This is a genomic window from Sulfitobacter noctilucae (assembly GCF_000622365.1).
Taxonomy (GTDB): Bacteria; Pseudomonadota; Alphaproteobacteria; order Rhodobacterales; family Rhodobacteraceae; genus Sulfitobacter; species Sulfitobacter noctilucae.
Genome location: NZ_JASC01000013.1, coordinates 279,301 through 336,971 on the forward strand (window position 1 = coordinate 279,301; position 57,671 = coordinate 336,971).

48 protein-coding genes and 1 tRNA gene (1 of these 49 running past the window's edge) are annotated in these 57,671 nt (G+C 58.3%); 28 read left to right on the forward strand and 21 right to left on the reverse strand.

All coding sequences use genetic code 11. The features are described from left to right. Window positions 1–905: 905 nt before the first annotated feature. The 5 genes from Z945_RS0108120 to Z945_RS0108140 form a co-directional block, all read right to left on the reverse strand. On the reverse strand, window positions 906–1,301 hold the full coding sequence (locus Z945_RS0108120) for a hypothetical protein (protein ID WP_025051604.1): 396 nt from the start codon (window positions 1,299–1,301) through the stop codon (window positions 906–908). Window positions 1,302–1,554: 253 nt separating this feature from the next. Next, window positions 1,555–1,857, reverse strand: coding sequence for a hypothetical protein (locus Z945_RS20845; protein WP_025051605.1), 303 nt, complete (start codon window positions 1,855–1,857; stop codon window positions 1,555–1,557). Then, complete coding sequence (locus tag Z945_RS20850; RefSeq protein ID WP_025051606.1) at window positions 1,858–2,319, reverse strand: hypothetical protein; 462 nt, start codon at window positions 2,317–2,319, stop codon at window positions 1,858–1,860. It lies immediately after the preceding gene. 744 nt (window positions 2,320–3,063) lie between these two features. Further along, entirely contained in the window at window positions 3,064–3,492 is a 429-nt protein-coding gene (locus tag Z945_RS0108135; protein WP_241434482.1) for a plasmid mobilization protein, read from the reverse strand. Between the two features lie 19 nt (window positions 3,493–3,511). Next, a complete protein-coding gene (locus Z945_RS0108140) occupies window positions 3,512–4,288 on the reverse strand; it encodes a helix-turn-helix domain-containing protein (protein WP_025051608.1) in 777 nt (258 codons plus the stop codon). Window positions 4,289–4,822: 534 nt separating this feature from the next. Here Z945_RS0108140 and Z945_RS0108150 point away from each other — a divergent pair. Then, entirely contained in the window at window positions 4,823–5,692 is an 870-nt protein-coding gene (locus tag Z945_RS0108150) for an NAD(P)-dependent oxidoreductase (RefSeq protein ID WP_025051610.1), read from the forward strand. Window positions 5,693–5,864: 172 nt separating this feature from the next. Here Z945_RS0108150 and xylB read toward each other — a convergent pair whose 3' ends face one another. The 4 genes from xylB to xylF form a co-directional block, all read right to left on the reverse strand. After that, a complete protein-coding gene (gene xylB, locus Z945_RS0108155; RefSeq protein ID WP_025051611.1) occupies window positions 5,865–7,298 on the reverse strand; it encodes a xylulokinase in 1,434 nt (477 codons plus the stop codon). Beyond that, on the reverse strand, window positions 7,298–8,047 hold the full coding sequence (locus Z945_RS0108160; RefSeq protein WP_025051612.1) for an ATP-binding cassette domain-containing protein: 750 nt from the start codon (window positions 8,045–8,047) through the stop codon (window positions 7,298–7,300). The genes xylB and Z945_RS0108160 overlap by 1 nt, the downstream gene beginning before the upstream one ends. Then, on the reverse strand, window positions 8,048–9,343 hold the full coding sequence (locus Z945_RS0108165) for a sugar ABC transporter permease (protein ID WP_025051613.1): 1,296 nt from the start codon (window positions 9,341–9,343) through the stop codon (window positions 8,048–8,050). It abuts the gene before it with no gap. 140 nt (window positions 9,344–9,483) lie between these two features. Then, window positions 9,484–10,518 (reverse strand): D-xylose ABC transporter substrate-binding protein, encoded by a 1,035-nt coding sequence (gene xylF / locus Z945_RS0108170; RefSeq protein WP_025051614.1) that lies wholly within the window; start codon window positions 10,516–10,518, stop codon window positions 9,484–9,486. Between the two features lie 225 nt (window positions 10,519–10,743). Between xylF and Z945_RS0108175 the strand changes: the two genes are divergently transcribed. Together Z945_RS0108175 and Z945_RS0108180 are read left to right on the forward strand one after the other, a co-directional pair. Next, entirely contained in the window at window positions 10,744–12,003 is a 1,260-nt protein-coding gene (locus Z945_RS0108175; protein WP_025051615.1) for an ROK family transcriptional regulator, read from the forward strand. Beyond that, window positions 12,000–13,490 (forward strand): CRTAC1 family protein, encoded by a 1,491-nt coding sequence (locus tag Z945_RS0108180; protein ID WP_025051616.1) that lies wholly within the window; start codon window positions 12,000–12,002, stop codon window positions 13,488–13,490. Before Z945_RS0108175 ends, Z945_RS0108180 begins: the two co-directional genes overlap by 4 nt. Here the strand turns inward: Z945_RS0108180 and Z945_RS0108185 are convergent. Beyond that, entirely contained in the window at window positions 13,487–14,809 is a 1,323-nt protein-coding gene (locus Z945_RS0108185; RefSeq protein WP_025051617.1) for a cytochrome-c peroxidase, read from the reverse strand. The two genes, Z945_RS0108180 and Z945_RS0108185, sit on opposite strands and share 4 nt — an antisense overlap. A gap of 93 nt (window positions 14,810–14,902) precedes the next feature. Between Z945_RS0108185 and Z945_RS0108190 the strand changes: the two genes are divergently transcribed. The 12 genes from Z945_RS0108190 (at window position 14,903) to Z945_RS0108245 (ending at window position 27,517) form a co-directional block, all read left to right on the forward strand. After that, window positions 14,903–15,841 carry a glucokinase gene (locus Z945_RS0108190; RefSeq protein WP_025051618.1) on the forward strand — a complete coding sequence of 313 codons (939 nt, stop codon included), beginning with the start codon at window positions 14,903–14,905 and terminating at the stop codon, window positions 15,839–15,841. 255 nt (window positions 15,842–16,096) lie between these two features. After that, complete coding sequence (locus Z945_RS0108195; protein ID WP_025051619.1) at window positions 16,097–17,419, forward strand: ABC transporter substrate-binding protein; 1,323 nt, start codon at window positions 16,097–16,099, stop codon at window positions 17,417–17,419. 80 nt (window positions 17,420–17,499) lie between these two features. Next, window positions 17,500–18,402: a branched-chain amino acid ABC transporter permease gene (locus Z945_RS0108200; protein ID WP_025051620.1), complete on the forward strand. Its 903-nt coding sequence runs from the start codon at window positions 17,500–17,502 to the stop codon at window positions 18,400–18,402. Between the two features lie 5 nt (window positions 18,403–18,407). Next, entirely contained in the window at window positions 18,408–19,340 is a 933-nt protein-coding gene (locus Z945_RS0108205) for a branched-chain amino acid ABC transporter permease (protein WP_206537302.1), read from the forward strand. Next, entirely contained in the window at window positions 19,337–20,089 is a 753-nt protein-coding gene (locus Z945_RS0108210; protein ID WP_025051622.1) for an ABC transporter ATP-binding protein, read from the forward strand. Before Z945_RS0108205 ends, Z945_RS0108210 begins: the two co-directional genes overlap by 4 nt. After that, the gene (locus Z945_RS0108215; RefSeq protein ID WP_025051623.1) at window positions 20,086–20,766 is read left to right on the forward strand and encodes an ATP-binding cassette domain-containing protein; all 681 of its coding nucleotides are present in this window, start codon (window positions 20,086–20,088) and stop codon (window positions 20,764–20,766) included. Before Z945_RS0108210 ends, Z945_RS0108215 begins: the two co-directional genes overlap by 4 nt. 11 nt (window positions 20,767–20,777) lie before the next feature. Beyond that, window positions 20,778–21,542, forward strand: a complete 765-nt coding sequence (locus Z945_RS0108220) for a FadR/GntR family transcriptional regulator (RefSeq protein WP_025051624.1) — start codon at window positions 20,778–20,780, stop codon at window positions 21,540–21,542. Then, window positions 21,539–23,116, forward strand: a complete 1,578-nt coding sequence (locus Z945_RS0108225; protein WP_025051625.1) for a class I adenylate-forming enzyme family protein — start codon at window positions 21,539–21,541, stop codon at window positions 23,114–23,116. Before Z945_RS0108220 ends, Z945_RS0108225 begins: the two co-directional genes overlap by 4 nt. Before the next feature lie 36 nt (window positions 23,117–23,152). Further along, on the forward strand, window positions 23,153–24,343 hold the full coding sequence (locus Z945_RS0108230) for an acyl-CoA dehydrogenase family protein (protein WP_037970803.1): 1,191 nt from the start codon (window positions 23,153–23,155) through the stop codon (window positions 24,341–24,343). A gap of 24 nt (window positions 24,344–24,367) precedes the next feature. Next, on the forward strand, window positions 24,368–25,156 hold the full coding sequence (locus tag Z945_RS0108235; RefSeq protein ID WP_025051627.1) for an enoyl-CoA hydratase/isomerase family protein: 789 nt from the start codon (window positions 24,368–24,370) through the stop codon (window positions 25,154–25,156). A gap of 35 nt (window positions 25,157–25,191) precedes the next feature. Next, the gene (locus Z945_RS0108240; protein WP_025051628.1) at window positions 25,192–26,307 is read left to right on the forward strand and encodes an NADH:flavin oxidoreductase/NADH oxidase; all 1,116 of its coding nucleotides are present in this window, start codon (window positions 25,192–25,194) and stop codon (window positions 26,305–26,307) included. A gap of 37 nt (window positions 26,308–26,344) precedes the next feature. Beyond that, window positions 26,345–27,517, forward strand: a complete 1,173-nt coding sequence (locus Z945_RS0108245; RefSeq protein ID WP_025051629.1) for an iron-containing alcohol dehydrogenase — start codon at window positions 26,345–26,347, stop codon at window positions 27,515–27,517. 3 nt (window positions 27,518–27,520) lie between these two features. On the opposite strand, the gene urtE is transcribed toward Z945_RS0108245, so the two are convergent. From urtE to urtA, 5 genes are all read right to left on the reverse strand, one after another. Beyond that, window positions 27,521–28,216 (reverse strand): urea ABC transporter ATP-binding subunit UrtE, encoded by a 696-nt coding sequence (gene urtE, locus Z945_RS0108250; RefSeq protein WP_025051630.1) that lies wholly within the window; start codon window positions 28,214–28,216, stop codon window positions 27,521–27,523. A gap of 2 nt (window positions 28,217–28,218) precedes the next feature. After that, the gene (urtD, locus tag Z945_RS0108255; protein ID WP_025051631.1) at window positions 28,219–28,959 is read right to left on the reverse strand and encodes an urea ABC transporter ATP-binding protein UrtD; all 741 of its coding nucleotides are present in this window, start codon (window positions 28,957–28,959) and stop codon (window positions 28,219–28,221) included. Beyond that, window positions 28,956–30,131: an urea ABC transporter permease subunit UrtC gene (urtC, locus tag Z945_RS0108260; protein ID WP_025051632.1), complete on the reverse strand. Its 1,176-nt coding sequence runs from the start codon at window positions 30,129–30,131 to the stop codon at window positions 28,956–28,958. Before urtC ends, urtD begins: the two co-directional genes overlap by 4 nt. 4 nt (window positions 30,132–30,135) lie before the next feature. Next, window positions 30,136–32,091 (reverse strand): urea ABC transporter permease subunit UrtB, encoded by a 1,956-nt coding sequence (gene urtB / locus Z945_RS0108265; RefSeq protein ID WP_025051633.1) that lies wholly within the window; start codon window positions 32,089–32,091, stop codon window positions 30,136–30,138. A 67-nt stretch (window positions 32,092–32,158) separates the two neighbouring features. Continuing rightward, window positions 32,159–33,433 (reverse strand): urea ABC transporter substrate-binding protein, encoded by a 1,275-nt coding sequence (gene urtA, locus Z945_RS0108270; protein ID WP_025051634.1) that lies wholly within the window; start codon window positions 33,431–33,433, stop codon window positions 32,159–32,161. Between the two features lie 356 nt (window positions 33,434–33,789). On the opposite strand from urtA, the gene Z945_RS0108275 reads away from it, so the two are divergent. Continuing rightward, complete coding sequence (locus tag Z945_RS0108275) at window positions 33,790–34,719, forward strand: HAD-IIB family hydrolase (protein ID WP_338152103.1); 930 nt, start codon at window positions 33,790–33,792, stop codon at window positions 34,717–34,719. Further along, window positions 34,712–35,932, forward strand: a complete 1,221-nt coding sequence (locus Z945_RS0108280; RefSeq protein ID WP_025051636.1) for a glycosyltransferase family protein — start codon at window positions 34,712–34,714, stop codon at window positions 35,930–35,932. Before Z945_RS0108275 ends, Z945_RS0108280 begins: the two co-directional genes overlap by 8 nt. Here the strand turns inward: Z945_RS0108280 and Z945_RS0108285 are convergent. Next, complete coding sequence (locus tag Z945_RS0108285) at window positions 35,929–37,677, reverse strand: sugar phosphorylase (protein ID WP_025051637.1); 1,749 nt, start codon at window positions 37,675–37,677, stop codon at window positions 35,929–35,931. The two genes, Z945_RS0108280 and Z945_RS0108285, sit on opposite strands and share 4 nt — an antisense overlap. A gap of 173 nt (window positions 37,678–37,850) precedes the next feature. On the opposite strand from Z945_RS0108285, the gene gph reads away from it, so the two are divergent. From gph to Z945_RS0108330, 9 genes are all read left to right on the forward strand, one after another. Continuing rightward, on the forward strand, window positions 37,851–38,501 hold the full coding sequence (gene gph / locus Z945_RS0108290; protein WP_025051638.1) for a phosphoglycolate phosphatase: 651 nt from the start codon (window positions 37,851–37,853) through the stop codon (window positions 38,499–38,501). A gap of 75 nt (window positions 38,502–38,576) precedes the next feature. Further along, window positions 38,577–39,551, forward strand: a complete 975-nt coding sequence (gene phnD, locus Z945_RS0108295) for a phosphate/phosphite/phosphonate ABC transporter substrate-binding protein (RefSeq protein ID WP_025051639.1) — start codon at window positions 38,577–38,579, stop codon at window positions 39,549–39,551. Window positions 39,552–39,623: 72 nt separating this feature from the next. Continuing rightward, window positions 39,624–40,424 (forward strand): phosphonate ABC transporter ATP-binding protein, encoded by an 801-nt coding sequence (gene phnC / locus Z945_RS0108300; RefSeq protein ID WP_025051640.1) that lies wholly within the window; start codon window positions 39,624–39,626, stop codon window positions 40,422–40,424. Beyond that, window positions 40,421–41,242, forward strand: a complete 822-nt coding sequence (gene phnE / locus Z945_RS0108305) for a phosphonate ABC transporter, permease protein PhnE (protein WP_025051641.1) — start codon at window positions 40,421–40,423, stop codon at window positions 41,240–41,242. The genes phnC and phnE (Z945_RS0108305) overlap by 4 nt, the downstream gene beginning before the upstream one ends. Then, window positions 41,242–42,057 carry a phosphonate ABC transporter, permease protein PhnE gene (gene phnE / locus Z945_RS0108310; RefSeq protein ID WP_025051642.1) on the forward strand — a complete coding sequence of 272 codons (816 nt, stop codon included), beginning with the start codon at window positions 41,242–41,244 and terminating at the stop codon, window positions 42,055–42,057. Before phnE (Z945_RS0108305) ends, phnE (Z945_RS0108310) begins: the two co-directional genes overlap by 1 nt. Beyond that, on the forward strand, window positions 42,021–42,947 hold the full coding sequence (locus Z945_RS0108315) for an HAD-IIA family hydrolase (RefSeq protein WP_025051643.1): 927 nt from the start codon (window positions 42,021–42,023) through the stop codon (window positions 42,945–42,947). The genes phnE (Z945_RS0108310) and Z945_RS0108315 overlap by 37 nt, the downstream gene beginning before the upstream one ends. A gap of 234 nt (window positions 42,948–43,181) precedes the next feature. Further along, complete coding sequence (locus Z945_RS0108320; protein WP_025051644.1) at window positions 43,182–44,864, forward strand: hypothetical protein; 1,683 nt, start codon at window positions 43,182–43,184, stop codon at window positions 44,862–44,864. A gap of 140 nt (window positions 44,865–45,004) precedes the next feature. Continuing rightward, on the forward strand, window positions 45,005–48,592 hold the full coding sequence (locus tag Z945_RS0108325) for a coiled-coil domain-containing protein (protein ID WP_025051645.1): 3,588 nt from the start codon (window positions 45,005–45,007) through the stop codon (window positions 48,590–48,592). A gap of 12 nt (window positions 48,593–48,604) precedes the next feature. Continuing rightward, a complete protein-coding gene (locus tag Z945_RS0108330) occupies window positions 48,605–51,700 on the forward strand; it encodes a hypothetical protein (protein ID WP_025051646.1) in 3,096 nt (1,031 codons plus the stop codon). 120 nt (window positions 51,701–51,820) lie between these two features. Here Z945_RS0108330 and Z945_RS0108335 read toward each other — a convergent pair. Then, a tRNA-Lys gene (locus Z945_RS0108335) sits at window positions 51,821–51,896 on the reverse strand. Between the two features lie 96 nt (window positions 51,897–51,992). On the opposite strand from Z945_RS0108335, the gene dapF reads away from it, so the two are divergent. Together dapF and mtaB are read left to right on the forward strand one after the other, a co-directional pair. Continuing rightward, window positions 51,993–52,835 carry a diaminopimelate epimerase gene (dapF, locus tag Z945_RS0108340; protein WP_025051647.1) on the forward strand — a complete coding sequence of 281 codons (843 nt, stop codon included), beginning with the start codon at window positions 51,993–51,995 and terminating at the stop codon, window positions 52,833–52,835. Beyond that, complete coding sequence (gene mtaB / locus Z945_RS0108345) at window positions 52,832–54,085, forward strand: tRNA (N(6)-L-threonylcarbamoyladenosine(37)-C(2))-methylthiotransferase MtaB (RefSeq protein ID WP_025051648.1); 1,254 nt, start codon at window positions 52,832–52,834, stop codon at window positions 54,083–54,085. The genes dapF and mtaB overlap by 4 nt, the downstream gene beginning before the upstream one ends. A 101-nt stretch (window positions 54,086–54,186) precedes the next feature. Here the strand turns inward: mtaB and Z945_RS0108350 are convergent, their stop codons facing one another. From Z945_RS0108350 to Z945_RS0108365, 4 genes are all read right to left on the reverse strand, one after another. Next, on the reverse strand, window positions 54,187–54,978 hold the full coding sequence (locus Z945_RS0108350) for a cytochrome c1 (RefSeq protein ID WP_025051649.1): 792 nt from the start codon (window positions 54,976–54,978) through the stop codon (window positions 54,187–54,189). A gap of 11 nt (window positions 54,979–54,989) precedes the next feature. Beyond that, window positions 54,990–56,333 (reverse strand): cytochrome b, encoded by a 1,344-nt coding sequence (petB, locus tag Z945_RS0108355; RefSeq protein WP_025051650.1) that lies wholly within the window; start codon window positions 56,331–56,333, stop codon window positions 54,990–54,992. Window positions 56,334–56,344: 11 nt separating this feature from the next. After that, window positions 56,345–56,905 carry a ubiquinol-cytochrome c reductase iron-sulfur subunit gene (petA, locus tag Z945_RS0108360; RefSeq protein WP_025051651.1) on the reverse strand — a complete coding sequence of 187 codons (561 nt, stop codon included), beginning with the start codon at window positions 56,903–56,905 and terminating at the stop codon, window positions 56,345–56,347. Between the two features lie 180 nt (window positions 56,906–57,085). Then, window positions 57,086–57,671 carry the 3' portion of a glutathione S-transferase gene (locus Z945_RS0108365; RefSeq protein WP_025051652.1) on the reverse strand. Its footprint extends 23 nt past the window's final position, so 586 of the gene's 609 nt are visible here — the last part of the coding sequence; its start codon lies off the right edge, out of view — the gene reads right to left on this strand; its stop codon occupies window positions 57,086–57,088.

The window sequence follows — 57,671 nt, forward strand, 5'->3', positions numbered from 1 at the left end:
CGATATGCTGTCTTGAATGGGTGCCCGGCACCCGCCGGCTGAATTCCTGCCAACTAAACCAACAAGTAGCTTATATCCTGGAATGCATCTAACTACCCCGAGCAGAGAACGGACCGGTTAGACCATCATCACGCAATATAAACGGACCGAATGTCACTTTACAATTCTGAGTGTCGTCCTGCCTCGAGCCCTTGGAGGGTATGCCATCCGTTCTCTGGTGTGTATGATCCCAGCGACAACGATATCCTCACCGCGAGCTTGGACGCCCTCCGAGTTGATGAAGAACTCCTTTTCAACCAAACTGTAAAAGTTCGTCTCATTCATGTCGGAGCGCAAGAAAGCAGCCGTGTATGCATCCGCAGCTTCGGTAGCCCATTCGTGCTGTAATTCTTCTTTACCCAAATATGCCATGATTATCTCTTGTCATGTTGGAACGCCTTATGCGGCTACATTATTAAAAATATAGCTATCAAAGGCGCGAAACGGTCCGTTCGTCGTAGGCGGGCTGCTCGTTTAAGGGCGAGGGCCGCGCGAAATGTCACTTTCAAACGGATCCTTGGTGCCTAGCTCCATTGCGGCATACCCATCGTCCTCTATAGCACTGTACAAAAGATCCACTGATTGGAATGGGGGGGTTAGGGGAAGTCCTGCAGAGGTCATCGCCCTAACAATCGCACGTACCAGGGTTGTCGAACGAGCGACGGGATCTAGTTTCGGATTTGCAATTTCCTGAAGAAGAGAAGTCTCGGCTGTGATGCCATAACTCGTAGCATGAGCCAACCAAGCTGCTGCGTTTCCAGTGGTAAGGCGATTAAGCGGAGAGTTTAACTCAGCGTTAGTGAAAGCACGAAGCCGAAGATAGGCTGGAAGGGTTGGATTTTGGGACATGGGGTACACCTCAAACGTCATAGGAAACGGAAAGCCGATAGAACGCCTATAATTGCGCCTGCGAAGCTGGAAGCAGAGGCAACTGAGGCGACTACTAGCGTGAAGTGCCGCATGGTCTGCGAAATACGCTCAACCCCTTTGCTCACAGGATCTGTCGCTGCTTTAACTCTCGCTACATGTGATTGGAGGTCCGCATCGATATGAACGTTTACGCCCATGTCTATCTGTTTACGCAAGGTTTGCAGGATACGTTTGTTCGTTGCCTCCTGCCCTTCGATGCGGTTTGAGGATTTAGCAATTGCTTCTGATATTCTGGTCAGGGCTCGATGTTGGTCATGCGCATTGTGCAGAAATGCGCGTAGGTCGTGCAAAAGAATTTCTGCTCGTTCTGGGTCATCATTGAAATTTGTCATCGGGTCGCTTTCTTCTAGTATTTTCGTGGTCGAATTGCTGGGTTGGGACGGCCGACTCTTGTCAAAGCACCTCTACGGCGCAGGGCAGAATTTGGGGCTAGTCGCTTGTGAATAGAGGGCGCGCGAAACTCTGCGTCCGTGAGTATTCCGTTCAGCCGTGAGATCGCTTTAGGACTGTCGAACTCAATGCCCCTTATCTTCTCGCTATCGGAAAGAACCGGAAGGACCTGCTCGCCGTAGGGGCGCATGCGCGTTAACTCTTTTGCAGCTTTTCTTCGGCGGCCTTCGCTAAGCTCCAGCTCTTCCGCAACTGCACGTCCAGCGCGCTGTAAGTGGCTTCGTCGCTGAGTAAGCCACGTAACGCTTCCAGCGACTTGATCTGCGAGCGCATGAGCAACGTCGTGCAGGCTGCGATACCATCCAGCTGAGCTTGCAACTTCTTCGTCGAGCGCGCTTCTAAGCCGCTCAATGCTTCGACTGAGGTCTCGCACGCCGTCACCAACCGCTCTACGCAGGTGAGCAAATCGCGCTCCAATGCTGTCAATGGCTCCATCATTTATTCCTCCAAAATTTGGATGCAGTAAACCGGTTTGTCTGCCAGTTTGCAGGTGCTCAGTATGGTCTTGTCGGGGTCTAGCGTGAGCAAGGTTCGTTCGTCCTGGTCGATCCGAGTCAGGCCTAGTTCCGACAGCTCCGCACGCGTCAGCACGAGCGTCCAAAACCAGCTCGCGGCCATCATCAAGGCGATCCCCGTCACGAATAGTCCCGAAATGACCCAAGGCGAGATCGTCAGCCAGCGCCTGATTTGTTCGGTCCGGGTCTCGAAGAAGCTCCTGTTCTCGCGTAGAAAGTGGTGCGTATCGCTTTCGATGATACGCCGCGCGTCGCTCGCAATGACCGTCAAATCGCAACTGAAGCTCTCCAACTGGGATGCCATCGAGGCGGCGTAATCTTTGCGTATCGTTTCCAGCTCTGCATTCAGTTTTTCGCTCAGCCGGGTCGGCTTGCCAGTGTTCATGGAAAATTTCTCCTTTCAGACGCCAGCGCTCGCTTGTCTCGGGGTCCTGCACTGTGAGGTAAGCCTTGCTGACTCGGGGCAAGGAGAACCCGGCCTCCGTAAAGGCCTCGACCATTGTTGCGCGATCCTGGATCATGCCCAGCGAGATTTGATCTAGGACCCACGCGTGCAGCTCGTCCCGGCCTTGAGCCCGGGTCGGGGCTTCGCTGGTGTCACGGACTACTTGCGCGCGTTCCAGCTCCATTGGGTCAGCCCAGCCGTGTCTGTGGTTCATCAGATCGCGTAGGCTGTCATAGGCGTCCTGATAGCCGGGTGGGGCGACGTTAAGACTGCGCCCGGAAGTTAGCTCTAGGCGCGGGCTGCAGAAGTGCAACTCGACACGGTCTTGGTGACTATGGCGCACCCAGAGGATGTCGTATTGTTCACCGTCTAGCCCGGCGAAAGCCAGCTGCTCGAAGGCGCCCATGACCTCGGCCTGCTGCGCTTCGCTCGGCGCATCCTCTGAGGCAAAGCTGATCACGCCCGCGCGGTAAGTCCAATTGTAGCAGATGGCATCAATTAGGGCTTTAGTGCGCTCTGAGTTGCCGCGCAAAACCTCGGGCCGAGGGTCACGTGCCACAGTCATGGGCAAGCCATCGGTATCGCGGATCAGGTTGCGGTTTTTGTCGTGGGCTAGCACGCTGTTGGCGACCAAGTAGTTTACCGGTCCAGCGCCTCCGCCTTTGCCGTGGGGGAAGAACTTGATCAGCATCGCCGCGCCTCGTCGAGGAGCTGCCCAAGCTGGCGTTCAATCACACACAGGCGACGCGCGATAGCAAGGCAGTTGACGTCGGTGCGACCGCTCAGCATCGCGTGATTCAGCCAGCGCGCGATCTGGTTAAGATTGCCGCCGATGCGGCCCGCAGCCATCACCAAAGCTGGATCGACGCGCGGAACAGGTTTGCGCCGCCGGGTTTTGGTCAAGCCGAGAGCCTCGCGCAGCAGCGTCGCCGCAGGCAGGCCTGCGGCCTGCGCCTTGGCGCGCAGCATGGACTTTTCGGCTGCGGTACAGCGGAAGGCGAATGTCTCAACCAGCGGCTCCTTTACGGGGAGGCGGCTTGCACTTGTGGGGTTCGAAGGGGGGGGCTGCCGCCCCTCGGAAGGTCCCGTGTCATCTGCGCCAGCGTTTGACATGGGTCGCCTTGCTATTTCTTCAGACTGCATGCTTTCTCTCCCCTATAATCGGGGCGGATTCCTGCGCCTGACGGATGAGATTCCTTAGAATGCGCAACTGTGCCTGCCATTCTGCGCTGGCCGCCGGAGCAGGTATCCGTCCTGGCAGCCAGAAGCCCAAGTGATGCCCGTGCGGTGACAGGGGAAGGCTGCGCTCGAGGGTTGCCATCCCCTCTAGGGCCAGCCTTGCATCCCAGTCCCGTACAAAGACGATGCCCCGTGGGAGAAATACCAAGGTCTTGTCACTCGGGCACTTTTCGCCGGGCAGCCCTACATAAGGCAAACCTGGCGTAGACTCGTCCCCCTGTTTCTTTCTAAGTTCTTGTTCTTTGTTCGGGGGGCGATCCTGTCTCCCTATTCCGGCCAGACCTGTCCCACTTTGCGGACAGAAATGCTCCCTTTCGCTATAGCTTAGCGGGACAACTTTGTCGTCATCTCGGCGCCGCTCTGCGGCACGCTTCAGGGTCGCTTCGGTGGGTCGATAACGGGAAGAGTTCCCTTTATTGGTCCCACGTTTGATAGTCATGTAACCGGCCGCCTCGACCTTGTTCAGCGCGCGCTTGACTGATTTGGCGTGCTTGCCAATGGCCGCTCCAATTGTCTGAAACGACGGATAGCTGACGCCAGTCCTATGATCTGCATGAGCTAGCGTTAAGTAGACAGCCACGCGCAATGCGTTATCATCCAGCTGGTGGTCTGTGACCATCTCCAACAGGTATTGCAGCTTGATGTCGCAAAATTTCGGAAGCTCAGACATCGATCGCCTCCTGAACATCGATGCCAGAATGCCGCGCACCTAAGGTCACCGAGATGTGTCCCATTCGGCTACCTAACCCATTGACCTTATTAGGGTCGAAACCGTCCCAAGTTCCCCAGCAGGAACATTGAAATTGTTTGATAATTTCCCGTTTCTGGCAGTTCTGCCGGGGTCGCCACAAATGATGCGTTATACGCCCCGGCCACCGTGCCTTCAGAGGAGGCAGCATGAAGGCTTATGATTTCGCTAAATGGGCCCGGCGCCGCAAGTCGTTGCATCAATGCAAGCGAAGTTTATGGCCCGCCAACAATCTGCCCATCGACTGAGAAATTCAGCACATCCAACCATGCTCCATAATCTCCTTCGCAAAAAACGCAGTCTTTGCCCTGCAGGCCAAAACCTTTATGTAGCTTGACGACAGCGCGGCCTGTCGGGCCTGCGGCGTGCAGCGCTTTTGCGAGGGCAGCAAAAAGGATCAACTTTGCATCGGATCAGTATTGACCGATCTGTTTTAACGGCATGAAGGACACTCAGATGACAAAAATCACTTTTCTCGGCCTTGGTGTGATGGGCTATCCGATGGCCGGACATTTGCAGGCCGCTGGCCATGATGTAACCGTTTACAATCGCACGGCGGCCAAGGCGCAAAAGTGGGTGGAGCAGCACGGTGGCACAAGCGCCGCGACGCCGGCCGAGGCTGCGCAGGGCGCCGAGATGGTCATGGCCTGCGTTGGGAACGATAACGATCTGCGCTCTGTCTGTCTGGGCGATGATGGGGCGTTCGCAACGATGCCCGAAGGCGCTCTTTTTGTCGATCACACAACCGTGTCGGCTAAGGTCACGTCAGAGCTTTATGCGGCGGCACAGGCCAAAGGCATCGGTTTTGTTGATGCGCCTGTATCGGGCGGACAGGCGGGTGCCGAGAACGGGCAGCTTTCCATCATGTGTGGCGGTGACAGCGCCGACTACGACCGCGCAGAGCCGGTGATGGATGTCTATGCCAAGCTGGTAAAACGCATCGGTGAAAGCGGTGCGGGCCAGTTGACCAAAATGTGCAACCAGATCGCCATCGCCGGTTTGGTGCAGGGCTTGTCAGAAGCGCTTCATTTCGCAACCAAAGCAGGTCTTGATGGCCACGATGTGGTCGAGGTGATCAGCCAGGGTGCCGCGGGCAGCTGGCAGATGGCGAACCGCTACGAGACGATGCTGGACGATCAATTCGAACATGGATTTGCCGTGGATTGGATGCGCAAGGATCTGGGCATCTGTCTGGACACTGCGGACGAAAACGGGGCCAGCCTGCCGGTCACTGCGCTGGTCGATCAGTTCTATAAAGATGTGCAGAAAATGGGCGGCGGGCGCTGGGATACATCCGCGCTCTACAAACGCCTACAGCGTGACTAAGGCGTCGGCCGCCTGCAAAGATAGATCGACGATATCTGGTAGAATTGCCTGCTGCCCCGACCGGGGCTGCGGGTCTTTGCATATCGGTATTTGTTGCGCCTTTGAAGCTGGAGCTAGCGTCTTACCTGTTTAGCAGAAAGACAACTTCATCGAAGGTTTGCCCTCTAGGGGATCACAGGTTTTTCAGAACAGAATAGGCGGCGCGGTAGCGGGTGAGCCCTTGTGCGAAGGCCTCTTGTAGATTGGAATCCGGTGCGACCGTTCTAGCGATCGGCGGTTGGACCGCGATGCTTGCATCCGCGCCGGTGGCCGCCATCATACCAAGCCGCGCAGCGCCCAGGGCAGCGCCGAAATCGCCATCGGCAGGCACATGCAATGGAAAGCCGAGTGTGTTAGCCAGAACTTGCAGCCAATAGGCGGACTTGGCCCCGCCCCCCATCGCAAGCGCGCCCTTGATTACCGTGCCGGTTCCCGCCAGCGCATCGCGGCAATCGGCGAAAGCATAGGCGACACCTTCCAATACCGCACGGGTCGCGTGCTTTGCATCGGTGGCGTGATCGAGGTGCAAGAACTGCCCGCGTATTTGCGCGTCATTGTGTGGTGTCCGCTCACCCCCCAGATAGGGCAGGAACAGCGTCCGGTTCGGCGCCTGCACCGGCCCCAAGTCAGCCGTCAGCGCAGCGGCGCTTTGCCCTGTTAGCCGCGACAACCACTCCAGCGCATCACTCGCGGCGAGGATCACGCCCATCTGGTGCCAGGTGTCCGGCACCGCGTGACAGAAACTATGGACCGCACTGGCCGGGTCAGGCCGGTAGGCATCATTCGCGGCAAACAGCACCCCTGATGTGCCCAGCGACAGAAACGCGGTTCCGTCCCGGATCACGCCCGCCCCGATGGCAGCGGCAGCATTATCTCCAGCGCCCCCCGCCACGGTCACATCTCTTGCGCCAAGGATCGCGGCCAGTGCCGGACGCAGCTTGCCCGAAGCGGCCGACCCTTCGACAAGGCGCGGCATCTGGGCGCGGCTTAGCTGACAGGCCGATAGCAGATCGTCAGACCAATCGCGGGCGGCGGTATCAAGCCACGCCGTCCCGGCAGCATCCGACATCTCGGAGACATGATCACCCGTCAGGAACAGCCGAAGCGCATCCTTTGGCAACAACACCTTGGCAATCCGGCCAAATATGTGCGGCTCGTGCTGGCGCACCCATTCGACCTTGGGGGCGGTGAAACCCGGAAAGACGATGTTGCCCGTGATCTTTCTGAACAGCGGGTCCCCGTCCATCTGCGCCGCTTGCACATGGCTGCGCGTGTCGTTCCATAACATGCAGGGTCGCAAAGGCGTGTCAGCCCCGTCAAACAGGGTGGCCCCGTGCATATGACCGGACAGGCCAATCCCGATCACCGCGCTGCAATCCACTCGTGCTGCCAGCGCGGTCAGCGCCACCTCTGCTGCGGCAAACCAGCATGCGGGGTCTTGTTCCGACCAACCGTTATGGGGCCGCTGCACGGTAAGCGGAACACTATGCTCCGCCAAAATCTCCTGCGCGTCATTGATCACAATCCCTTTGAGCGAAGAGGTTCCCAGATCAAGTCCAATGAACATCAGGCTGCCGCCTTGGGGTTCTTGCCCAGAATGATCATCGACAGAATGTCATCTTCGGTCACATCCTCTACCCGTTCAGTGCCAACCATCTGGCCGTTCTTCATCACCGACACACGGTCGCAAAGGTCCATCATCTCGCGGGTATCATGGCTAATCAGGAAAATCCCCAGTCCCTGCTTTTTCAACTCCTGAATAAGCTCTGCCACCATCGCGGTCTCGTGCACGCCCAGCGCCGCTGTCGGTTCGTCCATGATCAAAATTTTTGCATTGAAATAGACCGCCCGCGCAATCGCAACCGATTGCCGCTGCCCCCCCGACAAGGCCGACACCGGTTCCTTCAGCTTTTTGAAGTTCGGGTTCAGTCGGGCCATGATCTTGCGGGTTTCGGCCTCCATCCTGTCATCATCGACAAAGCCCAGCGATGTGGTCAATTCGCGCCCCAGGAACAGGTTCGACGCTGCATCAAGGTTATCGGCCAAAGCGAGCGTCTGATAGATCGTCTCGATGTTATGGTCCCGTGCATCCCGGGGCGAGGTGATAGAGACCCGCTTGCCGTTCACCCAGATCTCGCCGCTATCCATCTTGTAGGCGCCCGACAGCATCTTGATCAGCGTCGATTTACCGGCACCGTTGTGACCCAGCAGTCCCACAACTTCACCGGGGTAAAGTTCGATTGAGACATTATCGACCGCCTGCACACCGCCAAAGGCTATCGATACGTTTTTCATTTCAACAAGAGGTGTCGCCATCTACTTCGCCCCCGTGCGTTTTCTGTACTGGATATCAATGAACACGGCAAAGACCAGCACCGCACCGACCACGATGTTCTGCAATGGCGCATCGACGCCCACCATCGCCATACCGGATTGCAAGGACTGCATGATCAACGCCCCAAGGATCGCGCCATAAATCGTGCCAATCCCGCCCGACAGTGCAGTGCCGCCGATCACCGCCGCCGCAATGACACGCAACTCATCCAGCGTGCCCAGATCATTTGAGTGGTTCGCCAACCGCGCCGAAGCAACAACAGCGGAGATTGCGCAGAGCACGCCCATCAGCGCGAAGATCTTGACGGTCAGCATGCGCGTGTTGATCCCCGACAGCTCTGCCGCATCAGGATTACCGCCGGTCGCAAAGATATAGCGGCCAAAGCGGGTGCGCCGTGCGATCACTGTCATCACAATAGCGATCGCCAGCAGAAGCAGGACCGATATTGGCAAACCGTAAACCGGCGTGCACCCTTCGGCCACCGCGCAGCCGTATTTTTCGGGATCCCGAGCCACCACGCGAGAGGGTACCTGATAGCTGGTCAGCACACCGACAAACCCGGCGATTGCCGCGGCGCATAGGCCGGCCAGGCACAGCTCTGCCCACAGCGGTTTGACGGGGAAACCATGCGATACCTTGGTGCGCCGCGTGCGAAAAATCAGCAGAATACTGGCGAGAATGGCAATGATTCCCAAACCCCAGCTGAGCGGACCGCCGAGCGTGCCGTTGATCCCGCCAAAAGTCAGAAAGGTCTGGTCCAGCGGACCAATTGTCTGGCCGTTGGTCTGATACCAACCGACGTTGCGCCAGACCAGGAAGCCGCCGAGTGTTACGATAAAGGCGGGGATACCCTGATAGCCGATCAGCCAGCCGTTAAAGGCACCAATGAATGCGCCCAACACAACACCAGCGGCAATCGCAATCCACGGGATCGCCCAGTGACCGATCTCCAACCCCAAACCGGGCAGCCAGCGCACCTGCGTCATCGCCATCAGTGCAGAGCAGGCAGCGAGTATGGCACCAACACTCAGATCAATGTGACGGGTGACAATCACGAACACCATGCCCGTGGCCATAATCGCCACACTCGCAGTCTGGATGGTGAGGTTAAAGATATTGCGCGGCGTCAGGAAACGCCCGTCTGTCAGCACGTTGAACACCAGCGCCACCAGAATGAAAGCGCCGATCATGCCCAGCAACCGCGTGTCTACCTCAAGCGATTGCAACACATTGCGGGGCCGGTTGGCGGGGGCTGTATCGCTGGTCTGATCGCTCATCAGGCGGGCCTCATAGCTGTGGCGCAAGGCGTCGCGGTACATATCCGCAACGGCGCAAACTCAGGAAGAGAAAAAGGATTGTGCTCCGTTCAGGCGAACGGCGCTAAAGGGGGGCGGCAAAGGCACCACCCCCATAGTTCTTAGTTACAGGGTGCCGGACCGCTCGAGACGCCCTGGCACAACGCTTCTTGCGTGATCCAGCCTGCGTCGGTCACAGCGGTCAGGTTGTCTTGGGTGACCGGTACAGGAGCCAGAAAGCGGGCCATCATCTTGGTACCAGCAGGAGATTCCCACTCGGCCGCCCCTTCAACGGCGCTCATGTCGCCATCGTTCTTGGCCAGCGCCACAGCTGTTTCGGCAGCGGCCTTGCCCAGCTCGCGTGCATCTTTCCAGACCGACACGGTCTGCGTGCCCAGCGCGACACGGTTCAGAGCCGCATGATCACCATCCTGTCCAGAGACCGGAATGCCTTCCATGCCCTGCGCGGTCAGCGCGGCGACAACACCGCCCGCAGTCCCGTCATTCGATGCGACAACCGCGTCGACGCCGTTATCATTGGCGGTCAGGATCTGTTCCATATTGCGCTGCGCATTGGCGGGCAACCAACCGTCGGTATAGGCTTCGTCAACGATAGTGATGTCGCCCGCATCAATTGCGGCTTGCAGCACTTCCTGCTGGCCACCACGCAGAAAATCCGCGTTCGGATCGGTGGGCGACCCTTTGATCATGACATAGCGGCCCTTGGGAGCTTTGGCGAGAACAGCGGCTGCCTGCATCCGGCCCACTTCGACATTGTCGAAAGTCAGATAAAATGCGCGGGGATCTTCAATCAGGCGGTCATAGCCGACCACAGGGATACCTTCGGCGGCTGCAGCTTCGACAGCCGGGCCAATCGCGGCACTGTCCTGCGCAAGGATAATTAACGCGTCCACGCCCTGAGCGATCAGGCTTTCCACATCCGACAATTGCTTGGCTGAAGAAGACTGTGCATCAGCAGAAAGATAAGCCGCACCTGCAGCCTCAAGCGCACCTTTGATGGCGGCCTCGTCTGTTTTCCAGCGCTCTTCCTGAAAGTTTGACCAGCTGACGCCGACTGTCATGCTGTGATCATCTGCCCAAACAGCCGATGCAAAGCCTGCGACAGCCACGGCTGCCGCTGCGAATAATCTCTTCATGGTTTCCTCCCAGAATGATGTGCCCCCCCGACAGGGAAGGAACCGAGTCACGTCCCCGGTGACCTTAACCTTGTCCGATTAAATTCGATTGTCAAAATAAAAATATGACCTTTACCCAAACAATGTTAGAATATTGCTTTCCTTCGGGTGTTTTTAACGCCATTCTTTCGCAAGCACTTGTCTGCGCGTGCAGTTGGGGTCGCAATTAATTTAGGTCTTGAAAATATGGACGGTGATCTTTCCAGCACTGCGACGCCACCTCTTGAGGGATGCGGACCGGCCCTTGCCGATCAGTTAAGCCTGCCCAAACCTCTGCGTCAAAGGGTGTTTGAATATGTCCGTGGCCAAGGCCGTACGGCACGCAGTGACATCAGCCGTGCGCTTGGCATCAGCCCCGGCTCTGCAACCACGCTGACAGCAGATCTGATCCGGGCGAACCTTATCCGCGAAGTGGCGGACCCGGAGCGTGGACAGGGCAGAGGCAGGCCGCGCGTCGCGCTGGAGATCGTGCCGGAAGCGGGCCATGTTATTGGCATCAAACTGGGAGACGATCGGCATACGGCGGCCCTGTCGGATTTTGCAGGGCGGTTGATCTGCGACCTAACCCTACCTGCCAGTACCAAAGCCAGACCCTCGTATCAGATCGTGGACGAGATCGGGGCCCTCCTGACCGGACTACTTGAGAAAGCTGGCAAAACGTTGCGTGATGTCAGCGGCATCGGGATCGGCATGGTCGGTATTGTGGATCATGCGCAGGGTATTGTGCACTGGTCGCCCCTGCTCGACAGCACGGATCAAGCCTTTGGTGCCGCAGTCGAAGAACGTTTTGGCCTGCCAGTTGCCTTGGAAAACGATGCGAATATGCTGACGCTGTCCGAACTGTGGTTCGGCGCGGGGCGGGTGAAATCAGACTTTGCTGTTGTAACCCTCGAAAAAGGGGTGGGCATGGGGTTGGTGCTGAACAATCAACTTTATCGCGGGTCTTTCGGCATGGGGTTGGAGCTGGGCCATACCAAAGTGCAGATGGAAGGTGCGCTGTGCCGCTGCGGGCAGCGCGGCTGTCTGGAGGCTTATATCTCGGATGATGCCCTGACGCGCGAGGCGGCCACCGTTCTCAATCTGGCACCCGACACGGATGGTCCTGCTTCCACAATGGCCGCACTCTACCAGCAAGCCGCAGCGGGCCACGCGCCGGCGCTCCGCATATTCCAGCGAGCCGGGCGTTTTCTGGCGCTCGGGCTATCCAATGTCGTTCAGTTGTTCGATCCCGCGTTGCTCATCCTGTCGGGTGAACGCATGACCTATGAATTCATGTATGCCGACCATCTCAGCGCCGATGTGCAAGCGCTGGTGCTGTCGCAGAACAAGATGCCCTGCAAGATTGAAATACGCGGGCACCGGGATCTGCATTGGGCACGTGGCGCCACCGCGCGGGCGCTGGCGGACATGACCGACCGCCTGTTCAATACGGAAACGCCGGCATGAAGCAGGAACTTATCTGCGTTTTTGCGCTCTTGGCGCACCCGGCCATTGCTGGTGACGTCATATTCGAAGATCGCTCTTCGGGCCTGCCGGAGCATATCTATGCCGGCGGTTGGGAGCACTTTGTCGGCGGCGGCGTGGCGGTTTTCGATTGTGATGGCGACAGTTTGCCTGATCTTTTTGCAGCAGGTGGTGAAAGCCCCGCGAAGCTGATGCGCAATCGGGGAGATTTCACGTTCCAGACGGCAGCAGTCCCAGAGCTTACCGGCGTCACCGGAGCCTATCCATTGGACATGGATGCAGACGGCACCATCGATCTTTTTGTCCTCAGAGTAGGGCCGAATGTTGTGCTACGCGGCGGGGCGAAGTGCACCTTTACCAACGTAACAGAGGAGTGGGGCATTCCGACCGACTACCGCTGGAGCACCGCCTTTTCGGCGTGGTGGCAAGCGGATCAGGCGCGGCCACACCTTGCCGTAGGCAATTATGTGAACCGGGAAGACCCGGAGGGTCCGTTCGAGGCCTGCGATGACAATATCCTGCTTGAGCCGCAGCAGCAGGAATATGAAGCCAAAACCCTCACTCCGGGCTTTTGTGCACTTTCGCTTCTTGCCGCACAGGACGCCAGCGGACAACAGCGATTGCGGTTCTCGAACGATCGCCACTACTACGTCAGTGGCGGCAAAGAACAGATGTGGGATATCGCAGAAAGCCGTTTTCTGACCGACGAAGACGGCTGGCCCGATCTCTCGGTCTGGGGAATGGGGATCGCATCGCGCGACATCACCGGCGACGGGCGCGACGAGGTTGTGTTGACCTCGATGGGCGACCAGCTGTTTCAGATTGCCGCCAACGGCAGCTACCGCGCCGCGCCTTTCTCGATCGGCACCTATGCGCATCGACCCCACACCGGCGGCGATGGGCGCCCGTCCACCGGGTGGCACGCAGAATTCGGGGATGTAAATAACGACGGGCTGGCCGACCTCTTCATCGCCAAAGGCAACGTGGATCAGATGCCCGGCATGGCCACACGCGACCCAAACAATCTGTTGATGCAGCAAGCAGATGGTACCTTTACCGAGGCAGCGGCAGATGCCGGCATCGCAACGCTGGCGCGCTCACGCGGCGCGAGCCTTGCTGACTTTGACGGGGACGGGCGGCTTGATCTGGTAGTCATGAACCGCCGCGCCCCGATGGAGTTGTACCGCAATGCTACGCAAGAGACCGGCAGTTGGGTGAATATCATTCTGTTGCAAGAGGGAGGCAACCGAGATGCCATTGGCGCGAGGGTCGATGTGGTCGTCGGTGACAGATTGCAATCAGTCCAAAAGCTCGTGGGTGGCGGACACGCTGGCGGTCAGGCGCTGCCTTTGCATTTCGGGCTGGGCGCGGGTGTCGCCGCGCAGGTCGTTGTGACTTGGCCTGACGGGACGCGCAGCCCGCATCAGGTGCGCGCAGGCACAACCACAACTCTGCGAAAGCCTGATTAATGGCCTGGCACCGGCAATCCACTCGGGACAGTTCGCGGAATGCCCAACCGTCCGTTGACAGCCGCAGGGTCGGTCAGCGTCTGCAAGAAGGCGACGATATCCGTAATATCAGCCTCCGTCAGTGCCACGGGCGGGGTGCGTACCGCAGCGGCAATCGCCATGATCTGATCAATGTCGCGCAGCACTATGAAATCATCCGTTTCAAGCTGCGGCAGCCGTACACCTGCACCGTCAAAGCCACGCAGGCCGCTGACCGGATCGGCATGGTAGGAAATAAACTCGGCCAGATCTGCATGCCCGCCTGCATGACCATAAGGTGCAGTCAGCATCACGTTGCGCAGCGAAGGCGTGCGGAACGCGAACATATCCGCCGGATCACCCGTCACCAGATAGCGTCCTGCATCGCCATGACCTTGCTCGAACGGGGCGGATTTACCCGGACCGATCTGGGGTGCCGCCATTGCGTGAAAATCGTGATCTGTCTGGAACGGCCCACTGTGGCAAGTGCCGCAATTGGCGCGACCATAAAACAGGTCTGCACCCCGTTTGGCCGCACCCGAAAGCTTTGCCTGCCCGCGCAGAACCGCATCGAATGGTGTGCTGTCGGATCGCCATTCAAACGCCATAAAAGCCGCGATTGCGTTGGAAATATCGGTAAAGGCAATATCATCGGCACTGTCGATATGGGGATAGAAGGCTCGGAACCGCTGGCTGTATGCGGGCACAGCGGCCACACGTCGCGCAATCAGATCCCATGCGCCACCTTCGCCGGCAATCAGACCCTGGCGCACCAAGCGCCCGATTTCATTTTCCCGATAACCGCCCGCCATTTCGGCGGCACTCAGCACCGGGAACATCGTCTGCGCCGACAACACAGATGCAAACCCGGTGACCATATCGGCATCCATCGGGGTACGGATACCGCCGGGCTGGCTGGGGTCGGCCTGCAAGCGACCATCGTGGAACATCGTGCTGAATTCATATGCGCCCAAATTGAACAGCGCAGGCGCGTTGCGCGGAATGCGTTCATCCGGCAAATGCGCTGGATCGGCACGACGCTCGGCCCCCAGCCCCACGCCCCCTTCGCCAATCGCCAGCGGCACACCATCGGCCGTCCCCAGCGAGGGATGATGGCACGTGGCGCAGGCGATGTTGCGGTTGCCGGACAGGATCGGATCATAGAACAACAATTGGCCCAGCGCCGCTTCGACAGGATCGACCGGGGCGAACATCTCGTCCGTCACAGGTGGCGGCAAGGGGCCCGCATCCGCGATACCGCCGCTCAGGATCAGGACAATAAAAGAGAAAGCAAGGCGCATGGATAGATCCGGTTCATCCAAGAGTACGGATGTATATGACCATAAGAAGCTCAGTCTCACCAGTAGGCTGCTGCCATTTCCGAAGGGGCTGTTATGAACGCAACAACCGGCACAACAATCCTGGCCGATGTCGGCGGGACCAACACGCGTGTGGCCACAGCAGGCATCAGCGGCCCCGAGAACATTCGGCACTTCGCGAACGATGAATTCACTAGCGTCTACGGCGTGCTGGATCGGTACAAGGCGCAAGCGCAGATCGGGACGGTCACGGCCTGCAGCATTGCAATGGCTGGTCCGGTGCGGGGCAATCAGGGGCGATTGACCAATCGGGCCTGGGACATCAGCGTTGCAGGCATCCGCGCCCATCTAGGCTGCGATGTGGCGGTACTGCTCAACGACCTGACGGCGCTTGGCTTCGCGCTTGGCAGCTTACCCGCCGACAGGGTGGCCTACATCAGCGCGGTGCCCGATACGCCAAGTAACGGGCAAGCATTGGTGGTCGGAATTGGCACGGGTTTTAACCTGTGCCCGGTAAGGCGCAGTGCTGATGGCACCGTTCACTGTTTCGAGGTCGAGATGGGTCATGCCGCCCTGCCCGCGCCGCTGCGCGATGCGCTCGAACAGGATCTCGGCCAGCATGCCAAGGCCTTCCCCACGCTTGAGCATCTGTTCTCGGGCAATGGCTTGGCGCAGTTTCACGCCTTCGACACGGGGACCGAACGAACCGCCCGCGCGGTTGTCGAAGCCAGCGAAAGCGGCGACCCGGCAGCGATGCAAACATTGATGAAGTACACTGGGCTCTTGGGGCAGCTATGTTCAGAGCTGGCGTTCCAGTATATGCCCCTTGAAGGTTTATATTTCGCAGGCAGCGTGGCGCGAGGTATTCTGCAACCTGCGTTTCTTGACCGCCTGCAAGCTGCACCCGCGGCTGGCAAAATCGGCGACATGCTGACCACAATACCAAAAGCTGTGATCCTGGATGATGCTGCCGCCCTGCGTGGGTGCCTTGCCGCACTTGACGCTTCGCGCTGACGATCGGGCAGCATCGCCGAACAGTCCTCTCTGCTTCAAAACTGCTCTATCCTCAAACCCGAGCAAAGTTTCCCTTTGGTTAATTTTATGTTGACTGACAGGCTATTGCTCAGCAGTGTCCAACAATAGGACACTATTCTGCTGGCTGCCGCCAATCAGATTTCGGGCAAACCGAACCACGGGTTGATCCATGATCAGACCCAACGCGGCACCATAGACAGAGGATCGTCCGTACATGCTTTCAGGGAGGAGAACATGAAAATGATGACAAATAAACTCAAAGCGACGGCGGGTGCCGCGCTACTGGGGTTGGGCCTTGCCGGACCAGCGGCAGCCCAGGATGACACCTTCAAGGTCGGTGTTATTACGTTCCTATCGGGACAAGCGGCAGAAAGCTTTGGCGTACCTGCGTGGAACGGTGGCAAACTGCTGATCGAAATGATGAACGAAGGCGGCAAACTGCCCGCACCCTATGACACGAAGGGCTTTGGCGGCATGAACATCGAGTTCGTTGTCGTGGATGAGGCCGGCGGTGCCACCAAGCAGGTTCAGGAATTCCGCAACCTCGTACAGCGCGAAGAAGTCGACGCGGTTGTCGGTTACGTTTCTTCAGGCGATTGTCTGGCGGTCCCGCCTGTCGCGGACGAGCTGAAAGCCTTCACAATCCTTTACGACTGCGGCACGCCGCGCGTGTTCGAGGATAACAGCTTTGAATATGTGTTCCGGACGGCTGCACATGCCACGATGGATAACGTCAGCCTTGCCCGTTACCTCAAGTCTCGCGACTTCGATGTACCCAGCTATGCCGGTTTGAATCAGGATTACGCCTTTGGCCAGGACAGCTGGGCGGACTTTACCGGCGCGATGGAACAGATCTATCCCGACGCCGAAGTAAAGACAGCGTTGTTTCCGAAATTCGGTGCCGGTCAGTATGGCACTGAAATCTCGGCGCTGCTTCGTGAACGGCCTGCACTGGTGCACTCCTCCAACTGGGGCGGTGACTTGCAGGGCTTTTTGATCCAAGGCACCGCACGCGGTCTGCATGAACGCTCGCAAATCGTGTTGGCAGCAGGCGACCACGTCATCCCGCAACTTGGCAACAAGATGCCCGATGGCATCTTTCTCGGTGCACGGGGTGTGAACGGTCTGGCCGCCCATGCCCGTGGCGGAGAGCTGAAAGAACTGACCGATACAATGTGGGATGCCTATGAAGCGGAATACGGCGTATTTCCTGTGCAGGCTCCCTTCCGCATGTGGCAGGCGCTTTTCGGTCTGAAGACAGCAGTCGAAAAGGCGATGGCAGACAACGGCGGCACCAAGCCCACCGATGAAGAACTTGCCGCCGCGATGAAGGGACTGACCTGGGACGCACCCTCTGGCCGCATTGAAATGGCACTGGCGGATGGTCATCAGGCGATCCAGCCGAACGCCATCGGTACGACCAAATGGAACGAGGCCGAGGGCAAGATGGAGCTGGTGGATGTCGAGTATTTTTCCGCCCGCTGCGTGAACCCTCCGGTAGGCATCAAAGCCACCGAGTGGTTGGCACAGGGTTTCCCCGGTGCCGAATGTGAGTGACACCGAACGGTGTTGAAAACCGGTCTGCCGCAGCTTTGCGGCGGGCCTGCCCTTCCATTTGATCACCCGGACACATCCTTATGGACCTTCTTGCAACCATCCTTGTTGATGGCCTGATTTATGCGGGCTGGCTGTTTATCGTCTCTGTCGGCTTGACGCTGGTTTTCGGCGTTCTGAACATCCTCAATATCGCGCACGGCAGTCTCTATGCCATCGGTGCCTATGCCTCCGCCTCTCTGGTCGGGGCCTATTTCGCCGCTGGCGGCAACGCTTTTCCCTTTGGCAGCTACATCGCCCTCATCCTGGCCGCAGTTCTTGTGGCCATCGTCTTGGGGCCACTGCTGGAACGCGGATTGCTGCGGTACTTTTACGGCCGTGACGAAGTTCTGAACGTGCTGGTCACCTATGCGGTCTTCCTGATCCTTGAGGACGTGATGAAGCTGATCTGGGGTGTTAACCCCTACTTCGTCTATGAGCCCTACACCTTGCTGGGCAATGTCGAGATCGGGCCCCTTTTCTACGTCGGCTATGATTTCGCCGTGATCGCGGCAGCGATTATCGTGGGACTTGCGGTCTGGCTGACGCTGAACCGCACAAGGATGGGCAAAGTCGTGCTGGCCGTGATCCACGACGCCGAAATCAGCCAGACGATGGGGGTGAATGTGCCACGCATCTATCTGGGTGCCTTTATGGCGGGCGCGTTCCTCGCGGCCCTTGGGGGCGCGCTGACTGCACCGATGATCTCGGTCACGCCGGGGCTTGGCCCCAATGTGATCATCGTGGCCTTTGCGGTTGTCATTATCGGCGGGCTTGGCTCCGTTCCGGGTGCGGCCATTGGCGCACTGATGGTCGGTATCAGCCGGGCGGCCTCGGTCCACCTCGTGCCCGAAGCGGAACTCTTTATCATCTACTTCGTGATGGCCATCGTCCTGATGTTCCGTCCCGAAGGTCTGTTTGCGAAAACACAGGCTAGGAAAATTTGATGCGCATGTCTGTCTATCTCTCCGCGATCATCGCCTTTGTCGCGCTTGCGGCGGGGTCAATTATCCTGCCCGATTGGGCGATGTTCCTTTTCGCGATGGCGCTGGCCAAAGGGCTGGTCTGTCTGGGTATCATCGGCATGATGCGCGGTGGTGTCGTGTCGTTTGGCCAAGGGCTTTACTATTGCATTGGTGCCTATACCGCGACGCTGATCGCCAATCACCTTGGAGTCTCTGACATATTCCTGCTGACCCTGCTCAGCGCGGCGGTCTGTCTGGTGGTTGGTCTGGTCTTTGGCCCCCTGCTCTCAAACTATCGGGGGATCTTTTTCGCAATGCTCTCGCTGGCCCTGTCCATGGTGCTTTACGGCTCGCTGTCCAAAATGAGCTTTATCGGCGGCACGGACGGATTGAACATCGGGGCACCCACGTTTCTGGGCTGGGCACCCGAAGGACGGCCCCTGCAAACAGCACTTTACCTTTATGTCGTGGCGATTGTCGTGATCAGCGGCACGCTGATGCGCATTTATTTCGACAGCGAACGCGGGCTGATCACATTGGCCACCCGCGACAACGAATTGCGGGTCGAATATCTGGGCGCATCGGTACGTAACCTGATGACATACAACTATGTCTTTGGCGCATTGCTGGGCGGCATCGGCGGCACAATCGCGGTGCTGGCGCTGGGCCATGTGGACCCGGAGTTCGCCTTCTGGACCACCTCGGGCGAGTTTGTCTTTGTCGCCATTCTGGCCGGATACTTATCGGTCCCGGCGGTCTTTGTCGCGGCAATCATCCTTGAGTTGGTCCGGTCGTTTTCCAACCTTTATTTCCCCAACACATGGCAACTGGCGCTTGGGATCTTCCTGCTTGTCGTCATCGTGGCACTGCCCAATGGATTGGGTTCCTTGGTCAGCAAACGCAAGGAGAACAAGACATGAGCGCCGGTGTGCTGGAAGTCCGCGATGTGCAGAAGAGCTTTGGCGCTGTCACGGCGGCCAAGGATGTTTCTGTCACCGTGCCACAAGGGTCCGTCTATTCACTGATCGGCACCAATGGCGCGGGCAAGACGACTTTTGTCAACATGGTGACGGGCTATATCAAACCCGATGCCGGTCAGATCAACTTTGACGGTCGAGACATTGCGGGGCTGGCCCCGCGCCAGATCACACGGCTTGGCATTCACCGGTCGTTCCAGATTGCGCAGTTGTGCAACGAACTGACCGTTGAAGAAAACATGCTGGTCGCCGGTGCGATACATGGCAAGACCGGGCCATCGTTCCTACGCCGTGCGGATGATGGCAGCGCCCGCGACCGCGCGCTGGCCACTCTGGAACGGTTCAACATCGCGGAACACCGCAACCGTCTGATCCCCGAACTGTCGGGCGGCGTAAAGAAACTGCTGGATATCGCCATGGCGATGGCGGGCGAGACACAGGTCATGCTGCTGGATGAGCCGACATCCGGCGTGGCCGCAGACGAAAAATTCCCCATCATGGATCTGGTGATCGAGGCGTTGAGGGCCGAGGGCGTCACGGTGATCTTTGTCGAACACGACATGGACATCGTCACACGATATTCCGAACGGGTGCTGGCCTTTTATGACGGTCAGATCATCGCCGATGACGCGCCTGATGAGGTTCTGTCAGACCCCGAAGTACAACGCTATGTGACTGGAGGCCCGGCATGACCCTGAAACTTGAAAATGTCGAAGTCTCAATTCAGGCGGCCCCCATCCTGCGCGGTGTCAGCCTTGAGGTCGCGCCCGGCGAACGTATGGGGCTGGTGGGCCGCAACGGGGCGGGCAAAACCACCATCATGCGCACCATTACAGGGCTGGCGACCCTCGGTGGTGGCAAGGTATCCTGGCAAGGCGAAGACATCTCGGCGATGGAACCGCGCGACCGTGCCCGGCTGGGTTTCGGCTACATGCCCGAAGACCGGCGGTTGATCCCTGATCTGACGGTAGAGGAGAACATGCTGCTTCCGGCCTGGGCCAATGAAGCCGTTGATGGGCCCAAAGGATTAGCATTCGTCTATGATCTGATGCCGGAACTAACCCAGATGTCACACCGCAAGGCTTTGCTTTTGTCTGGTGGCCAGCAGAAAATGGTAGCACTTGGACGGGCCCTTATTGCGGGCAAAAACCTGCTGTTGCTGGATGAACCTTTCGAAGGGGTGGCACCCGCGCTGGCGATGCGCATCTCCGACGTGATCAAATCGCTCAAGGGAACGGGCCTGTCTGTGTTGATCGCACAGTCCGAACTCAGCCATTCCGCAGACCTTCTGCAACGCGAAAGCGTCATCGAGCGGGGCGAAATCATCAAGGTCAACGTGATCGACCCCGCGTTGGCAGATCAAGCCTGAGCGGAGGTGATATGGCGCTCAAGGCAAAACCCCTGCGCGTACAACACGCCTACGAACAGGTTTCGCAAGAGATTGAAACGCAAATCCTGTCAGGGGCGCTGAAACCCGGTGATCCCCTGCCCGGCGAAGTCGAGATGGCGACCATGTTCGCCGTGAACAGATCGACGGTACGCGAAGGCATCAGGCGGCTGGAATGCGAAGGTTTCGTGCGCCGTACCTCGCCGCGCAAAATGGTGGTCAGCATCCCGCGCATGGCGGAGCTTTCCTCGCGCCAGACCCGCGCGCTGGGGATGCTGGAAGTCAGCTTTATCGAATTGTGGAATGTCGCTTTGGCGACCGAACCGCTCGCCGCCGAACTGGCAGCGATGCATGCCGGACCAGATGATCTTGCCGCACTCGATGCAATACACGCCGCCCTGATTGCGGCAGAGGACGAAGGCAAAACCTCTGCCGAACTCGATACCGCTTTTCACTCCCGCATCGCGGCGGCCAGCAAGAACCGCGTGCTGCAACTGGCCCGCGAACCCATCGGCTTCCTGCTCTACAGCGGCATAGACGCACTGATCCCGAATCTGCCACAAGCATTGTCCCGGCAGGTCGTTGCCCACGGCCATGTGATCGAAGCGGTCCGCGCAGGCGATCCTCCGAGTGCCCGCAACTGGATGCGCCGCCATATCGACGATTTCAAGCGCGGGTATGAATTGGCCGGTCTCCCGCTGGACGCACCGCTTGCAGGCGTGACAAGTAAACTCGCAGATATGGGGCAAACGCCATGATGCGCCGCGAATATCATTATGACAGCAGAGTGTTCACCTGCTATGCGGACCGGCCCAAGAACGTCTACGACATGCTTGCCCGCTCGGTGGAAAGCCACCCTGACAGCACCGCTCTTTTGTGTGGCAACGAGCGGCAGACCTACACGCAACTAGACATCAGCGTTCGCGCCGTTGCCGCGGGTCTTGCCGAGCGGGGTGTTGGGCCGGGGGATCGGGTTGCAATGCTCTTGGGCAATGGCATTCCCTTTATCGTCGTTACCTATGCCGCTGCCTATCTGGGTGCTGTCACTGTCCCGCTGAACACCCGCGACCAGAAACCCGGCATCTGCCATGCGCTCGTCAACTCCGAAGCAATGGCCCTGATTGTCGATGCAGAATTTTGCGATCTCGTACCCGATCCGGCGGACACACCGCACCTTACTGCGCAATTTTCGGTTGGTGATGTCGAAGGTTTCGATAGCTACGAGGCACTCCTTGCGACGCCCCCAAATCGCCCTCTCGCCGATACCGAAGAGGACGCAATTGCGACGATCCTCTATACCTCAGGGACCACGGGTGTCCCCAAAGGGGCCACGCTGACTGGCCTTGGTATCGTCCATTCCGCCACCAACTTCATGCGCACCATGTCATTGGGGCCGGATGACATCACCATCGTCGTCGTCCCGATGAACCATGTGACCGGACTGGTCGCGGGCATCCACGCGCTGATCCGCTGCGGCGGGTGCATCGTGATACAGCGGGCCTTCAAGGCTGTCGAATTTCTGGAATGCGCGGCACAACATGGCATGACCTGCTCTTTGATGGTGCCTGCCATGTACAACCTTTGTCTGCACCAGGCGAACCTGGCGGATTATGAACTGTCGGCTTGGCGCATTGGCGGCTATGGCGGTGCGCCCATGCCTGCCGCCACCATCGATAGGCTAGCCAAGGCGCTCCCCGGCTTGGGCCTGATGAACGCCTATGGCGCCACTGAAACCACATCCCCCGCGACCATCATGCACGCTGACCAAACCGCGAGCAGACGCTTGTCCGTGGGTCGCCCCATGCCGGGTGCCGAGATTTGCGTGATGGATGATAATGGCTGCGAAGTCGCCCCAGGCAATAGCGGGGAGCTGTGGATACGCGGCGCGATGGTGGTGCCCGGCTATTGGCGCAACCCGGAAGCCGACGCACGCGAATTCGCGGCGGGCTTCTGGAAATCCGGTGATATCGGCATGATCGACGCCGAAGGCTATGTGCATGTGCTTGACCGCAAAAAGGATCTGGTCAATCGCGGCGGCCACAAGATTTTCACTGCCGAAGTAGAAAGCGTGCTGACAGCCTTGGACGGCGTGATCGAAGCTGCCGTGGTTGCCAAACCTTGCCCCATTCTGGGAGAGCGGGTGCATGCCGTCTTGTCCGTCACACCGGGCAAGATTGACGAGGATAGGCTGAAAGCCCATTGCGCCACACAACTCGCTGACTACCAATGCCCCGAAAGCTACACCCTGCGCGACGTGCTTTTGCCACGTAACGCCAATGGCAAGATCATCAAACGCCAGATCAAGCAGGAGCTTGGCTTTGACACTGCGTAAAGCCAGGCAACTGATACCAAGACAGGATACCCACCCATGAACCCCCATCTGGAACGCCACGGCATTTCGCAACGCGCCCTTGATATTGCGGACAAGGTCGAAACCTTCGTGCGCGAAAAGATCGTCCCTTATGAGGGCGACGCCCGCTGCGGCGCGCATGGACCAAGCGACGACTTAGGCGATGAAATGAAGGCGCTGGCGCGGGATGCGGGCGTGATGACGCCGCATATTCTTGAGGGTGGCGATCACCTGACCCAGCGCGAAACCGCTGCCGTGCTGATCCGATCCGGCCTGTCGCCACTAGGTCCGCTGGCCTGCCACACCTGCGCACCGGATGAAGGCAATATGTTTCTCTTGGGCAAGGTCGCCTCGCCCGAACTCAAAGAACGCTTCCTGCCCCGTATGATCGACGGCAGCATGCGCACGGCGTTTTTCATGACCGAACCCGCGGATGAAGGCGGCGCGGGGTCCGACCCGTCGATGATGCTGACTACCTGCAAGATGGACGGCAATCACTGGGTCATCAACGGGCGCAAGACCTATATCACCGGTGCGGAGGGCGCGGGCATGGGCATCATCATGGCCAAATCCGACGATGGTGCCTGTATGTTTCTCGTCGATCTGCCCGACCCCGCCATCCGGATCGACCGCGTGCTTGATACCATCGACAGTTCCATGCCCGGCGGCCATGCAGTAATCACCATCGACAACCTGCGCGTGCCCGCCGATCAGATGCTTGGGGCCTCTGGCGAAGGGTTCAAATACGCACAAGTCCGCCTTGCGCCTGCGCGGCTGAGCCATTGCATGCGCTGGCTCGGGGCCTGCGTGCGCGCCAACGAGATTGCCGGCGACTACGCCAACCGGCGCATGGCCTTTGGCAAACCGCTGGTCGATCACGAAGGCGTCGGTTTCATGCTGGCCGAGAACCTCATGGACCTCAAACAGGCCGAGCTGATGGTCTATTGGTGCGCCGATGTGCTGGACAGCGGTGCGCAGGGCGGTGCCGAAAGCTCTATGACCAAAGTTGCGGTGTCAGAGGCGCTGATGCGCGTCGCCGACCGTTGTGTGCAGTGCATGGGCGGACAAGGCGTGACGGCAGATACCATCGTGGAACAGGTGTTCCGCGAGATCCGCGCCTTCCGCATTTATGACGGACCCACAGAGGTGCATAAGTGGATCCTCGCGAAAAAGATCAAACGCGACTGGAAAGCGTTGAATGCAGACTGACCCAACACGCAGAAAGACCGTCCGATGAGCACCCCAATTCTTCTTGAGATCACTGACGGCACTGCCCGGATCACGCTGAACCGCCCGGACAAAGGCAATGCACTAGACCAGCCCATGGCCGATGCGCTTTTGGCTGCGGCCATCAAATGCGCCAATGATCCGGCGGTCCGCTGTGTGGTGCTGACCGGGGCAGGCAAGATGTTCAGCGTTGGCGGCGATATCGGTGCGTTCGCGTTGAACAGTGATGGCATCGCGCCGTTTCTGGCGCAATTGGCCGGCACCCTGCATCAGGCGCTCAGCCAGTTTGCCGCGATGCAAAAGCCGCTGATCACACTGGTCAACGGCACCGCTGCGGGCGCGGGGCTCAGTATGGCGATATCCGGCGACGTGGTGCTGGCCGACCCAAATGCGATGTTCACCACGGCCTATCTGGGCATCGGCCTGACACCGGACGGCGGCATGACATGGCTGCTGCCGCGCCTTGTCGGGATGCGCCGCGCACAAGAGATGATTATAACCAACGCCCGTGTCAGCGCCGAGAAGGCCGCCGAGATCGGCCTTGTCACGCGTCTTGCCGCTCCCGGCGCGCTGATGGACGAAGGCGACGTGTTGGCCCGCCAGCTTGCCGATGGTGCGGTGGGTGCCATGGGGCAAGCCCGGCGGTTGCTGCATGACAGCTCAAGCTCCGGTTTCGCCAGCCAGATGGACCGCGAGCTTGCCGCGATCACCGCAGCGGGCAGCGGTCCCGAAGGCCGCGCAGGCATCGAAGCATTTCTGGCCAAACGCAAACCCGATTTTGAAAACGGCGGCTAAAGCCGCATGATGATTATACCAAAGGACACCCCTGCATGAGCCTGCTTTTCCAACCGCTCGACATTGGCGCACTAACCATACCCAACCGTATCGTCATCGCGCCCATGTGCCAGTATTCCGCCATCGACGGGACCGCGCAGGATTGGCATCTGATCCATCTGGGTCATCTGGCGTTGTCGGGCGCAGGCATGATGATTATCGAGGCGACCGCGGTTTCTGCCAAGGGGCGGATCACGCCGGGGTGTCTGGGCCTGTATTCCGACGAGAATGAAGCCGCGTTGGGTCGTGTCATCAACGCCGTTCGCCAGCATTCCAACATGCCCATTACCATCCAGATCGGCCATGCCGGGCGCAAAGGATCAAGCGAAACACCATGGGACGGAGGCGGCCAGATTGCACCGGGTGCCGATCAGGGCTGGAAGGCCGAGGCGCCTTCGGCCCTGCCCCATGGACCCGGCGAGGATGCACCGGATTCATTGGATGCTGCCGGGCTGAAAAGGGTCAAAGACGATTTTGTCGCCACCGCCAAACGCGCCGTCAGACTGGGCTTTGAAGGCATCGAATTGCACATGGCGCATGGCTATCTGCTGCATCAGTTTCTGTCGCCTTTGGCAAACGAACGAAGCGATGATTACGGGGGCAGCCTTGAGAACCGGATGCGGTTCCCGCTGGAGGTATTCGAGGCGATCAAGGCCGCTGTGCCTGATGATCTGCCCGTTTGGGTGCGTGTCTCTGCCACCGATTGGGTGCCGGATGGCTGGGATCTGGACGATACGATTGCCCTGTCGCATCAGCTCAAGGCACGCGGATGTACCGCGATTCACGTCACCACCGGGGGCGTTTCCCCGAAGCAGGAAATTCCGGTCGCCCCCGGGTTTCAGGTGCCTTTCGCCACACAGATCAAGGCGGAGGTTGGCTTGCCCACCATTGCCGTCGGGCTGATCACCGAACCCGAACAGGCCGAGCAAATCTTGCAGGAGGGAGAGGCTGATGCCATCGCTCTGGCCCGTGGTCTGCTTTATAATCCGCGCTGGCCGTGGCAGGCGGCGGCCGCCTTGGGTGATGAGATTGACGCGCCCCCGCAATACTGGCGCTCGCAACCGCGCGAGCATCCCGACTTGTTCAAAGGCTCGAAAGTCGGCTTTCGCTGATCCGATCCTGCAAACACCACACAGACAAGGTGCCGACATGACTGATTTCACATTCAATACCACCCCGTCGATCCGGCAAATCAATGGCGGCGCGGCGCAACTCGGCAGCCTCTTGGCGGGCATGGCTTTCGCCAACACGAGCGCGAGCGTGATGTTCGTCACGGACCCCGGCATTGTCAAACTGGGCCTCTGCGATGCGGCTCTGCAAAACATCAAAGAAAGCGGGTTCAGCGTCACAATCTTCGACGGCGTGGAACCTGACCCAAAGGCCACCACCGTCCTCGGCGCTGTCGAGATTGCTAAGGCCGAGAATATCGCCTGTGTCGTCGGTTTTGGCGGTGGCAGCTCGATGGACGTGGCCAAGGTTGTGGCTCTGCTAGCCCGCTCTGGCCAGCCGATTGACGAGGCCTACGGCGTAGGGCAAGCGACCGGATCGCGCTTGCCGCTGGTGCTGGTCCCGACCACCGCCGGCACCGGATCCGAGGTGACCGCCGTATCGATCCTTACCACCGGCACGGAAGAAAAGAAGGGCATCGTTTCGCCCATAATCCTGCCCGACGTCGCCTTGCTGGACGCGGAACTGACGCTGGGCCTGCCGCCGCATATCACCGCCGCCACCGGCGTCGATGCTATGGTTCACGCGATCGAGGCCTATACTTCGCGCAGCGCCAACAACAATCCGATCTCCAAGATGCTCGCGGTACAGGCGCTGGACCTTCTGGGCGCGAACATCCGCACAGCGGTCAGCGATGGCAGCAATATCGAGGCGCGGCAGAACATGCTGCTGGGGTCAATGCTGGCAGGGCAGGCCTTTGCCAATGCGCCTGTCGCCGCCGTGCACGCGCTGGCCTATCCTGTGGGCAGCCTTTTTCACGTCCCCCACGGTCTCTCTAACGCGCTGGTACTGGCCGAGGTGATGCGCTTTAACGCGCCCGAATGTGCCACGGAATATGCAGCCCTCGCGCCCCATGTCTTTGCCGATATCGACACCGCCCGTGGGGCGCAGGCGATCTGCGCGGAGTTCATCGAACGGCTGGTGGCACTGAACGTCGATCTGGGGCTGGAAAAAGGACTACGGCAGGTCGGCATCAATGAGGCTGACCTTGACCGGCTGTCATCGGATGCGATGAACCAGACCCGTCTGCTGGTGAACAATCCACGGGAAGTGACACTGGCCGATGCGCGACACATCTATGAAGCGTCGATGTAGCGCCTAGACCGACACCGCCGCCAGCAGATCCTCGCGGGTGATCTCTTCTTTGGCGACGTTGCGGATGACATGCCCGCGTTCCAAAACGATGATCCGGTCCGCCAGATCAAAGGCGAAGTCGAAATACTGCTCAACCAGAACGATCGCCATATCGCCCCGGTCACGCAGCAGGCTGATCACTTTGCCGATGTGCTGGATGATATTGGGCTGGATGCCCTCGGTCGGTTCGTCCAGCAGCAGCAACTTGGGTTTGGTAATTAGCGCCCGCGCGATGGCCAGCTGTTGCTGCTGCCCGCCCGACAGATCACCGCCGCGCCGGTGCTCCATTTCCTTAAGCACGGGGAACAGCTCGAAAATATCGTCGGGGATAAAATGCTCGGCCTTGGGCAAACACGCGAATCCGGTTTGCAGGTTCTCGCGTACGGTCAGCAGCGGAAAGATATCGCGCCCCTGCGGAACATAGCCGACACCCATCCGCGCCAGCCGATCCGCAGGCAGCTTGCCACAAGGCGCGCCGTCCAACAGCATCTCACCTCCCGAACGTGGATGCGTGCCGGAAATCGCCCGCAGTAGGCTGGTTTTGCCCACGCCATTGGTGCCCATCACACAGGTCACCTCGCCCAGATTGGCCTCCATCGAAATACCATACAGAATTTGGGAGTTGCCGTAATGCAGATCCAAATTTTCAACACTCAACATGGTTAGCGTCCCAGATAGACGTCGATGACGTCTTGGTTTTTGGTCACATGATCCAGCGATCCCTCGGCCAGCACCGACCCTTCGTGCAGCACCGTCACCTTGCAATTCAGCCGCCGCACGAATTCCATGTCATGTTCCACCACCACCACCGCCCGAGTCTTGGCCGCCTTGACCAGAATTGCCGTTGTCTTCTCGCGCTCCGCCGGGGTCATGCCCGCTGCGGGCTCATCGACCAGCAACAGTTTTGGCTCCTGCGCCAGCAGCATCCCAATCTCAAGCCATTGCTTCTGCCCGTGGCTTAACTCGCCTGACACCCGTTCAAGCGCGTCGTGCAAGCCAATCTCGGTCGCCAGTTCAGCCACTCGCGACAGATCATCTGCGGAAGGTTTGAAAAATAGAACGGCAATCGGGCTGCGGTCTTTGCGCAGCGCCATCAGCAGGTTTTCCTGCACCGTCTGCTCTTCGAACACCGTGGGCTTCTGGAACTTGCGGCCAATACCGGCCTGCGCGATCTTTGCCTCTGACATCCCGACAAGCGACACGCTTTTGTCGCCCCAGATGACATAGCCATCGTCGGGTTTGGTCTTTCCTGTGACAATGTCCATAAATGTCGTTTTGCCCGCGCCGTTCGGACCGATCACTGCGCGCATTTCCGCAGGTCCGATCTGGAAAGACAGGTTGTTGATGGCGCGGAACCCATCGAAACTGACGGTCACGCCAGAGACCTCAAGAAGCGTGCTCATTCGCCTGTCTCCTTGCGGATGCGGCCGACCAGATCGAACAGCCCCCCGATGCCGCGGGGCGCATAAAGCGTGATCAGCACAAAGCTGAGGCCCAGCAGCACCAGCCACCAGTCAACCCAGCGGATCGTATAGAACCCAAGCGGCACATCAGGGGCCTGCCCGCCGGTGAACCAACTCGATACAAGGCTGACGAAAGCGGTCCCGATTACCGCACCATAGAGCCTGCCGCGCCCGCCAATCGCCACCCAGACCGCCAGATAGATTGACGCGATGGGCGCGACCTCAGCCGGGTTGATGATGCCCGCCTGCGGATAATAAAGCGCTCCGGCGATGCCGGAAATGCAGGCGGTTAGGGTGAAGACCGCCAGCTTGTAGGTCTCGACCGAATAGCCCAGAAACCGCACCCGCGCCTCGTTATCGCGGATGCCCCGAATGACCGAGCCGAATTTACCCGACACCACCCATGCCACCAGGAGATACCCGAGGCCCAGCGCCAGCGCCGAAGCCCAGAAGAACCACAGCGACACCACCGATTGCGGTGCGGTAACCCCCGGCAGGTTCTGCAAGCCAGACAATCCGTTGTTGCCACGCAATCCGCTGGCGTTCTGGAACAGGTAAAGCGATAGGCCCAGCGTCATGGCTTGCGTGAGGATCGACAGATACACGCCCGTCACCCGGCTCCGAAACGCCAGCCAGCCAAAGACCAGCGCCAGCACACCCGGCACCAGAATGACCAAGGCCAGTTGCAACACCAGACTGTCCGCGACGGCCCAGATCAACGGAAACTCGCTGCTGCCGACAACGCCGAAAATCTGGTTGCCGATGGCGGCCTGCACTTCTTCTGGCGTGGGTGGCAAAACGCCTTCGGACAATGCGCCTTCGACAATCTGGCGGGTGCGTTCGTACATCAGCCACATGCCGATCATGTAGCCACCCAGCCCGAAGAACGCGAAATGACCCAGCGACAGGATACCCGTATATCCCCAGATCAGGTCCATCGCGATGGCGATCAGACACAGGCACAACGTCTTGCCCAGGGTCTTTACGAAGCTGGTTGAGACGAGGCCAACCCCGAACCCTTCGGATAGGACAGTGACACCCAGCGTGAAGAACGCCAGCAGCGACAGAAAAATCAGCACCGATGGGTTTCGTGCGATGAAAGAGCGGTTCATGGCGTCAATCCCCCGCTGCACGGCCCTTGAGGGCGATGATGCCCCGTGGCCGGAACTGAATGAAGATGATGATAAAGATGATCATATAGGTTTGAGCTGCCAGTGTGTTCGACGGGTTGAGCCACTCGACGCCCTTTTGGAAACCGCCGATCATCGCCGCCCCCGCAAGCGTGCCCCAGATATTGCCCACGCCGCCCACGACCACGGTCATAAAGCTTTGCACGATGTAATCGCTGCCCATCTCCGAGGTGACTTTGGCAAACAGCCCAATTGCCACGCCCGCGATGCCGGCAATGCCCGACCCCAGCCCGAAGGTCAGCATGTTCACGCGGTCCGGATTGATCCCCATGCTGGCAGCCATACGGGGGTTTTGCGTGACGGCGCGGGTCTCAAGTCCCAGCCGGGTGCGCTTCATAATGAAGAGGAAAAGCGCCAGAAAAAGCAAAGCGAGGATGAAAATCGCGATACGGATATAGCTGATTGCGACCACATCATTGATCACCCACGCCCCATCCAGCCAAGCGGGGGCTGTCAGCGGACGGGCTTGTGTGCCGAAGATGTTCTTGGCCAATTGCTGCAAAGCGATGGAGACACCGAAAGTCGCCAGCAATGTTTCAAGCGGACGGTGATAAAGCCAGCGCACCACCAGACGTTCCAGTGCCACACCGGCAGCAAAGGTCACCGCAAAGGCAACGGGCACAGCAATCAGGATCGACGCGGTATGATTGGGCACAAACAGCTGCACCACATAGCCCGTGTAAGCGCCCATCATGATGAATTCACCATGCGCCATGTTGATCACGCCCATCACGCCAAAAGTGACGGCAAGGCCAATCGCTGCGAGGAAATAAATCGACATCAGCGATAGAGCATCGAGGCCCAGATCAACGGCTTGTCCGACGGCGACCCGCCCCTCTGACGCGGCAAGGGCGGCTTCGGCGGCTTCAGTCACTTCCGCAGAAGGTTCATCGTAGACTTGGAAAAAGCGGTAGGCCGCGAGACTGGCCTCAACATCCTTGGGCGTAACCATCGGCGCTGCAAGGCCTTGATCGACCAGAACACCATAGGCCTGATCGCGTGCAGCTTCGGTATTCAGCTGCGCCACCGGAAAGCCGCCAACGCGGCCACCCTCGATGTTGGCCTCAAGGGCGGCATCACGGGCATCTGCGCTGATCTGAACCGGGACGAGGTCTTCCGCGACCAGAAGAGCATATGCGCCTGAGTAGGAGAGCGCGTCACCGCCCGGCGACAATTCTGCGGCGATATTCCCATCCGGCGGTGCACCTGCAGGTGCGGCCACCAGTTTAGTGCTGAGGATCGGGTTCAATGTGGCGCGGAAATCGACGCCCAGATCGCCAGACATGTCGTTGATTGCTGCCACGCGTGCTTCTGCATCATTGTCGTAGGCCATCGTCATCAACCGTTCGAGACGAGTCTTGCGGGCCAGAATGTCGGGGTCGGCTTCATCAGGGATCGCAGCCCGCAGGGGGGCAAGCAAATCGGGGCCGGGATCACGCGCAATCGAATCCAGCGCATCGCGGCGTTTGGTAACGTCGGGATCTGACAGTTGGAACTGCACCAATGCGGTGGCGATCATGGCGCGCACCCCGCTGTTGGGCTTCAGTTGCTTCAGATCGGTTGAGGGCGCCGTTCCCACCTCGGCACCATCTTCGAAATCGCGCAGAGTATAGCTGCCATCATCATTCTTTGTTGCGGTGAAAAACAGCCCGTCCGCCTTGCGCTGCCATATCTCCTTGGCCTGCCAAAGCTCCAGCACGGTTTGCATCTGCGGCAAACCGCTGTCGACCAATGCATCAATCGCCGGACCAATCGTCCGCCGCGAGCTTTTTTCGATCAGTTCGCGCTGGCTTTGCAGAACGTCCTGAACGGTCAGCGGTTGCGCCGAAACCACATGGGACATCATCAGCAGGGCGAGCACTGCAAACAGCAGGTTTTTCATCAGGTCTTTCCGGAAATACTTTGAGAACAGGCGGGCGCCGAAATTCGCGCCCGCCCGGATCTTGCGATCAGTAGTTAGACAAAGTCTGCACGCAGGTCTTCGTCTCGGTGTTGTACATACCGCAATCAAGGTCTTTCCAATCGGAGGTCAGCTTGGCTGATTCCGGCAGGTAATCTGTCCACGCATCGCCTGGCACTTCTTCGGTCTGGCTGATGATGTCGAACTGACCCTCGGCTGTGATTTCGCCAATCAAGACAGGCTTGGCCAAGTGGTGGTTCGGCAACATCACTGCTGTGCCGCCGGTCAGGTTTGGAAACTCCTGACCATACATCGCTGTGCGGACAGCATCCACATCGGTGGTTTCTGCGGCTTCGACCGCGTTCACCCACATGTTGAAGCCGATGTAATGCGCTTCCATCGGGTCGTTTGTCACACGCTCTTCACCCATGCGCTCTTTCCACGCCGCGATCCATTCGGTGTTCGCAGGCGTGTCGGCAGATTGAAAATAGTTCCACGCCGCCAGGTGACCGACAAGGTTGCTGGTATCCAAACCAGAAAGTTCTTCCTCGCCCACAGAAAAGGCAACCACGGGGATGTCATCCGCAGAAATACCAGCCGCCGACAGCTCCTTGTAGAACCCGATGTTGGCGTCACCATTGATGGTCGAGATCACGCCGACCTTTTTGCCATCTGCGCCCAGCGCCACCACGTCGGCAACAATCTTGGACCAGTCGGAATGACCGAAGGGCGTATAGTTCACAAAGATATCGCTGTCAGGAATGTCCTTGGATTGCAGATAGGCTTCGAGAATGTTGTTCGTCGTGCGCGGATAGACGTAATCGGTGCCCAGCAGCGCGAATTTTTCGATGCCCAGCTCTTCGAGAAAGTAATCCGTGGCCGGGATCGCCTGCTGGTTCGGCGCAGCGCCAGTGTAGAACACGTTCTTCGAGCTTTCCTCGCCCTCGTACTGCACGGGGTAGAACAGCAGGCCGTTCAGCTCTTCGATCACGGGCAGGACGGACTTGCGGCTTACGCTTGTCCAGTTGCCAAAGATTACGTCGACCTCGTGCACCGTCAGCAATTCGCGGGCTTTTTCCGCAAACAGCGGCCAATCGGATGCCGGGTCCACGACAACAGCCTCAAGCTGGCACCCCAGCACACCCCCGTCGGCGTTCTGCTGGTCGATCAGCGTGAGCATCGTGTCCTTCAATGTGGTTTCAGAAATGGCCATCGTGCCAGACAGGGAATGCAGCACACCGACCTTGATCGGGCAATCAGCAGCCATCGCCGGCGCGGCGACGCTTATTGTCAGGGCAGTAACAAGAGCAGATGTTGTTTTCATGTGATAACTCCTCGCAGAGAGCGCCGAAGCACCTTGTCCCGACCGGACGGCAGCACTAGCTACTCTCTGCAACTTATTGTTGCGATCCGTGTGGCGGCTGGGCTGAGGTCCAATTCATCCGGTCGTCACACACCCCCAGTTTCAGCGCCGATTCGACGCGCGGAGATGGGGCATCGTCCCCAGTTCGCCGCACTGCGGCAATTGAGATGGGTGTCAGTTCCAACGATAACGCCCGACTGCCTATTTTTTAGGCACTTCAGGGGTAAACTGCACCGCGAATGGGCAGCAACAGCACGCAGCTGTCCCTCATCGCCCGTTTTCTAAGAGGGAGACGACTAAAAGGGAGGCTGTTATTGATGCCGACAGCCATGCCTGATCCCGAGCAGCGCGGCGCTAATTCCGCGCATCCGGGGCATCGCGCGCCGGTCTATACCGCTTTCCGGTTGCGGGTCGGAAACACCGGCCACACAATGATGGCGATGATTGCTGATCTTCCTCTTCTCGTTTTTACCGACATCGACGGTACGCTGATCGACCATGACACTTACCGTTGGGACGCGGCGGCCCCCGCTTTGCGCAAACTGCGCGACATAGGCGCTGGGGTGGTCCTTGCAAGCAGCAAAACCGCAGCAGAGATTGTAGAGTTGCGCGACGCGCTCGACCTCACCCGATGGCCTGCGATCGTGGAGAACGGCGGCGGTGTCTTGGCCGCAGGTGCGCAGACAACAGATGACACAGCGCGCTACGCAGAACTGAGGGCAATCCTGGCCAAAACGCCCCCAGCTTTGCGGACGCACTACCGGGGCTTTGGGGATATGGATGTCAGCCAGATCGCAGCGGTTACAGGTCTATCGCACGAAGCAGCAGCACTCGCCGCACACCGCGACTATTCCGAGCCGGGATTATGGTCGGGCACAGATACGCAGCGGGACCACTTCCTTGATTTCCTGGCAAGCCACAGCATTTCAGCACGGGAGGGCGGCAGATTTCTTACGCTGTCCTTCGGAGGGACAAAGGCAGACCGGATGATCGAGATCACATCGCAGTATCAAGCGAAGCATACGGTCGCCCTAGGCGATGCGCCCAACGATATAGAAATGCTGGAGGCTGCCGATTTTGGTATCGTGGTTGCAAACCCGCACAGCGCGACTTTGCCCCCGCTTTCCGGCGAAGACAGCGGCAAGATCATTCGCACAACGGCCAGGGGGCCGGACGGCTGGAACATCGCAATGCTCGATCTGATCGCGCGACTGGAACTGAAAGAAGGACGGACACTTCATGGCTGATTTCCATCAGAACGGACATATCGCAACGCTGCACAATCTGCGCACCCGCTCGCTGGATGAAATGACCTACGAGCTTCAGACCTTTGCCCAAACCCGCAAAATGTCGTTGATCCTCCCCTGTCTTTATTCAGAACTCGAAACCCCCGCGATGCCCAAGATCGTCGCGGAACTGTCCAAGGTCAGCTATCTACACCGCATCATCATCGGACTGGACCGCGCAAATGAAGCGCAATATCGCCATGCCAAGGCATTCTTTCGTGATCTTGGTCAGGATCATATCGTCATCTGGAACGACAGCCCGCGCATGTTGGCTCTGGGCCAGCAACTGAACGAGATGGGCCTCGCTCCGTCCGAGCCGGGCAAGGGCAAGAACGTCTGGACCGCGATGGGTTATCTGATGGCCTGTCAGGACAGCGCCGTCATGGCGATCCATGATTGTGACATCGTCACCTATACAAACGAATTGCTGGCGCGGTTGATCTATCCCGTGGCGAACCCGAACTTCAGCTACCAACTCGCTAAAGGGTACTATGCCCGCATCGGTCAGGACAAACTGAACGGACGGGTCACGCGCCTGTTGGTCAGCCCTTTACTGATAGCGCTGAAACGTGTGGTCGGCGACCGCGATTATATCGACTACCTGCGCAGCTTTCGCTATCCGCTGTCGGGTGAGTTCGCGATGCGCACGGCCATGCTGCCCGACTTGCGGGTGCCCTCCGACTGGGGACTGGAGATTGGCGTGCTGTCAGAGGCATGGCGCAATCTGGCACCTAAGGCTGTCTGTCAGGTAGAGATCGCAGATGCATACGATCACAAGCATCAGGATCTGAGCGAAGAAGACGCAAACGCGGGCCTCAGCCGCATGTCCACCGACATCTGCAAAGCGGTGTTCCGCAAATTGGCTGCCGAAGGGGTGGTCTTTACCCCGAACGTATTCCGCACGCTCAAGGCGACATACTACCGGGGCGCGCTGGACCTGCTGGAAGCCTATTACAACGATGCTCAGATGAACGGCCTGCACATCGACCGCCACCAAGAAGAACGCGCAATCGAGTTGTTTGCCGAGAACCTGATGCGCGCGGGTCAGTCGTTTCTGGATAACCCGAACGAGACACCCTTCATTCCCACCTGGAACCGCGTGCATTCGGCCGACCCGTCGTTCCTGTCTGATCTACATGCAGCGGCAGCAGCAGACGAGGCAGAGTTCAGCTAGGTCCAATTCGTGATCCATGCACATTGGTAGGGGGCCAGAGTGATGCCATCCGGGTCCGCCACCACTGTCTCCCCGCTTAGCAGGTCCACCCATTTCACATCTTCGATCAGATTCAAATCGGCATCAGGCACCGTTACTGTATCCCCGCTGACATTATGCAGGGCAAAGATGCTTTGCCTGCGGTCAAGGCTTTGCCGCCAGACGCCCAAAATGCGCTCATCGCTTAGCCGCAGGGTGAACTGTGTGGCATTGGGGTGAAAGGCCTTCTGGTTTTGCCGGATGTGCAGCCGCGCTGACAGATCCTCCAACACACGCGCTTGCGGTGTATCCGGGTCATCCAGCAAATCACGCAACGTCGGGTAATCCCAGCGATGGCGGTTGATCGCCCGGTTCATACCACGGTGCGCAACCTGTTCGTGATCATTGGGCGTCGCCAACAGCGCATGAATGTAGAAGGCGGGAATACCTTCCAGTGACATCACGATGGTCTGCGAACAGATGAACCGCGCATGGTGGTGGTTGTCCGGCCCGTCAAAGGTCCGCTCCATAGCGTCATAGAAGGTTGTGTTCAGCTCATAGGCGCTTTCCCCGCCACCCGGCAGCGTCCGCATGGACACAAGCCCGCCGTCCGCCTTGACCGTTTCGATAACGCGGTCGACCTCTTCGGGAGGCAGCAACCCCTCAACAGGGCGCATCCCGATGCCGTCGTGGCTGGCGGTGAAATTCAGATAGGTACACCCCATCGGCGCGGGTGGCATGGCACGTTGCCAACGGCGCAAATGCTCCGCACTGCCTGAAAGCATCGCATGCAGGATCAGCGGCGGCAGCGGGAAGTTATAGATCGCATGCGCCTCGCGCCCCTCCCCGAAGTAGCTGAGGTTTTCCGCTTTGGGGACATTGGTCTCGGTCAGCAAGACGATCTTTTCGGACGCGTGATCGCACAACAGGCGCATCAAACGGATCACTGCGTGGGTCTGGGGCAAATGAATGCTGTTGGTGCCGATCACCTTCCACAAGAATGCCACGGCATCGAGCCGGATGATCCCTACGCCATTGTCCACATGCAGGCGGATGATGCGCAGGAATTCGAGCAACACCTCGGGGTTGCGGAAATCCAGATCAATCTGGTCGTGGCTGAAGGTACACCAGACGTGGCGCGTGCCGTTCACTGTCTCTACTTCGCGCAACAATGGCGTGGTGCGCGGGCGTACGACGGCGCTTAGGTCATCTTCGGGTGAGGCTTCGAAAAAGAACCGGTCATAGGGTTCATGCCCCTGGAGGTAGGCATTGAACCAATTGCCCTGACTGGACACATGGTTCAGCACCAGATCAGACATCAGCCGGAACGAACCGGCAATCCGCTGGATGTCGGGCCAATCACCCAACTGAGGATTGACTGCGCGAAAGTCGGACACGGCGAACCCGTCATCGGATGTATAGGGAAAGAACGGCAGGATATGCACCGCATTCATCGTTCCCTTCAGGTATCGCAGCAAAAAATCGTAAAGCAGATCGAGGGGCTTGTGCACCCCGTCCACGATCGAATTGCCGTATGTAATGAGCAGCGCATCCTGTTCGGACCACAGTGAATTGCTAGGCACGCGCGCCCTTTTGCGCCGCGTTGTGCCCTCGGGCCAGAAGGCATCAATTACCATACTTGACAGAATGTCGGCATCCAGATCGGGATAGATCTGCTGCAATAACCGCGCGATACGGATGCTGAGAGAAGCGGTGTTTTCTTTCATTCCGGGCGACGGCGTCCTGTTGCTTTGGCACCAGCACAAGCGGGCCAGAAAGTTTCTGCATATGCAGCATAGCGCCAGCGTGGAATTCCGTCGACCTGTTTGACAGGTAAGTGATGTTGCCGTCGTTCGGATTGTCTCTTTTGGTCGCAGGGTGAATGCAGTACGCCCACCGCATGACCAAATTTGAAACCATTATCTTCGATCTCGACGGCACCCTGATCCACAGCGCGCCTGACATGCATGCCGCCGTGAACACCGCATTGTCCGAGATTGGCAGGGCACCTTTGGATCTGCCCACCATTACCTCCTTTGTCGGCAACGGCGTTGAGAACCTTGTCGCCAAGAGTGTCGCCGCCACAGGCGACACCGATGAAGACACGATGCACAAAGTACTGAAGCGCGTTCGCGGCATCTATGATGCAGATCCCTGTAGCCGAACAACGATTTATCCGGGCGTGGAAGAACGCCTTGCCGAACTGCAAGCGCTGAATATTCCTCTTGGGATTTGCACCAACAAACCGAACGGCCCGGCGCAAAGCATTTGCGGTGCATTGAAACTCGAACCGTACTTCGACGTGATCGCAGGGGCCGAGGATGGTATGGCAAAAAAACCGGATCCAGCGCCCCTTTTTGACGTCATCAAGCGAATGGGAGGGACACCGGCGTCTACTCTCTATGTCGGCGACAGCACGGTTGATCAGCAGACTGCACAGAATGCCGACGTAGCTTTCGCCTTGTTTACAGGCGGTTATCTGAACGCCCCTCTCGCAGGAACACCACCGCTGTTTACCTTCGATGACTGGAAAACGGAGTGGCCTGTTTAATTCAGTTCGCGCGGCCAGAAAAACTTTGTGCCTGGTTGGTTTAGCGACTAACTTCGCGGCAGGGAGGAACCTTACATGAAACTTATGACAACACTTCTGTCCGGTGCAGCACTTAGCGTCGCGATGGGCCTGACCACATCCGCATCCGCACAGGACTGCCCTCATGGCGATCTCGACGCGCGTTTCTGCGATGTTGACGGCGATTTGATTGCGGATACGCCGACAGATGCGGCTGACCAGCTTGACCCGGACACGCTGATTTTTGCCTACACACCCGTCGAAGATCCCGCGGTCTACAAAGAAGCTTGGTCCGATTTCCTGACCCATCTCGAAGAGGAAACCGGCAAGGATGTTGTGTTCTTCCCCGTCCAGAGCAACGCTGCACAGATCGAAGCGATGCGCTCGGGCCGGTTGCATATTGCCGGCTTCAACACCGGGTCCAACCCGCTGGCCGTGAACTGTGCAGGCTTCCACCCCTTCACGATCATGGCGTCCAAAGATGGCAATTTCGGCTATGAGATGGAGATCATCACCTATCCCGGCTCCGGCATCGAAAAGGTCGAAGATATCAAAGGCAAATCACTTGCCTTCACCTCGCCTACATCGAACTCCGGGTTCAAGGCCCCATCGGCGATCCTGAAATCCGAATTCGGTCTGGAAGCAGAGCGTGACTTTGAACCGACATTCTCGGGCAAGCACGACAATTCGATCCTGGGTGTCGCCAACAAGGACTACCCCGCTGCCTCTATCGCAAACTCGGTCAAGGCACGGATGATCAGCCGCGATGTGATCAGCGAAGATGACGTCAAGGTGATCTATAAATCACAGACATTCCCGACCACCGGCTTTGGCACGGTCTATAACCTCAAGCCTGAGCTGAAAGACAAGATTCGCAACGCGTTCTTCAACTTTGAATGGGAAGGCACATCGCTTCAGGCAGAGTTCGAAAAATCGAACGAGGGCCAGTTCCTTGAGATGACCTACAAGGAATTCTGGGACGTCATTCGCAAGATTGATTCAGCCAACGGCGTCAGCTACGCCTGCGAATAATAGATAATCACGGTGATTGACCGGGCGGGCCATGCAGCCCGCCCGGTTTCATATTCAGGGGGGGGTGCTTTCATGTTGCGACTTGAGAAGCTGGTAAAGACTTACAAAACCGGGGATCAGGCGCTGAAAGCTGTCGATCTGGATATTCCCGAAGGGCAGGTTCTGGCGTTGATCGGGCCGTCTGGGGCGGGCAAATCTACATTAATCCGCTGCATCAACCGCCTGGTGGAACCGACCACCGGCAAGGTTTGGCTCGACGGGACCGAATTGACCGGTCTGTCCTCTTCCGGCCTGCGCCGCGAACGGCGCCGCATGGGCATGATATTTCAGGAATATGCGCTGGTTGAACGCCTCTCGGTCATGGAAAATGTGCTGTCGGGTCGTCTTGGTTATGTCGGGTTCTGGCGCAGCTTTCTACGGCGTTACCCACAGTCTGACGTCGACGAAGCCTTCCGCTTGCTCGACCGCGTGGGCCTTGCCCATATGGCGGATAAGCGCGCGGATGAGCTGTCTGGCGGACAGCGCCAGCGCGTGGGCATTTGCCGCGCGCTGATCCAGAACCCTGCAGTTCTATTGGTCGACGAACCCACCGCCTCGCTTGATCCAAAAACATCACGCCAAATCATGCGCCTGATCTGCGAGCTGTGTCGCGAACGCGGGTTGGCCGCGATCATCAACATCCACGATGTGGCGCTTGCCCAGATGTTCGTGCAGCGGGTGATCGGCCTGCGTTTTGGTGCGGTCGAATTTGACGGCCCGCCCGAAGGGCTGACACCCGAGGTGCTGACCACGATCTACGGCGAAGAAGACTGGGAGGCGACAATTGCCCCCGTCGACGAAGACGAAGAAACCGCAGTCGAGGCCGCAGAATGAGCGCCCCAAGTACCGCAGCGCCTCTGCCCATCGGCCAACCCTGGCGCAAACCACCTTTCATCAAGCGGCCCTGGCTGCGCTGGACATTGATCATCGGCTTTATCGCCTATCTGATCGCTGCCTTCCTTACCATCGATGTGAACTGGTCACGCGTCTATGACGGACTGGAGCGCGGCAAGCAATTTGTGCTGGCGTTTACCAGCCCCGACTTCACCTCACGCTCCGGCGACATCTGGGAAGGTATGATCGAAAGCATTGTGATGACCGTCGCCGCGTCAGTGGTCGGTATCGCCATTTCAATCCCCATCGCACTGGGGGCTGCACGCAACGTAGCACCCTTGCCCATCTATCTGATCTGCCGCAGCATCATCGCCGTCAGCCGCGCCTTGCAGGAGATCATCGTCGCGATCCTGCTGGTTGCCATCTTCGGTTTTGGCCCATTGGCCGGGTTCCTTACGCTCAGCTTTGCCACCATCGGATTTCTGTCGAAACTTCTGGCCGAAGATATCGAAAGCATGGATCGCGTGCAGGCCGAAGCGATCAAGGCATCGGGAGCCAAGTGGACGCAATGGATTAACTACGGCGTGCAACCGCAGGTGATGCCCCGCCTGATCGGGCTCAGCATCTACCGCGTCGACATCAATTTCCGCGAAAGCGCCATTCTGGGGCTGGTCGGAGCGGGCGGCATCGGTGCCACGCTGAACACCGCGTTTGACCGCTATGAATACGACACCGCAGCGGCCATCCTGATTTCAATCATCGTGATCGTCATGGCACTGGAATACCTGTCCGGTGTCATCCGCGCGAGGGTTCAATAATGCCAGTGCGCGAGAACGGGAGCCTGAAGGTGTGGCAACGCCGCTCGGGACGTGAAAGCCTGTTTCACTGGCTGATCTGGCTGGTGGGCATCGCCATCTTTGCCTATTGCTGGCAACAGATTTCAAACGCAACGACATGGTTCTTTGTCTGGGATGCACCGCGCATTTCCCAGGATATCTGGACCCGTGCAACCCCGCCGCGCTGGGAATATATCAGCCAGTTGGGCAAACCCATATGGGACACGCTGAACATCGCGACACTGGGCACGATCATCTCGCTTTTTCTGGCCGTTCCGGTCGCCTTTCTTGCCGCCCGCAACACCACACCTTCCGCCTTGTTCATTCGCCCGATTGCGCTGCTGATCATCGTCTCGACACGCTCCATCAACTCCCTGATCTGGGCGCTCTTGCTCATTGCGATCATCGGGCCGGGTGTCTTTGCCGGAGTGGTGGCCATCGCTATCCGGTCCATCGGGTTCTGCGCCAAGCTGTTGTATGAGGCGATCGAGGAGATCGACGCCACTCAGGTCGAAGCCATCACCGCGACCGGCGCATCCCGTTGGCAGGTCATGGCCTACGGCATCGTCCCCCAGATCATGCCGGCCTTTGCGGGCATTGCCGTCTTCCGCTGGGACATCAACATCCGCGAATCGACCGTACTGGGCCTTGTTGGCGCGGGCGGTATCGGCCTTCAGCTGTCATCGTCGCTGAACGTGCTGGCATGGCCGCAGGTGTCGTTGATCCTGCTGGTCATCCTTGCGGCTGTTGTGATCTCCGAATGGGTGTCGGCCAAGGTGCGGGCAGCAATCATTTGAACCGGACCGAAGCATTTGCGGCCTATGAGGCTGTCCGGCATCGGCTGCCGCCGGTCCGGTCCGCCGGCCTTGGCCAACAGGTCGCAACGCTGGATGCTCTGACGGATGAGATCGATGTGTTCTTGCTGGACGCATTTGGCGTGCTGAACATCGGCGAAACCGCCATTGCCGGCGTGCCTGAACGCGTCGCGGGGTTGCAAAAGGCGGGCAAACGGGTGCTCGTCGTGTCGAACGCTGCCGGGTTTCCCCATGCCAAGTTGATCGAGAAATACGCAAAGCTGGGGTACGAATTTGACCCCGACGATGTGATTACCAGCCGCAAAGCCGTGCTGGCCGCCGTGCAGCAGGAGCCTGAACGCCACTGGGGACTGATGGCAACCGAGAGCTTGGGCCGCGCCGATCTAGACGGGATCGACCTGACGTATCTGGCCGAGGACGCCCGAGCCTATGACGCTGCGGAGGCCTTCTTGTTGCTTGGCAGTGCGGTCTGGACAGAAGAACGGCAAAGCCTGCTTTGCGCATCTTTGGAACGTGATTCGCGGCCTGTCTATGTCGGGAACCCCGACATCGTAGCCCCCCGCGAGACCGGGTTTTCCTCTGAGCCGGGCAGCTTTGCCCACCGGATTGCGGATCAGACAGGCGTTGCCCCACAGTTCTTTGGCAAACCTTTCCAGAACATATTCGATCTGGCCCTCGCCCGCATTGACGCTCCTGATCCTTCTCGGATTGTGATGGTGGGCGACAGCCTGCATACCGATATTCTGGGCGGCCAAACCGCCGGGGTGAAAACCGCTCTGATCTCGGGTTACGGATTCTTCGGGGGCAGCGACGTGGCCGGACCTATCGCTGCGAGTGGTATCACCCCTGACTATATCGTGGCGCGGCCCTAGCAGGCCAAGCGGCCGGTGTGATCCAGTTTACATACGGCTCCCGTTCCGCAGGGTACCAAAGCTCAGATGCCGAGATGATGCGGCAGAGCTGGGCAAAGCGTTTCGAGAAAACTCTTGGCGCGACTCAATCTCTCGGCATAGCCTTTGGTAAGGGCCCGTTTTGATGGCCTTGTGCGACAGTATTTAATCTATTCAATTCCTTGGGCTAATGCCCATCTTTGTGGAAAATTGCTCATGTCCGAATATCAGGTCGAGGGGCCGGAACTTAAAAAACTTATCACGCTGGCCAAGCGCAAACCGCTGGCCTTTGCGTTCAATCCTGCCAAGAACGACGAAGATCATTACTTCGGTATGGACCGCAAAAAACCTGCCGATCTGCTGGGTCGTGACGCAAAAAAGAACGGAGAGGGCAGCAAGGTTGCCTTTGGCATGGCCACGGTCGAAGGCAAGCAGATGACCCTGACCTGCGAACAGGTGGTTCCGGGCATCGCCAAAAAACTGAAGCGTTATCTCAAGACGCAAAAGCTGACGATGAACATCGAGGTTCTGGACGCTAACGGCGCGGTGGTCGATTCCGATATCACCGACATTCCGGATGATCCCGATGAAGAGATTACTGACGGGGAAGACATCCCACCCGCCTTTGACCAGAAGGATCTGATTGCGCGGTTGAACCTTTGCAAACCCAAGGTGCAAGCGGCGCCGGAAAACCTGATCAAGCCACTGAGTAAATTGTTCACAGACACCGCCGGTTTGATCAAAGCGGGCGACGGTGCGGGCGCTGAGGCGAACCTGCAAAAGCTTGAAGCCGCTTTGGCCAAGATCGCAGCGGCAGCTGAAGGGGCACCAGCCACACCGCAACTTGATGCCAAGGCGATACAGGCTGAACTGGTCGCCGTCGGTGGCCGCGTCAAAGCGCTGCCACCCGAACAAGCGGCCAGGCTCGCCAAACCGATGAAACAGGCGGTCGATTTTTTCAAAGCCGGTGATCTGCCCAAGACTCAAGCCGCGACCGCAAAAATCTCCGCCGTCTGTGACACGTTGGAAGCGGCAGCACCGCCCAAAGCGGACGGACCCGCCGATCTAGCCAAGCGCGCCAAGACGCTGCGCGACCAGATCGCAGCTTTGCCGGACCCCGCCCAAAGCAAGGCGCTGATGGCCGAATTTGCCAAGGGCGTCGGACAGATCAAGGCGGGTGACCTGAATGCCGCCACTGCGACCTTTGACCGGGTCGAAGCAGAGGTTGCCGCTGCACCTGCCGAAACAAGCGATAACGCGGAGCAGGAATGGGCAGCGCTCTGGTCCAGTCTGGAGCCCCGCGTCACTGCAGAGATCAAACAAGATGGGCCGTTGTCATCAACACTGAGCGCCAGAAAAATGGCTGCGGAGGAGGCGGTCATTGCGCGCGACTTCGCAAAAGCCCTCAACATCGGCAAACGTCTTGAAGCGATGTTGGATGAAGCAGCGGAAGCCCGGGTTGGTGCGGATGAAGCCAAGAAACAGCGCGTTAACGCAATCGACTTTTCTAAAGCACGTATCACATGGCGCGACACCAAGGCCGCGTTACAGGCCGAGATGAAGACGCTTGCCGATACGATCATCGCAGACCTTAAAGGTGGTGATGTCGAAGGGATCGAAAGCGCCGCGCAAGAGCTTGCAAGCTATCTCGACCCGATCACCGACACGCTCGAGACCGCGCTGAACAAACTGGCCGAAGCCACGGACCCCGCTGATATCGCCACCCGAAAGCAAAGCTGCATCGCCATCATCAACGATCTGGAAACCCAGCTGGAACAAGGCATTTTTGCCGAGATCGACGATAACAACGGCTTTGCCAGTGTCAGCGTGCAGAAAAAAGCGTTGTCCGCCCTGGATGCAGTCGCAGCAGAAATCAACAAGACACCCGAGGCCGCCTGATGCCCGCATCAGCGCAGCCCATAGATAAATTCGTAACCTGACAAGCCGCAGCATTTTTGCGTGCTGCCGCCACAGATATTTTAACGATTTTTTTCTTTCAGGCCTTCGGGCCCCCATAATTTACTTTGCGGAGCAATGCTGTGCCCAAGAATTTTGCCGATCTGACATCAACACAACAGAAGTTCCTCAAGAAATACCTGCGCAGCGGCGGGGTGTTCAAGGATACCCGCGAGAAGAACGAGGCGTTCAACTCTGATTTCGACGCCGCCGTCAGCCCGCTGTTCAAACAGATCAACCGGATCGAACAGACCATCACACAGATGGCTGCGACCGATGAAACCTTTTCGGAAGAGATCAACCGCACCCGTTTAACCGGGCATCAGGAGGCCCTGAATCAGCGCATCAAAGACAGTGCCAAGATGCTGAAACAGCGCGAAATTCCTGATTTCGCTGATATCGCGACAAACCTGCAATCGCTGGAAGACATGCTGGCACGACGCCAGCAGCAAGGCGTTGATCGCCGGGACGCAGCGGCAGAACTTCAGGGCGAAAAGGAAGCCCACGCTGAAGAGGTGCTGCTTGCCTTGGAAGATCACGGTGTCGTTGCGGCGCGTGTGTTTGCCGAAGCCCGCGCCCTCAAATTGTTGCCGGACGATGTGCGTGCCCGCGAAGCGGCGATTGCCATCTACGAAACAACGCTGCTGGCGGCGCGGACCGACATCAGCGGATTGGTGGACAGTCAAGCCGCCGATCCGGGCGTCAAGCCAAACGACTTTGAAGCCAATTGCGCGACCGTCACAGCCGCGTTCGAGCAGGCTGCCAATGTGCAAATCACGGTCATTGAAGATATCATCGGCAAACCTGCGCCCACGCTGGACGACATTCAGGCGCAGTTGAGCGAAAAGTATGGCGAAACCGATACCGTCAAGGTTGAAGCAGCCCGTATGGCAGGCATCGCCGCAGAAGCCCAAAAAGTCGAAGCCGCACTGGTCGCCAAAAATGCAGAGCTTGATGCCCTTGCGGCAAAGATGGCCACCGCATCCCCCGCCGAGCAAAAGAGGATGCGTGGGGAAAAGGCAGCGCTTTTGGCGTTGATAAATCAAATCAGCATGCGCGACGCTCAATTGACCGCATTTCAGGAGGCCCAGCCAGAGAGGGAGCGGGTCTTGCTGCTTGTCGCTGGTGAGGCCGAGGAAGCCGAAAAACGCGCTCAGGCTCTTGCGGATGGCGAGGCCGCGGACTGGCTTGACGTTCATCTGGCACATTTGCTGGAAGGCGCGGTCTATGGGCACCGCACTGATTACGACGCCCCCTCCGAGCTGTTCTCGTTGAGCGAGATCACAGAGAAAATCGACGCCACCCGTGTGATGTTGGTGGCAGCGTCAGAACGCGATGTCATCATCCCGCGTCTCACCGCAGATGAACCCCGGATGAAAGAATTATCCGCATCTGAACTGACAACGTTGGAAAAGATGCTCGACGAAGCGATGAATTTTGCCAACGCTGGCCGTACCGACCTCGCCTTTGCGCTGCACGAAGAAGTGCGGATTTTGCGACAGAAATTTACCAGCGCGCGCAACATACTAAAATTGCCTGCTCCTGCGCCTCCACCTCCCTCTCCGGCGCAAAAGCTGCTGGATCAGCTGACGGTCATCCTTGGCGAATTGGGCGACCTTTGGGGCCAGGGCGTTGATGATGCGCAAACCATCATCACCGATGCCAAGACGCTTGTTGCGGCGGTTCAGGCTTCGGAAAAGACGCATGCTTTCGTGGATACACCGGAGCTGCACGCAGCAGAGGTCGACACACTACGCCGGAGAATGGAAGCCTTGGACCCGCCTCCGGCAGAGACAGCCGCCTTGGCAGAAGCCAAGACAAAAGCGAACGAGAACGCGGCACGGGTCGACGAGTGGCTCGACGTGTTCATGAAAACCAAGAAAATCACCGACAGCGACATCATTGAAGAACCCGGCAAGACTTACTCCAAATCAGAACGGAAAAAGCTGATCCGGCGCGACGAAATTCTCACTGTTAGCGATGGGAATGGCGGGTTTGAAAAGCACCGTCTTGTGATGGAGCGCAAGGGCAAAGGCGGGGAGGATCACGCACAACATACCGGGAAGACTGCGAAAAAGATCCCTATGGAAGTGCTCCAAGCACTGCATACCCGAAGCGAAACTTTGCGCATGATGGCTGAATCCGGCACCCCCGGCAGTGAAGAGGCGATTGCCCGCTACAGCACAGAAACAGAAGAGCTGATGGAGGAAATCGGCAATCAAGGTTTGACGCTCTTCCCCGAGATCGCAGCCATCCTGAAGGACTGTGACAAGATCATCGAAAAAGGCACAATGGCTGAATTTCTGCCGGACAATCTTGGCGAGGCAAAGAACCGCTATCAAGCGTTCAAGGACAGTTATTTGTCCGAACGTCCCAGCGTGGCCAAAACCAAGGCTCAAGCCTTCAAGGTCGAGATTGACGCGCTGGAAGTGGCCGCCGAAGCGGTCAGGACAGAGTATAATACGCAGCGCACCGTCTATGGTAAGATCATCAAAGATTTGAAGGGTGCCAAGGGCAAATCGCCCGATGCAATTGCGGTCGGCAGGCTGATGGAGGAGATGCTGCAAAGCGATCCTGATACGCTCTTTGCAGGCTCGTCCGATGGTGCCGACGACGCCACCAATAAGAAATTGGTACGGGCGCGCAAACAGTTTGCAGCACTCAAGGAATTCTACACCGCCAACGCGAAAATCTTTTCCAGCAGAGAGATGACTGGCCCGTGGCTTAACAAGACCGAAACAGCCTACAAAAAGCTGTCCTCGAAAGTCGGGACAAACGTAAATGATGCCAAGGATGAGCTCGCCGCCATCAAAGCGGAGATGCTGGCATTCTATACCAAGATGAAGAATATCAAGACGGCCACTGGTTCTGACCTTGCGGACAAATTGATAGAGCTTTTCGAAACACTGAAAGAAAGCGCGGTGACCGCCTACAACGACCATGAGGCACGCCGGCTTTATCTGGTAAAGAACAGAGAGCTGAAGGACGCGATCAAAGAACAGCAAAGACTGGTTGGCAAGAAAGGCAAGAACGCGATTGCACAACAACTGGCGTCAGACCTTGATGCACTGGCGACCCGTCGCAAGGGAACCAAGTCCAAATCAGATGCCGACGAAGACTACAGTTCCGCTATGCGTGATTTCGAAGAGATCGAGCGCGAATTGGAGACGCTGACCGAGAAGGTTACAGAAGCTGCGAGCGGGAAGCGGGTGAAGCCCAAGAACATCAAGATTACCGACAAGCTGCCGGTGCTTGAGAATTTCCTTGAACGGATGAAAACCACCGCAACCGGGCTGGCAGAAACGACGATCCGGCCCAAGCTGGATACAGATGATGCGAAAACGGAATACAATCCGAAGATCGACATCATCAAGGCTGATCTGGCGCGCGTTTCTTCGGTTTACGATGTGGGTCCATTGAAAAGACTGGCAACAGACATCGACGCCGACAACGCCTCTGAAACGCCGGACAAGCAAAAGCGCGTCACCTGGCGCGAGGCAGCACTTAGCGAGGTGCGCAAGCTGCGCACTGCGCTTGAGATGGACCCCGCAACGCAGATCTACGCCAAGAACCCCTTCGATCTCGGCACCGATCTAAGCCTGGTGCGGACCGCCCTGCATCAGGTCGAAGTGGCCGTGCTGGTCAGTGTTGACCCCAAAGAACAAGCATAAGGAACGCGACCCATGGCATTGAGCGAATACGAAGCAGATTGGATCGTCAAAACATCGAATGCCCCTCTGGCGGACCCGGAAGTGGACGCGGACGGCAATCCGGTCACGGCCTTCACCAAACGCGAGGCGCGACTTGAGTTTTTTCTCGGCCCCGAATCCGATCTGGCCGTCGGCAAGGCGGATATTCTGGCTGCTCAGGACTTCACTCTGGACACACGCCAGCAAGCGAACCTTTGGGACAAGATCATGCGCCGGCCAGAGGGCAAGCTGCTCTCTATGAAATGGAAAGCCGACGATAGCGATCTGCCCTATTTCGGCCATGACATGCGCGCGGATCACGAGGTGGATACCATTGCCGACGTGGGTCAGGACAACGTCGAAGTGCCCGAGGAGACGCTGAATGCGCTGACCGCAGCCTTTGACCGGCTGATGGGGCTGTCCTACCAGATGGCGAACGAGTTGGACGATACCGGCAACCGTATGTTCAAGGACGAGGACATCCGCCGCGAGCTTTGGGCACCCTTGGTCCGCGAAGGCACCATTCCCGAAAACCTCGTGCCGCAGAAATTCTCCGAACAGGCGATTGCTTTCAAAGGTGCCGCGGAGGTTTATCAGGACAGGATCGACGATTACTCCAAGAACTCTCACGGCAAAGAAGACTTGCTGCGCGGGCTTGGCATCGCGGGCGATACCCTGAGTGTCGTCAACACCATCGTCGGCAGCAGTGTCACCATCGGCAATGCTGACAAAATGGCTGATCTGAACAAATCCATTGACGATGGCACCAAACTTGACGGCTCAGCGGCATCAGCAGCCGATACTAAGGCGCTCAAGCTAGAGCGGGCGCAATTGCAGCAACAGGAAGCATTTGTGAAGTTTGGGGGCACCGTTCTGACCGGTGGTTTTGGATTGGTCAAATCTGGCGTTGAAGAAAATGCCAGGGGCGAAGAAGCGAACTGGGCCAAATTCGCTGACCAATCCATTAAGGTGCTTACCTCTGTTGTCGCGGCCGGGATCGGACCGATCGCTACAGAGATCGTCGGCGTATCGGATTCGATGAACACCGATGAGGGCGAGGCCAAGATGCGCACCGCTGATGCGATTAAAGCCGGTGTTTTGGGCGGATTGTCCGCCTGCCGTATGGTGCCGACCCTCGTGACCGTCATTAAGGCCAAGCCAGGCGACCGCCGCAAGATCGTCGATCAGATGATCGAGCAATTCGCCGATGCGGTGCAGCTGGCCATCCAATCCGCCGCAGCGCTTGAGACTGACAATTCCCGCAAGGCCGATATGATCATGGTGGGCGCCAGCGTCCGTACGCTGATCCTGCTGACCGGTAAATCGGAACGCGCGATTGAGTTGATGATCGAAGGCAAGCCCAATCAGGCAGCGTTGCTTTTGGGGGGGGCGTTGTTCATGGACGGCGCCGCCGCTGTGTCCGGCCTGATCGCTGATGGTGTGCGCAAGGATGTTACGGCAGAGGAATACAAGAATGCCTCGCCCGAAGAGCGGCTTTATATGGAAAGCGTGGGCGATCCAAACGCCAGCGCCGAAGATCAAGCAAAAGCGCTTGCGGATGCCAAGAAAGCCCGCGCCGATGCAATGGCCGCCCTGCAAGCGGCCGTCGACAGCAATGTGGCCTCTGTCAGCGAAGACCTGCTAAAACAGATGGAAGACAGTGAGCCGCCTGTCATCGATCCTGCGCAGGAAGAATTTGCCAAGAGAATGCAGGCGCAAATTAATGAGGCGCAGCAGGCCAAAGCCGCCGCCGAATTGGAAGAGCAGTTTGGCGACCCCGAAGCCGTCGCCGCGATGTTTGCGCAATTCGATCACGACATGGGCGAATACGGTGAGCTTTACGAACAGGCCACGCCCGAAGCCGCCATGGAAGGCGAACCCGACCAGATCGCCGAGAACCTCAAGGCTATTGATCGTGCCATCGCCAATACGTCCGCCCTGCGAACGCGGGCCGAGTTGATTAACGGCGTTTCTTCCGGTGCTGCCGCAATCACCGCGTCCTTTGTGCCCGGTGCCGGTGCGGTGGTCGCCGCACAAGCCGTCGCATTTGACATCTATTGCGTCAGCAAAGCGGTCACCATGCACAACAAATGGGTCGATAGCATGGAAGTCGCCTTTCGCGCCGGATCGGCTTACAGCCCCGCGATTGAGAAAACGCTGACCAACGCGCGGATCACCCTCAGCCACAAGAGCGTCAAGCTGATCCTCGACAGTGTGAAACTGGGCAATGAAATCGCCAAGTGTTTCGATATCACCGGCACCACCACGATCATCGGCGCGTCGCTTACGATGACTTCTGCGCTGGTCGACTACGGCTATAAGATGAACAAGGAAGTCGAGATCACCAATGGCTGGAATGCCTACAAAAAGGCACGCAGCAATCCAGCGAACCGTAAAGCAGCCCGGGCAGCGCTGCGGTTGAATTCGACGTTGGCGAAATGTTGTATCGCCTATGGGGCCTGTATGGAGAAAGACCCCTCTGCCATCGAAGCGATTCGCATTTCCGGCCTTTCCCCATCTGTATTGGCCGACGACAAGGACGTTTGCAAAAAGCTGGTGAACTATCTTGAAAACGAGATGAATGAGGACCCCGTTGTGATGCATGTTGAGCGGCAACCCAAGAAGTGGCAGCCGGGAAGGCCTGAACTGACCTCCGCCTCTTGGTTCGAGACCAAAACCGCCGCTGTGATGTCAGCCGAGCCGCGTCTTGATCCCGCTTCGGCCAAGACACCGGGCATGGACCGCCTGATGGCCCAATTGGATGCGGCATGGGAGGGAGAAAAGAACTACAAGGCATGGCGCGTGGCCAAAGCCCCTGCGCCCGACGATATCGAGAAGCGGCGCACCTGCGCGAACACCACAATCTCACTTCTCAATAGCGTGATCTCGCAAATGGAGGCCTATGCGCCCGTAGAAGCGGGCAAATCCGACCGGCACGACGAAATGTCTGATATCGCACAGACGTTCCGCGCATTGGCCATTCTGAACCTGCCCCAGGCAGAGGCCGATTCTGCCGCCGCGCCGATCGTTGCGGTGCAACAGAACGACACCGATGACGATAGCGATGAGGACAGTGACGATGATGCATGATCCCATCTGAGGGAGCCTACCTCTGGCTCACTGGGGAATGTGAAGTGTGCCACACTTAATCGGACCGCATAATACTGCCTACCGGACCTAAACTGCTTACGTCTATCGAGATAGAGAAAATGGTGAGCCGTGTTGGGTTCGAACCAACGACCTACTGATTAAAAGTCAGTTGCTCTACCAACTGAGCTAACGGCCCACGCTGGGTGTACTTAGAAAGGGAAGCCGAAAGGGTCAAGCCCATAACGTCTTAAATTACGACCACATGCTGGATATGTCGCACAGGGCAGTCTATATGCGGCGCATGGTCACCAATCAGACATCCGGTTTGCCTTTCATGAAAATGCATGGGCTGGGAAACGACTTTGTCGTCGTGGATGCGCGCGCGCATTCGCATGCGGTAACTCCGGCTTTGGCACAGGGAATCAGCCATCGGCATTTTGGAGTCGGCTTTGACCAGCTTGCCGTGATCACGAAGGGCAGTGGTGACGCGCATCTGACGTTTTATAACGCTGACGGCTCTACCGCTGCGGCATGTGGCAACGCCACGCGCTGTGTTGCGCGGTTCCTTATGGACGAAACAGGGAAGGCCCTGCTGCATCTGACAACGGACCGGGGCGATCTGGCGGCGAAGGATATGGGCAACCGGATAACATCGGTAAATATGGGCCATCCACAGCTTGACTGGCAGGACATTCCCCTGAGCCATGACGTCGATACGCTGAATCTGCCGATCGAGGGGGCACCGGTTGCCACGGGTATGGGCAATCCCCACTGCAGCTTCTTTGTCGATGATGTGTCGGCCGTGGATCTGGAAACACTCGGCCCCCGAATCGAACATGATCCCCTTTACCCTGAACGCACCAACGTACAGGTCGCCCAGATTGTCGGCCCGGATCACATACGCATGCGTGTGTGGGAACGGGGTGTCGGCGTGACTCTGGCGTCCGGCTCCTCTTCTTGCGCTGTAACGGTCGCGGCTGCGCGGCGCGGACTGACGGGGAACGCCGTGCGCATGGACCTGGATGGCGGCAGCCTTGAGGTCGCATGGCGCGACGATGGTGTCTGGATGACCGGACCAACCGCACATGTGTTCAGCGGCACGTTGACGCCGGAATTTCTGGAGGGTTTGTCGTGAGTGCTCCGGTATTCTCGAATCACGGCTGTCGCCTGAACGCCTACGAAGTTGAGGCGATGAAAGATCTCGCCGGGCAGGCAGGGCTTGAGAACGCAATTGTTGTTAATACCTGCGCCGTGACCGCCGAGGCCGTGCGCAAGGCGCGTCAGGACATTCGCAAGCTGCGCAAATCGCACCCCGACGCCCGCTTGATTGTAACTGGCTGTGCTGCCCAAACCGAACCGGAAACCTTTGCTCGGATGGACGAGGTCGACGCCGTCATTGGCAACACCGAAAAGATGCAGGCCGATACCTGGTCCGGACTGGCCGCTGACTTTATCGGCGAGACTGAGGCGATGCAGGTCGACGACATCATGTCAGTGACCGAAACGGCAGGACATCTAATCGACGGGTTCGGCACCCGCAGCAGAGCCTATGTACAGGTCCAGAATGGTTGCGATCACCGGTGTACGTTCTGCATCATCCCCTTTGGGCGCGGCAATTCGCGTTCGGTCCCCGCAGGTGTTGTGGTGGATCAGATCAAGCGGCTTGTTCAAAAAGGGTTCAACGAGGTGGTGCTCACGGGTGTCGATCTGACATCTTGGGGGGCCGATCTACCCGCTGCTCCACGCTTGGGTGATCTGGTGATGCGTATCCTGCGGCTGGTGCCGGACCTGCCGCGCCTGCGCATATCGTCGATCGACAGCATTGAGGTTGATGAAAATCTAATGGCGGCAATCGCCAATGAACCACGACTTATGCCCCACCTGCACCTCTCGTTGCAGCATGGGGATGACATGATCCTAAAACGGATGAAGCGGCGCCACTTGCGCGATAATGCCATTGCCTTTTGCCAGGAGGCCAAGCGGCTGCGCCCGGACATGACCTTTGGTGCGGACATCATCGCGGGCTTCCCGACCGAGACGGACGCGATGTTCGACAACTCGCTGCGATTGGTGGAAGATTGCGACCTCACCTGGCTGCACGTCTTTCCCTATTCCGCCCGCCCCGGCACGCCAGCGGCGCGGATGCCCGCCGTGCATGGCGCGGTGATCAAGGAACGCGCGGCACAATTGCGCAAAGCGGGTGAGGCCCGTGTTCAGGCGCATCTGGCCCGGCAAGTTGGCGCGGAGCATCATATTCTGATGGAAAGCCCGACAATGGGGCGCACAGAGCAGTTTACAGAGACCCTGTTCGATACACCGCAGACCGAGGGCGCAATCGTTCACGCGCGGATCAAAGGGATGTCCGGAACCTGTTTGCAGGTTTGATAAAAGACAACCGGTTCGATGCAACCGGGTTGAAAAGATCCCGACAAAAAAACCCCGCAGCCAATGCTACGGGGGTTTTTCGTTTCACATCTGCCAGGTGATTAGTCTTCTTTGCGGTACTTTACCGAAGACCAAAGACGCTTGTTCGTCAGATAGAGCAGAACAGCCAACAAAGTTAGGAATACAACGCCGGCAAAACCTGCCTGCTTGCGGGCCATCATTTTTGGCTCGGCTGTCCACATCAGGAATGCCGATACGTCTTTCGAAAGGCTTTCGATATCGGTCTCGTGGCCATCCGCATATTCGACGTCGTCACCATAAAGCGGTGGAGCCATTGCGATCCATGTGCCGGGATAGGCCGTGTTTTCATAGAAAACAACGCCCGCCTGCTCTTTCTCTTCACCGGTATAACCGGTCAGGAGGGATGCAATATACTCCGGTCCGCCGATGCCATTGATGAACTGGTTGATCCCCAGCCCGTAAGGTCCGTGGAAACCGGCACGCTTTTTCGCCATCAAAGACAGGTCAGGAGCGTTTTCAAGATTTGACTCCGGAAAGTGGTCTGTCGGGACAGCCGTACGGAAATCATCAAGCTCGGGATCGAACACTTCGAACTGGCTTGCGTATTCGATCACTTGCTCTTCCGGCAGCATCGGCCCGCCATCATCGCTGAGTGTACGCAGAGGAACGAACTTCAAACCATGGCACGCCGAACAAATCTCGGTATAGACCTGCAGGCCGCGCTGAAGCTGGTTGACGTCGTACGCGCCGAATGGCCCTTCAAAGGAAAAATCGTAGTTCTCTGTATGGGCTGCGCTGTCCCCCGCAGCCATGGCACCGGTGGTGCCAAGGCCAAGGATAACCAGCGCAGAAGCGGTAAGTTTCTTCATCATCTTCATATCGGTTACTCCGCCGGCTTCACGATTGTTTTGGTGCCACCGGCATTCGGCGCGTAATGCGCGTTGAAGTCTTCTTCGATGGTCGCAGGTTGTGGCAGCGGTTTCTCGATCACACCAAGGATCGGCAAGATCACGAGGAAGTACGCAAACCAATAGGCCGAAGCGATCAACGAGAAGGTCGCATAGGGTTCTTCCGCAGGCATCGCACCCAGCCACATGAGGGCAAAGAAATCGACGACCAGCAGGCCAAACCACCACTTGAACATTGGGCGATAGCGGCCTGACCGTACACTGGACGTGTCCAGCCACGGCACTGCCGCCAGAACAGCAATCGCACCGAACATCGCCAGAACACCAAAGAACTTCGCATCGATGATGCCGCCGGTGAGCGTCTCGGCGATGATTACGACCCAAACGTCAGAGGTGAAAGCCCGCAAAATCGCGTAGAATGGCAGGAAGTACCATTCTGGCACGATGTGTGCCGGTGTCGCCAGCGGGTTCGCCTCGATGTAGTTATCGGGGTGGCCCAGATAGTTCGGCATAAAGCCGACGACAGCAAAGAATACGGCCAGAATGACCGCCAGCGCGAACAGATCCTTGATGACAAAGTAAGGCCAGAAGGGCAGCGTGTCTTTCTCTGCTTCTTCTTTGGACCCGCGACGCACCTCCACACCCGTGGGGTTGTTGTTGCCGGTCGTGTGGAAAGCCCAGATGTGTAGGATCACAAGACCCGCAATCAGGAAGGGCAAGAGATAGTGCAGGCTGAAGAAACGTGTCAGCGTTGCGTTATCAACAGCAGGTCCGCCCAGCAGGAATGTCTGCAGTGTTTCACCCACGAAGGGGATCGCGCCAAACAGGCCGGTAATCACGGTCGCACCCCAGAAGGACATCTGACCCCAAGGCAGAACATACCCCATGAAGGCCGTTGCCATCATCAGGAGATAGATCAGCATACCGATGATCCATGTCACCTCGCGCGGTGCCTTGTAGGAACCGTAGTACAGGCCCCGGAAAATATGAGCATAGACCGCGATGAAGAACAGCGATGCACCGTTCGTATGCAGGTAGCGCAGCATATGGCCGCCGTTCACGTTGCGCATGATATGCTCAACAGAGGCAAAGGCCAGGCTGGTGTCAGGCGTATAGTGCATCACCAGCACGATGCCGGTAATAATCTGAAGCGCCAGACAGAAGGTCAGCACGATCCCCCAAATCCACATCCAGTTCAGGTTCTTCGGTGTGGGGATCAAAAGCGTGTCGGACAAAAGGCCAACGATCGGCAGGCGGCGGTGCAGCCACTTTTCGCCGTTCGACTTCGGCTCGTAATGGTCGTGAGGAATTCCGGACATTTTTTGCTCCCTTAACCCAGTTTGATCGTGGTTTCATCCACGAATTCGGCCACTGGCACCGGCAGGTTTGTCGGTGCGGGCCCTCGGCGGATACGGCCGGCTGTGTCATAGTGCGACCCATGACAAGGGCAGAACCAGCCACCAAAATCACCGGCATCGCCAAGCGGTACACAGCCCAGGTGTGTGCAAACGCCCATCATGACCAACCACTCACCCGCTTCATCAAGTGTGCGGTTTTCGTCCAATGCAGAGGCATCTCCGCTGATATTTGCGTTTTCAGCGCCCTGATCAGGCAGATCCGACAGTTCGACCGCGCGACCTTCGGCAATCTCGTCTTCGGTACGGCGGCGAATGAACACCGGCTTGCCCAACCACTTTACCGTCAGCTGCGAACCGGGCTCGAGGTCAGCCACATCCACACGGATCGAGGACAACGCGAGCACGTCGGCTGAGGGGTTCATCTGGTTAACCAGCGGCCAAACGGCGGCACCCACGGCCACAGCGCCTGTACCGGCAGTTGCATAGTACAGGAAATCCCGACGGGTTTCTGTGTGATCTTCTGCGTTGGACACGTAATTTTCTCCAATCATTCAGGGTCTGTCTGACCACAGGCGAGGGGACAGCCGAAACGGCATAGCCCGATTTGACACGGTATCTAGCCCGCAGACTTACGCCCGTCTAGGTCCCAAACACGCACAAAGGGTCGCAGGGCCGACTTAAGATAATGAAAACGGGGACAAATGGGCGTTTTTTCACGCCGGAGGACGCGTTGCCATCATTGAAGGACGCGAATCAAATGTTTCAAACCAGGCGGCCAGTGCATCGTTGCCCTTGCGCCAACCGCGTGCGTCGTGCCGGAAATCCACATAAGCCAGCGCACAGCCTATCGCGATCTGCCCCATATCCAGTGGACCGGACAAATGGCTCATCCACCGCGTATTCAACGCCGCGCAAGCGCGGTCAATCTTGGCCCATTGGCCTTCAACCCATTCGACCATCTGCTTGGCTTCAGGTCGCATCCGCCCTTCATAGGTCATCGCCAGGGCAGCATCCAAAATACCATCCGCCGTGGCCTCAAGCGTCAGAATATCCCAGTGCCGCGCTCCTTTGCCATAAAGCGCGCCTCCCGCACGGTCGTTCAGATAGGCGCAGATCACCCGACTGTCGTAAAGTGCGGGCCCTTCGGTACGCTCCAACGCCGGCACCTTGCCCAAGGGGTTGTTGGGCAGAAGCGCCTGATCAGCAGCCAGAGGGGTGGTCGCAATATCGGTAAGCGTCACATCATCAAGCTGGTCTGTCTCGTGCAACAGCACCATTACTTTGCGCACATATGGCGAG

Coding starts and splice junctions, on each gene's coding strand:
- urtC (WP_025051632.1), bottom strand. CDS start 30,131: ATGAACCGCTCTTTCATCGCACGAAACCCATCGGTGCTGATTTTTCTG.
- Z945_RS0108195 (WP_025051619.1), top strand. CDS start 16,097: ATGAAAATGATGACAAATAAACTCAAAGCGACGGCGGGTGCCGCGCTA.
- Z945_RS0108210 (WP_025051622.1), top strand. CDS start 19,337: ATGAGCGCCGGTGTGCTGGAAGTCCGCGATGTGCAGAAGAGCTTTGGC.
- Z945_RS0108205 (WP_206537302.1), top strand. CDS start 18,408: ATGTCTGTCTATCTCTCCGCGATCATCGCCTTTGTCGCGCTTGCGGCG.
- Z945_RS0108220 (WP_025051624.1), top strand. CDS start 20,778: ATGGCGCTCAAGGCAAAACCCCTGCGCGTACAACACGCCTACGAACAG.
- Z945_RS0108230 (WP_037970803.1), top strand. CDS start 23,153: ATGAACCCCCATCTGGAACGCCACGGCATTTCGCAACGCGCCCTTGAT.
- petB (WP_025051650.1), bottom strand. CDS start 56,333: ATGTCCGGAATTCCTCACGACCATTACGAGCCGAAGTCGAACGGCGAA.
- Z945_RS0108190 (WP_025051618.1), top strand. CDS start 14,903: ATGAACGCAACAACCGGCACAACAATCCTGGCCGATGTCGGCGGGACC.
- Z945_RS20845 (WP_025051605.1), bottom strand. CDS start 1,857: ATGATGGAGCCATTGACAGCATTGGAGCGCGATTTGCTCACCTGCGTA.
- phnE (WP_025051641.1), top strand. CDS start 40,421: ATGAGCGCCCCAAGTACCGCAGCGCCTCTGCCCATCGGCCAACCCTGG.
- Z945_RS0108215 (WP_025051623.1), top strand. CDS start 20,086: ATGACCCTGAAACTTGAAAATGTCGAAGTCTCAATTCAGGCGGCCCCC.
- Z945_RS0108175 (WP_025051615.1), top strand. CDS start 10,744: ATGGACGGTGATCTTTCCAGCACTGCGACGCCACCTCTTGAGGGATGC.
- Z945_RS0108240 (WP_025051628.1), top strand. CDS start 25,192: ATGAGCCTGCTTTTCCAACCGCTCGACATTGGCGCACTAACCATACCC.
- Z945_RS20850 (WP_025051606.1), bottom strand. CDS start 2,319: ATGAACACTGGCAAGCCGACCCGGCTGAGCGAAAAACTGAATGCAGAG.
- Z945_RS0108120 (WP_025051604.1), bottom strand. CDS start 1,301: ATGACAAATTTCAATGATGACCCAGAACGAGCAGAAATTCTTTTGCAC.
- Z945_RS0108315 (WP_025051643.1), top strand. CDS start 42,021: ATGGGTGTCGGCCAAGGTGCGGGCAGCAATCATTTGAACCGGACCGAA.
- urtE (WP_025051630.1), bottom strand. CDS start 28,216: ATGTTGAGTGTTGAAAATTTGGATCTGCATTACGGCAACTCCCAAATT.
- Z945_RS0108165 (WP_025051613.1), bottom strand. CDS start 9,343: ATGAGCGATCAGACCAGCGATACAGCCCCCGCCAACCGGCCCCGCAAT.
- urtA (WP_025051634.1), bottom strand. CDS start 33,433: ATGAAAACAACATCTGCTCTTGTTACTGCCCTGACAATAAGCGTCGCC.
- Z945_RS0108235 (WP_025051627.1), top strand. CDS start 24,368: ATGAGCACCCCAATTCTTCTTGAGATCACTGACGGCACTGCCCGGATC.
- Z945_RS0108280 (WP_025051636.1), top strand. CDS start 34,712: ATGGCTGATTTCCATCAGAACGGACATATCGCAACGCTGCACAATCTG.
- gph (WP_025051638.1), top strand. CDS start 37,851: ATGACCAAATTTGAAACCATTATCTTCGATCTCGACGGCACCCTGATC.
- Z945_RS0108350 (WP_025051649.1), bottom strand. CDS start 54,978: ATGATGAAGAAACTTACCGCTTCTGCGCTGGTTATCCTTGGCCTTGGC.
- Z945_RS0108185 (WP_025051617.1), bottom strand. CDS start 14,809: ATGCGCCTTGCTTTCTCTTTTATTGTCCTGATCCTGAGCGGCGGTATC.
- Z945_RS0108180 (WP_025051616.1), top strand. CDS start 12,000: ATGAAGCAGGAACTTATCTGCGTTTTTGCGCTCTTGGCGCACCCGGCC.
- phnC (WP_025051640.1), top strand. CDS start 39,624: ATGTTGCGACTTGAGAAGCTGGTAAAGACTTACAAAACCGGGGATCAG.
- Z945_RS0108200 (WP_025051620.1), top strand. CDS start 17,500: ATGGACCTTCTTGCAACCATCCTTGTTGATGGCCTGATTTATGCGGGC.
- Z945_RS0108245 (WP_025051629.1), top strand. CDS start 26,345: ATGACTGATTTCACATTCAATACCACCCCGTCGATCCGGCAAATCAAT.
- Z945_RS0108135 (WP_241434482.1), bottom strand. CDS start 3,492: ATGTCAAACGCTGGCGCAGATGACACGGGACCTTCCGAGGGGCGGCAG.
- Z945_RS0108320 (WP_025051644.1), top strand. CDS start 43,182: ATGTCCGAATATCAGGTCGAGGGGCCGGAACTTAAAAAACTTATCACG.
- urtB (WP_025051633.1), bottom strand. CDS start 32,091: ATGAAAAACCTGCTGTTTGCAGTGCTCGCCCTGCTGATGATGTCCCAT.
- dapF (WP_025051647.1), top strand. CDS start 51,993: ATGCGGCGCATGGTCACCAATCAGACATCCGGTTTGCCTTTCATGAAA.
- Z945_RS0108150 (WP_025051610.1), top strand. CDS start 4,823: ATGACAAAAATCACTTTTCTCGGCCTTGGTGTGATGGGCTATCCGATG.
- phnE (WP_025051642.1), top strand. CDS start 41,242: ATGCCAGTGCGCGAGAACGGGAGCCTGAAGGTGTGGCAACGCCGCTCG.
- Z945_RS0108160 (WP_025051612.1), bottom strand. CDS start 8,047: ATGGCGACACCTCTTGTTGAAATGAAAAACGTATCGATAGCCTTTGGC.
- Z945_RS0108330 (WP_025051646.1), top strand. CDS start 48,605: ATGGCATTGAGCGAATACGAAGCAGATTGGATCGTCAAAACATCGAAT.
- Z945_RS0108275 (WP_338152103.1), top strand. CDS start 33,790: ATGCCGACAGCCATGCCTGATCCCGAGCAGCGCGGCGCTAATTCCGCG.
- xylF (WP_025051614.1), bottom strand. CDS start 10,518: ATGAAGAGATTATTCGCAGCGGCAGCCGTGGCTGTCGCAGGCTTTGCA.
- xylB (WP_025051611.1), bottom strand. CDS start 7,298: ATGTTCATTGGACTTGATCTGGGAACCTCTTCGCTCAAAGGGATTGTG.
- Z945_RS0108225 (WP_025051625.1), top strand. CDS start 21,539: ATGATGCGCCGCGAATATCATTATGACAGCAGAGTGTTCACCTGCTAT.
- urtD (WP_025051631.1), bottom strand. CDS start 28,959: ATGAGCACGCTTCTTGAGGTCTCTGGCGTGACCGTCAGTTTCGATGGG.
- phnD (WP_025051639.1), top strand. CDS start 38,577: ATGAAACTTATGACAACACTTCTGTCCGGTGCAGCACTTAGCGTCGCG.
- Z945_RS0108285 (WP_025051637.1), bottom strand. CDS start 37,677: ATGAAAGAAAACACCGCTTCTCTCAGCATCCGTATCGCGCGGTTATTG.
- Z945_RS0108140 (WP_025051608.1), bottom strand. CDS start 4,288: ATGTCTGAGCTTCCGAAATTTTGCGACATCAAGCTGCAATACCTGTTG.